This is a genomic window from Candidatus Acidiferrales bacterium (assembly GCA_035934015.1).
Taxonomy (GTDB): Bacteria; Acidobacteriota; Terriglobia; order Acidiferrales; family UBA7541; genus DAHUXN01.
Map to the genome: position 1 here is coordinate 57,672 of DASYYH010000020.1, position 57,671 is coordinate 115,342.

The following is a 57,671-nucleotide window of genomic DNA, read 5'->3' on the forward strand; positions in this document are numbered from 1 at the left end:
GAACCCGAAAGTGCTCGAAGCCGTCACGCACAATCACGCAAGTTGCTGCGGCATTTACGCTTCGGTTGTGCGCGAAGGAATCGTCCGACGCGGTGATTCGGTTTGTGCGGTGTGACTGAGGAGAAAGCGGAGCCAATTCGTTTATGAGCATCACCCAACAGGAAGCGCTGGAACTCTTCAACTCCGACGACCTCGTCGGCGTCGGCATGGCCGCGAACGAGGTTCGCCGCAAGAAGAACGATCCCCGCGTCGCCACGTATCAGATCGACCGCAACATCAATTACACGAATTTCTGCACCGAATACTGCTCCTTCTGCGCCTTTTATCGCCCGCTTGGCGCGAAGGACGGCTACATCCTGCCTTTTGAAGAAATCTATCGGAAGATTGAAGAAACCATCGAGCTCGGCGGCACGGGCATATTGATGCAGGGCGGCCTGCATCCGGATTTGCGCATCGACTATTTCGAAAATCTGCTCAGTTCTATCAAGCAGCGCTACCCGCAGATTCATCTGCACTGTTTTTCTGCGCCGGAAATCACTTGCATCGCTGAAGTCTCTGGCCTTTCGATTCGCGACACGATTCTGCGTCTCGCCGATGCCGGGCTCGATTCGATTCCCGGCGGCGGCGCGGAAATTCTCGACGATGAAATCCGGTCGCGTATCTCCCGGCTGAAATGCTCCGCTGACGAATGGGAAATTGTCCATCGCACGGCTCATTCGCTCGGCATGCGCACCACTGCCACGATGATGTTCGGCTGCGGCGAGGAATATCGCCATCGCGTCAATCATTTTGAGCGCGTCCGCCGTATTCAGGAAGAGACCGGCGGCTTCACCGCATTTATTCCCTGGATGTTTGCGCCGGAAAACACCCCGCTCGGCAAGAAAGTCCCGGAAGCGACGGCTGTCGAGTATCTGAAAACGCTCGCCATCAGCCGCCTTTATCTCGACAATATCGACCATATCCAGTCGAGCTGGCTGACGCCGGGAATTAAAGTCTGTCAGGTTGGCTTGCAGTTCGGCGCCGACGACGTCGGCAGCATCTTGATTGAAGAAAATGTCGTTTATGCCGCCGGCGTGCGCAATCGCACCAACGAAGCCGAGCTTCGCCGCGTGATCTCCGATGCTGGCTTCATCCCCGCGCAGCGCGACACGCTCTACCGCGCGTACTATCTCAAGTAGCGGATTCTTCGCAGTCAAATCTGCTGTCGATGGATCACCGCGTCTTCCATTCCCGAATCAATGTTGTGGATTCTGTCTGGCGGAAAAGTGATTTTCAATTCGTGGTGTGAATCATGCCGTGTCCGGTCGCAACCGGCACTTCAACGGTCACGCTCGCGCCATAGGGCTGGCGATTTGCCAGGTGCACATCTCCCCCGCACTCGCGCACGATGCCGTAGCAAATGCTCAGTCCCAGGCCGGTCCCCTTGCCCACGGGCTTCGTTGTGTAAAAGGGATCGAACGCGCGGTTCAAATCCAGGAATCCTGGTCCGCTGTCCTCGAATCCGAAGATGACCCGCCCGTCGCGGCGGCTTGCGTGAATGCGGATCACTCGCTTCCGGCTTTCTTCGAGCGAGTCGCACGAGTTATTCAGCAGATTCAGCAGAATTTGTTTCAATTCGTCTTCGCCGATGGATAGCGGCGGCAGTATGGGATCGATTTCCGTTTGCACGTCGATTCCCAGTTTCCGTACGTGGAATTCCCGTAGTTGCAGAACGTCGCGCAAAATCCCTTCAAAATTCGAAGCCCGCTCGGTCGAATTGTTCTGACGCGCGAAACGTAATAGCCCGCTCAGGATTCGATGCATCCTTCGCGCTTCGTTCCCGAGTTTGGCGACTTTCCGTGACGCATTTTCGTCTTTTACTTGTTCCGCCAGCAATTCCGAATACCCGATGATTCCGGTCAGCGGATTGTTCAATTCGTGCGCCACGCCTGCCACAAGCTGCCCCAGCGCCGCCAGCTTTTCTGATCTTACGAGTTGATGATGCAGGCGCGTATTCTCGATGGTGACAGCCAGGTCCGCAGCCAGCATTTCCACCTTCATGACTTCGGACGAATTCAGCCCGTCGGTACCGATAGGCAGCAGCACGATCCATCCGAGGCATGTCCCTCGCCTCGTCACGAGCGGCACGACGATCTCCGAGCCATCGGATGATTTCGCCGCGCTCTGCCCATCGCTGACAATGGAAGCGTTCGGCGGCAATTGGAACGAATTGCTCGCCACCTTTTGCCCCGCCGCGCAGAGTTCGCCGACGCGCCCGGGGCTCCAATGGACTGCCAGCCTCCCTAGAGTCTCCTGCTCCGCTGGCGAAAATCCGCTCGATCCGGCGAGAACCAGCAAACCATCTTCGTGCGCCAGGATTACTGCCGCACGTCGCACTCCCACGGTCTCCGTGAGCGCATCCGTGGCTTCGCTGCATACCGTCGCTGGATCCGCGCCGCTCAATAGCCGGGAAGTAATCCGTGAAAATCGTGTCAGCAGCGCATTTTCGGCATGCTCGCGCGCGCCATTTTCTTCCACGATCCGCGATTTTTCTTCGAGAGCGGAGAGAATCATGCCAAGAGCCACGATGAACTTGGGAACATTCCAAAGATCCTGATTCACCTGCATATGCGGATAGAATTGGTCCACCAGCGCGCCGATGGGAAAGATCGCGCCCCATGCGTAAAATCCGCCAGAAACTGTCATCACGCCCGCCGTCCGGCGTGGAAATCGCATCCAGTAGAGGAAACCGCAAACTCCGAAAGTCATTGCCAGAATCGCATGCACGCCCGGATTGAAATCCCCTTTCCATTGCGCGCGAACGGTGTAGATTCCCACCGCCATGAAGAGCAGCGCCAGAATCGTATTCGAACGCGAGCGCTTCTCATGGGCAAACAGCGCGAACCCTGCGATCCCGAAAAAGAAAATCGCCAGGGCGCCGGAAAGCGCCCAGCGGTTCTGCCATCCAAACGTGATCGCAAAGGAATGAAAGGTGGCCGCCGGCCCTAGAATCGCCAGCAGAATGTTCCTGCGCAGATGGTCGTCCACGGAACGCGCCAGCGAAACCAGAAAAATCACGCCCGCGAGGTCCAGCGCCGCCAGGTCCACCGACTCAATGATGTTCTCAACGAAGCCCGTATGCGTTTCGAAAATCTGCACGAAAAAATGCAGAAAGATCAGCGTCCAGGCGAAGATCCACAGCCTCGTTCGCACCGACGGGGAATGTTTTCGCAATGAAATGAACGTTCCCACAAGTACCGCGAGAACCAGAATCGTCGGCATTTTTTGGAGTAAATTGGCCATGGGTCGCCGCTTGCTCTTCTTCTGTGCTGAGCGAGCGTAGCAATGCAATCACGCAGTCATCAATCCATCGAAGGTACTATTTGATGATTTTGTTTATGAGAGCAACTGTTGGGTAACTGATTGAATTATTTGGAGATGCGGAATTTCAATTCTACCGTCGCGCCTTCCGGAAGCCGCACTTCTTCGCCCGGAATGAAAACCCCGCCGCTGAAGCGCGCGGTGACTCGCCCTGATTCAGATGTTTCATTGGAGCCCTGCTTGCTCATTTTCGCGTTCATCCGTTCCCGGTAGCTCACGCTGCCCGTGCGGTCGAGCGCCAGGTTTGCCAGCGCATCCGCTTCGCTGTTCATTTCCCTCGCCACATGCTCGATCACGAAATAATCCAGCGCCCGCGAAAGCTTCTGCGCTCGCTCGTGGAGCGATTTGAGCTCCGCGTTCTTCACTTTGTAGCGGCCTTGCATCTGCCGCACGATCAATTCGGAATCGCTTCGCACGCGCAGCGCGCGAATCTGATGCGCCGCTGCGTAATCGAGCGCCGCAATCAACGCGTAGTACTCCGCTGCGTTATTGGTCTCGCGCCCGATGTACTTGCTCAGCTCGGAAATTTTATCTCCATTGGGTCCGCGCAGCACAAGCGCGTACGCCGCCGGGCCGGGGTTCCCGCGCGACGCCCCATCGATATCGGCGATGTGCACGCCCGCCGGCGCTGCGTCCGCATGAGAATCCGCGAATAGCCGCGCGTTCGATGGCGGAGAGGATTTTGAGGAGTGTCGCATTATGCGATTTCGCGAGAATGATCGCCGCCAAAATCAGAAAAGAAGCTTCGGAGCAAAATCACCGCGCCTCTATTGCAAACTTGCCCTTCAACTCTCACTGGATTGCGCGCCTGAGGTTTGCGCTGCCGCCTGCGCAGCGGGCGGTTCGAAGTAATAAAGGATTCGCGTGCACAATTCGCAGTGATACAGCTCCTGCTGGTTGTCGTCGCGGCTGAGAATCTGAAACACATGCGGCCGAATTCGCGCCCCGCAGGCCGAGCACGCTTCGCCGCGCACTTCCGCCACGGCCACGCCGCCGTGCCTTTTTGCGATGCGCTCGTAGTGCTCCATCATCTCTTCGGGAATCGTTGCAACGATCTTCGCGCGTTCCGCTTCCACGGCTGCGCGTACTTTTTCTGCAGCGACTTTTTCGCTTTCGATTTGCGCCCGCTCGGCGCGCATCTGTTCTTCGATCTGCTTGAACGATTTCTCCGCCGCTTTCACCTGGCGGTCATATTGCTCGCTGGAGACCATTTCTTCCAGCAAACGGTCCTCGGCCTTGGCAATTTCCGCTTCCGCCATTTCGATTTCATGCTGAAGCGTCTTGTATGCTTCGTTGGTTTTAACCTGAAAGGCCTGGTCTTTGTACTTGCGGACTCTCTCTTTCCACTGCTCCACGTCCAGCTCGTACTTCTTGCGTTCCTTGAGTGCCGTCGTATGCGACTCTTTGTTTTTTTCCAACTCCGCTTTGCCGGCCGCCAGGCGTGCATCCACGCTGCCCAGCCGTTTCGGGAATGTGGCCAGCTGGTCACGGACCGCGTTCAACCGCTTGTCGACGTCCTGAAGTCCCAGGAGTTCCTTGAGGATTGCTCTCACCACGCTTCATCTTAGCACAGCGGACAGCTTGCACTCGCCGTTACTTCCCGTCTCGCGTCAGAGGGTTTTTTCAAGGAACGCAACCGCACGGCCATTCGCGTCCACCGAAAATGTCACGCGATCCGGCTCAGTCCCTTCCTTACGAAATGTCGCCTGCCTGCGGCGCGCATCATCAGCGTCACGCTCGGACCTCATCAACCAGAAAAGCCCCATCGCGTCCAGTCCGCGATATGTTCCTTCGCACGATTCCGGCTTTGAAGGATCGACGCATCCATCCTCATCCGTCTCGAAAACGGCGCGCTTCCTCGCCTCAGTTTCTTCGTTCGTTTCCTGTGCGTCCTTTTTCCCGCCTCAAACGTATCTCGGATATGATGGCTGAGGCGGCACTTTCGATGGAGGTGCTCGTGGGTCTCGAAGCCGAGGTTTCCAGACTTCGACGCGGAGACCTGGATGCGCTCGCGGAACTCGTGACGCGCTACCAGCACCGCCTGTATCGTTATCTGCTGCGCATCGTGCGCCAGCCTGCCGAAGCCGAAGATCTTTTCCAGCAAACCTGGCTGCGCGTCGCCACGCAAATCCGCCACTTCGATCCACACAGAAGCTTCGAAGCGTGGCTGTTTACTTTGGCGCGCAATTTGGCCATCGATTATCTCCGGCGCGTGCGTCCCGAAAGCCTCGACGAACGCGAAGAAAAGGATTATTCAACACCGGCTTCGTTGCGAGTCTCCGATCCCCCGGCGCTCGAAGTCGTGATCGCGCGCGAACGCATGCAGCAGATTGCCGAGGCTATGGACGCTCTGCCTGTGATGTACCGGGAAGTTCTGGCGCTGCGATTCGAAGAAGAAATGAAGCTCGAGGAAATCGCCGAAGTCTTGAATGCGCCCATCTCGACGGTGAAAAGCCGCCTGCGCCGCGGTCTTGAGAGCCTCCGTCAAGGGCTCGAAGCACGTTTCCCTGGAGCCGAGTGGCAATGAACGAAGAGAAGAAAATGGTCGAACACGACGAAATTCGCGAGCTGCTGTCGCTCGCGGCAGCAGGTGGGCTCGACGCAAAGGAAGACCAACGCGTGGCAGCTCATCTGCGCTCCTGTTTGGCTTGCGCTCTGGCGCTCGCTTCCTGGCAGGCACTTGAGAGCGGGCTTCGCCGCATCGCCACTCCACAAGCACCAGCGGCGCTTGTCGCTCGAACGATCGCGCTTGCGCAAATGCGCTTCGTGGAAGAATCAGACCGCCGCTCGCAGCGCAAGGTGCTTGCACTGACCATCGTGTTTTCCTGGATTTTTGTAGCGCTCAGTTGGCCGCTGGCTCAACTTCTGGGCCACGGATGGCTCAGCCTGCTGGGATTTGGCTTCGAGCAGGGCTGGAAGAATTTCGCCGTCTTCACGGCATTTTGCTGGATAGCGGGCGCCGCTGCGGCGATTCTTCTGGCCATGCGCCGTGACCGCGAAAGGAGACTCGCATGAGCTTCCGCAAAGAACTCTGCGTAATCCCACGCGCCGCATGGATCATCGCAGGCTTTTTTTATGTGGGAATCGCCACCCTGGCCTGGTTTCTCGTTCCGACCGACCATGGAATGTCGCAGTGGCCCCTGGAGGGACAGCTTGCCTTCATTTTCCTGATCCCGCTGTTCTTCTTCATTCTGATTCCGCTGTGGGGCTATGTGTATGGCGACGCGAAGCGCCGCGGCATGCGCTACGTGATGTGGACGCTTCTGGCGATTTTCGTTACCAACTTTATCGGTGTCATCCTTTATTTTATTCTGCGCGATCCGCTCCCGATCGAATGCCAGAGCTGCCATACCGCGGTTCTCGGGAAATTCACGTTTTGCCCCAACTGCGGACAGGCTCTCCGCCCCTGTTGCCCGCAATGCGGCAAGAGCGTCGAGCGCAGCTGGAGCAATTGCGCCCACTGCGGCACAAAACTCCCTGGCAAGGCTTGATCGAAATTCTCGAAGCTCCATTTCAAGGGCTTCTGCGAAACCGGCTGGGATTCAATCTCGCGCGCCATTACAATCCCTTCGCATGAAATCTCGCTGGAATCAATGAGGAGGGGCCGATGCCTTATGTGCAAATCACTTGGGTCTCGGGACGTACGCCCGAGCAAAAACGCAAACTCGCCGAGCGCATCACTCTGGCGCTGGTCGAGGATGGCCGCGCCAAGCGCGAAAACGTTCACGTCAGTTTTGTGGATGTCCCGCCGACCGATTACGCCGAGGCTGGCGTGGTCGTCGCCGACCAGAAGCGCATGCCGTAGGCGCCCGGCGCAAACCATCGTCCAACTTTGCGCCGGGCCTTGGCGTTTTAATGCGAGGTCCGCGCGTCGCGGCGAATCATATACGCGTCGATGAAGAATCCCATTCCGACGGCGAATGGGATGATCCCAAGCACCGCCGCTTCCATCGTGTCGCCTTCCCAGCGGCCCAGCAGCGCAAACGTCAGCGAAAAGCCGATCGCCGCCGCTACGAGCAGGATTGCCGTCCGCCGCGAAGCCGCGGGTTGCGGCAGATCGGCCTCGAACGGCACTTGAATCCCTCGCGCCAGCGCTGCGATTCTTTCATCTGCGCGGAATTTCCGTCCGCGCTGCCACGCCCAGGCCCAAACCATCGCCAGCGGGAACGCCAGCGCCATCACCACAGCCGCAAGCCCAACGATATTGTCCGACATGATTCTTCTCCTCTCCTCGCACAACCGCATTCGTTGCTTTGAACTTCACATTCGATCTTCACGAACAATCATAGATACGTTGTTTCTTCGACGAATGTTCCACGTGGAACGGCGAGGGTGTCGATTGCAGCGCGAAAAACGCGAAAATAATTAGGCGGGTCTGGAATCTGCCGATTCCGTCGGCTAGCCGCGTAAAATCACTGGATTGGTTGCACCTGCATGGTCTGATCGACCTGATAGCTCTGGCATCCCGGCGCCGCGCCCGCATCGCAGCGCGCCGTCGCCGTAAAGCCTGAATCGCTCGTCTCCACCGAATACGTATAGCCGTCGCGTCCCGATTTCTTCGCTGCCAGCGCCCCGCTCGAATACAAATCATCCAGCGATGCGTACGCTCCGTGCTGCGCCCAATAAACACGCTCCGCTTGGCCGATAGAAATCAGGTCGCTTTGCACACCCACGCTCGAAATCACCTGCGCCGGATTTCCTTTCGAGGCCTGGGGCTGCATGCGCGAAGCAAAATACCAGTAACCAACGACGACGATCGCCGCAGTTACCAACAATCCCAGTAGTCCTCGCATGATTCGCCGCCTCCGCCAGAACTTCGCGCTCTCGGTTCTGCGTTTCCATAATTATCTCCTCTCCGCGCGCCTTCAGCACTGCTGCGACTGCGCCAGTTTCGCTAAAAGATATCCCTAGCAAAGCCTTCATTCGGGCGGTGTGGTATCATGCCGCCACTTCACGGATATGAAACGAGCGTCCCTCTTCATCGCTCTCTTTGGCTTGCTCTCCCTGCCAGTGGGCTCCTCGTTTTCCGCCACGCCGGACAGTTCCTTCGTCCTGCTCACGGTTGCAGGGCCCATCGACCCGGCCAGCGCTGATTACATCTCCCGCGGCATCTCCGGCGCCGAGTCGCAGCGTGCGGCCGCGGTAATCTTGCAGCTCGACACGCCTGGGGGCCTCGATACGTCCATGCGCCAAATCGTCCAAGCCGAAATGAACGCGCGCGTTCCCGTTGTAGTTTACGTCGCGCCAAAAGGCGCGCGCGCCGCTTCCGCCGGCTGTTTTATTGTTCTCGCCGCGGATGTCGCTGCCATGGCCCCTGGGACGAACATCGGCGCGGCTCATCCGATATTTCTCGGCGGAGGCACTGTCTCCGAAAAAATCCTCAATGACGCTGCGGCCTACGCGCGCTCGATTGCCGCGGCACGTCATCGCAATGTGGACTGGGCCGAAAAAGCCGTGCGCGAAAGCGTTTCTCTTTCCGACCTCGAAGCGTTGCAGCAACATATCATCGACCTCACCGCCAGCGACTTGCCCGACATGCTTCGCCAGCTCAATGGCCGCACGATCCACATGGCAGGCGGCGATATCACACTTTCCCTCGCTGGCGCACAGCAGATTTCTGTTGGTATGAACTGGCGCGAACAGGTTCTCTCGACTCTCTCTGATCCTACGATTGCCTACCTTTTATTCCTTCTTGGCGTTCTCGCCATTGTCGTTGAGGTCTTCGCGCCCCACGGTTTCGTCACAGGCTCGCTCGGCGTCGTCGCCGTTGTGCTCGCGCTGATTGGCCTCGCGAACCTTCCGGTGAATCTCGCTGGCGCGCTGCTTTTGATTTTGGGCATGGTCCTGCTCGGGCTCGAGCTGAAAATCACATCCCATGGATTCTTGACTCTCGCTGGACTGGTCGCGTTTATCTTCGGCTCATTCCTGCTGTTGCCGCGCCTGCCCGGCTTCCGCATTTCGATTTGGGCCATTGCTGTTGTCGCGCTCCTATGGGTCTTGATCCTCGGCCTTGTCGTTCGTCTGGTTCTGAAGGCGCGGCGTGCCCCTGCAATCACCGGCGTTCAGCGCGTTGTTGGCAGCATCGGCACTGCGAAAACGGAGCTCGCGCCCCGCGGCGTCGTTCTCGTCAACGGCGAAGATTGGGATGCGCGTGCCGATGCGCCGCCCATCGCACGTGGCGAGAAAATTGAGGTTGTCGAAATTCGCGGTCTGACTCTGTTGGTCCGCAAGGTGGCTTGAAACCGCGGCGGCGGCGTTTTGATTTCACTCAAGGAGGCTCGGATGGATACCGGCTGGATCATTTTGATTATCGTTGTCGTCATTCTGCTCGTCGCTCTCAAATTCATCACCGACATGATCAAGATTGTCCGCGAATACGAGCGTCTCGTCGTTTTCCGCTTTGGCCGCTGCATCGGTCAGAAGGGCCCCGGAATTATCTTCCTCATCCCTATCGTTGACAAAGCCAGCTGGGTCGACCTTCGCGAGCAGTATCTCGAAGTTCCGCGCCAGACTTGCATCACCAAGGACAACGCCTCCATCTCCATCGATTTCCTTGTCTATTGGAAGGTCAGCGATCCGGTGCAAAGCGTCGTGCAGGTGCAGGATTTCGGCGGCGCGACGCGCGGCATCGCCATGACCACGCTTCGCGCTGTCGTCGGCGATCTCATCCTCGACGATGTCCTCGCCAAACGCGAGGACATCAACAACGTTCTACGCGGCAAGCTTGACGAAGTCACCACGCGCTGGGGCGGCAAAATTACCTCCGTCGAAATCCGCGAAATCGAGCCGCCGAAGGACGTTCAAGACGCAATGACCAAACAGATGAGCGCCGAACGCAGCCGTCGCGCCATGGTCACCGCTGCAGAAGGCGACCGCCAGGCCAAGATCACTGTCGCCGACGGCGAAAAGCAAGCCGCCATTCTCAAGGCGGAGGGTGACAAGCAATCCGCCATCCTTCGCGCCGAAGGCTACGCCCTCGCTCTCGAGAAAATTTTCGAAGTCGCCAAAACTCTCGACGCCAATACCATGGGTCTTCAGTATTTCGAAACGCTCAAGAATCTCGGTGCCGGGCCGGCCACAAAATTCATTTTCCCAATGGAGTTCGCCAGCTTCCTGAAGCCGATTCTGAACATGGCCTCGCAGGCCCCGCCGCCCACGCCGTCAAAATAATCTGCGGAAGCTTTTTACTGCGAGGACAATTCCGTGAGCATCCGGCTGCATCTCGTGGCGGAGAATTGACATCAAATCCTGCGGCCCATACGATGGTTTGCCGCCGAATTCTCTGTCCTGATTTTACGCCGCGGCTGCGAGGGAGATCCTGATGAACCGTACCTGTTTTCAAAAGGCGATTACCAGCTCCGTCCTCTGTTTCCTGTCGCTCTCGCTTCCCGTCCTCGCGCAAGAGAAAGCAAATCCATCTGGCGCTTCCCGCGGCGCGCAAACTCTGCAGCACGGCCAGCAACTGCCGATTCAATTCCACACCCTCTCTAACGGTCTCGAGGTCGTCACGTCCGAGGACACTCACGTCCCTGTCGTCAACGTGCAAGTCTGGTATCACGTCGGCTCCAAGGACGAGAAATCCGGCCACACCGGCTTTGCCCATCTCTTCGAGCATCTGATGTTCAAAGGCTCCGCGCATGTCGGCCCCGACGAGCATTCCCGCATCATCGAAGCCATGGGCGGCTTCGATAACGCTTACACCAACGACGACGTCACAGTCTTTTACGAAACCTTCCCCAGCAACTATCTCGAGCGCGTTCTCTGGCTCGAAGCCGATCGCATGGGCAGCCTTAATGTCGACCAGAAAAATTTCGAATCCGAACGTCAGGTCGTCGAAGAAGAGCATCGCCTGCGCGTTGACAATTCGCCTTACGGCCGTGTGCAACAAGATTTATACGCCGCCGCGTTCACCGTTCATCCCTACCATCACACAACCATCGGCAGCATGGCCGACCTCGACAAAGCCACGGTCGAGCAAGTCCGCGCTTTCCACGACATCTACTATCGCCCCAACAACGCCACCCTCGTCATCGTCGGCAATTTCAGACCCGCTGAGGCGCTGGCCTGGGCGCAGAAATACTTCGGCGGCATTCCCCGCTCGCCCCAGCCGATTCCCCGCGTTGCCGTGAAAGAGCCGCCGCAGACGGATGAGCGCACCGTCACGAAGGAATACCCCGGCGTTCCCCTGCCCGCTGTCGTCGAGGGCTACAAAATGCCCGCGAAATTTACGCCGGACTCTTATCCTCTCGATCTTGCTTCCAATATCCTCGCGGGCGGCGAAAGCAGCCTTCTCTATCGCTCCTTGGTTTATCAACAGCAAATTGCTCTCGAAGCCGAGGGCTTCGGCAACTTCACCGAAGATCCAAATTTATTCTGGGTCCTGGCGGTCATGAATCCGCCGCACACCGCTGAAGAAGGCGAGAAGGCTCTCGACGCCGTCCTCGCGCAAATCAAGGACCAGCCTGTCTCTGTCCAGGAATTGCAAAAGGCCAAAAACCAGCAAATTTCCGCATTTATTCTCGGACGCGAAACCGATGAAGAGCGCGCGTCGGCTCTCGGCGAAGCCGCCGTTCTCGGCAAGAATCCAAATCTCGTCAATAGCGACCTTTCCCGCTACGAAGAGGTTACCGCCGCACAGATCAAAAGCGTCGCCGACGAATACTTCATCCCCGCGCGCGAAACGGTTCTGTTTTATTTGCCGTTAAAGCAGCCTCAGTCCGGGCAGAGCGGCCCGTCCGGGAGCCAGCAATGAGCCGGCCGCGCTGCATTTTCGCTTCGTTCGTCGCCGCTGCGGCTCTCTGTTTCGCGCTGCCTTCTGGCGCTGGCGCGCAGCAGCAATCTCAGTCCGCCGCTCAGTCGCAAGATTCCTCCGCGCAGGAAAATCAGCACGGCACTGGCGTTGTCCCGCCGGGCGTCAAGCTCGTTCCCGCAATGCCTCCGGCTCAGTCCGCCGGCCTGTTTCAGTTCCTTCATGCCGATACGCGCACGCTCCCGAATGGCTTGCGCGTTTTCGTCATCTCCGATCATCGCTTGCCCGTTGTCGCGGTTCGCTTGGTGCTGATGTCCGCCGGAACCATCCATGATCCCAAGGGCATGCCCGGCATCGCCTCCATGACCGCCAGCATGCTCACGCAGGGCACACAGACGCGCTCCGCTCAACAGTTCGCGCAAGCCATCGATTTCGTCGGCGGAGAGGTCTCTGCCCAGGCTGATGACGACTCCACGTCCGCGATCGCCGTTGTCGTCTCGCGCGACACCGACCTCGGCGTCGATCTGCTTTCCGACGCCGTTCTTCATCCTGCGTTTTCTCAAGGTGAACTCGACCGCCAGCGCCAGCAGGCCCTATCCGGCCTGCGCGTCGAATACAGCGACGCTGGCTATCTCGCCTCTGCCGTTTTCGATCGCGAGGTTTATGGCGATTCTCCCTACGGCTGGCCCGGCGATGGCACGCCGGATACCGTTGCCAAAATCACGCGCGACGACCTCGTGAAATTCCACGACAGCAATTACGCGCCTAATGAATCTCTCCTCGCCTTCTCGGGAGACATCACCCCCGAGCGCGCTTTCGCTCTCGCCGAGAAATTTTTTGGCTCATGGCAGAAAAAAGACGTTTCGACAGAACAGCTTTCAGCGCCTCCTGCGGCCCATGGCCTTCACTTCATCGTCATCGATAAGCCCGACGCCGTGCAGACCCAGATTCGCGTCGGCAACCCCGGCATTCGCCGCGATAATCCCGATTACATCCCCTTGCTCGTCACCAATCGCATTTTCGGCGGCGGCTACAATAGCCGCCTCAATACCGAAGTGCGTATCAAGAAAGGCCTCACCTATGGCGCCACTTCTTCTTTTAACGCCAACCGCTTCGCCGGCGAATTTGTCGCAGGAACGTACACGCGTACTGCTACCACCGCCGAAGCCACAAAGCTCGTCGTCGATCTGATTTCCAAAATGTCCAGCGGCGACATCGCGCCCAGTGAATTGAAGTTCGCGCAGGACTACCTTTCCGGCGTGTATCCCATTCAATCCGAAACCGCCGGAGACATTGCCAGCCGTGTCCTCGCCGTCGCCGAATATGGTTTGCCTGCCGACTACAATCAGACGTATCAGCAGCGAATCCTCAGCGTCACCGATTCCGAGGTCAAAGAGATGGCCACGCGCTATTTCGATCCTGATGACCTCGATATCGTTCTCGTCGGCAACGCCAGCGATTTCCTCTCGTCACTGAAAGCCGATTTCTCCAGCGCGCAATGGGAGGAAATTCCGTTCAATGAACTTGACCTCTTGAGTCCCGATTTGCACCAACACGCGTCTGCCGCCGCGCCCGCTCCCACTCCCGAATCTCTCGCACATGGCCACGAAATCCTGATCGAAGCCGCGCGCGCCGCCGGAGGCGATCTCCTTCGCACCGTTTCCACCCTCGAATTCACCGAGAAGGCCAACATCTACACGCAACAGGGCGCGCTGCCCATCACTGTGAAATGGCAAGTCGCCTATCCCGATAAGAGCCACGCACAAATCACGCTGCCTATGGGCGAAATGTCGCAGGTCACCGACGGAAAAGCCGCGTGGCGGCAAACTCCCCAGGGCGTGCAGGACGCCTCGCCCGAGGCGCTAGGCGAATATCAGCGCGGAATCAGTCTCTTCGGCGGTTGGGGCCTCTATCAACAGGCCATGGCCGGCCAGGTTCAGGCGCAGTATCTGGGCCAGGAAGACGTTGACGGCAAGAAGGCCGACACCGTGAACTGGCTCGCCTCTTTCGGCACCATCAAGCTCTATTTCGACGCTGGCACGCACCTGCTTATCGAAGCCAAATATCAGCCGCAGGGCGGCGAAACCGATCAGCACTGGAGCGACTTCCGCGAAGTCAACGGCCTGCAATTCCCGTATCAGAGCGTCACCTATCGGGCGGGGCAGAAATTCACTGATTCCGCGGTGCAGGAGATCCAGATCAATCCAAAACTGGATCCGTCTATCTTCGTGAAGCCTGCCGCCGGAGCCGCCGCTCCCCAGCAGCAGTAGCTGTGAAACAGCACCGCGAAAAATTTTTCGTTTTGCCTGTTCTCCGCGCCGGCCGCGTGCATCTAAGCCTTTTGCTGTTTTTTCTTCAGCGTGCCGTGGCAGTCGGTCATGAAAGTAAACCCGATTCGAGGCGAGCAAATGCACTCACGACAAGCTCTGCTCACAGCTGTCTATGCCGCATTCAACAGGCGCGATATTGACGCGGTTCTCGGCCTCATGCGCCCGGATGTGGATTGGCCGAACGGGATGGAAGGCGGGCGCGTGCATGGATGCGACGAGGTGCGCGCCTACTGGACGCACCAATGGGGCATCATTGATCCCCATGTGGAACCTGTGCACATCGAAGAAGCAGATGCCGCCGGCAATACCGTTGTGGATGTCCACCAGGTCGTTTGTGATCTGTCTGGAAACGTACTCAAAGATATGATGGTGCAGCACGTCTATTCCTTCCGCGACGGCCTGATCGAACGCATGGACATCCGGAACCCGGCTGCTGCCCTGGCGCACAAAGGTTCCCGGTGAATTATTGTCCGTTACGGCGCTGCTGGGTTAGTTTGAATTTTCTTGATCGTGACACAAAGAGCCAAAATTCAAACTGACCCAGTGCTGTTCCGGCGATTCATTTGGGTTTTTGCTCGAACTGCCTTACACTAGAGAACTTTACTCAACGAATGTTTCGTCTTCCTAGCGCACTTCGCCTCTCGGCCACAGCAGCCGTTCTCGCAACGGCGAGCTTTTGCTTGGCAGGAACCGGCCAATCCGGTTCTTCTTCCGATCCAGCAATCTTGCAAGCCATGGAGCAGGAGCTTGCTCGCACCATGTCCGCATACGGCAAGGCCGATCCGCCGGCCTACTTCGTCAGCTACACCGTCACCGGCGAGGATAGCGTTACCGTCTCCGGCTCCAACGGCGCATTGCTTTCTTCCGACGATGTCCATGACCGCTGGCTCGAAGTTCAAACGCGCGTCGGCAGCTACAATCTCGACAATACGCACAAGATCGAAGGCCGCGAACCTGCCTGGACCAGCCCCGGCGCTCAAGCCACTCTCGACGACGACATTCCCGTTCTCCGCCGCGAAATCTGGCGTGAGACGGACCGCCAGTATCGTGCCGCCGTCGAAGCCTATATCGCCGTCCAGACCAGCAAGGAAGTCGAAGCTCAGTCTGCCGAGCAGCGCGCTCCCGATTTCTCCCACGAAGACCCGCACGTTTCCATCAGCGCGCCCGTTTCCATGTACGTGGACCGCGCGCCCTGGGAGGAAAAAGTTCGCAAGTACACTGCGGCATTCAGCGCTTCCCCTGCGGTTCTGAATTCCATCGTCACCTTCACCGCGCGCTCCTACAACCAGTACTTCGTCAATAGCGAAGGCTCCAAACTCGCCTTCGGCCAGATTCGCTATCGCCTTGAACTCTTCGTCCAAAGCAAAGCTCCCGATGGCATGGACCTCGAGCGCTACGCCAATTTCGATTGGGTCGATCCCTCCAAAGCTCCCGATGACGCTGCGGTCATGGATCAGGTAAAAATCTTGACTCAGCAGATCGTCGCGTTGCAGAAAGCCCCTCTCGTCGAGCCTTACGCCGGCCCCACGCTTCTCACTGGCCGCGCCGCCGCCGTTTTCTTTCACGAAGTTCTCGGCCACCGCCTCGAAGGTTTCCGCCAGAAGGACGTCAGCGAAGGTCAGACCTTCACCAGCAAAGTCGGCCAGCAGATTCTTCCCGATTTCATCACCGTTCGCGACGATCCCACGACCAAGGAAGTCAATGGCCAGGTTTTGCTCGGCTATTATCCCTTCGACGATGAAGGCATCCCCGCGCAAAATGTTATCCTCGTCGATCACGGCATCCTGAAGAATTTCCTGATGGGCCGCTCGCCGCTGATTAATTTCCCGCATTCCAATGCGCACGGCCGCCGTCAGCTTGGCTATCAGCCCGTTGCGCGCATGGGCAACACTATCGTCGAAAGCAGCAAGACGATGACCAACGCCCAGCTCCGCCAGCGCTTCATCGAGGAAATCAAGAGCCAGAATAAGCCTTTCGGCCTGCTCATCGACGACATCGCCGGCGGCTTTACTTTCACTGGCCGCGCCGCGCCTCAGGCCTTCCAGGTGCAACCCTTGATCGTCTACAAAGTTTTCCCCGACGGCCGTCCTGATGAAATGGTGCGCGGCGTCAACATCGTCGGCACGCCTCTGATCTCCATCACGAAAATTATCGCCACCGGCGACACGCCTGAAGTTTTCGATGGCTACTGCGGCGCCGAATCCGGTTCCGTTCCGGTCTCCGCTGTCGCGCCGGAAATTCTCATTTCCGAAATGGAAGTCTCCAAGAAGGAAACTTCCACCGACACGCCGCCGCTTCTTCCGCCCCCTGCGCACGATCCATTGGACAAAGGCAAGGGAGGCAGCCAGTGATTTTGCGCCGTCATAATTCGTTCCGGTTTTTCATCGCCGCCATCGCGCTGGCCTTCACCTTGGCTCGGCCCGCCGCGGCGCAAAACGACAACGATCACACGCTCGAAGCCATGCAGGATGAAATGAATCGCTCCGTCGCCCGCCTCCAGCTTCCCGGCCAGCAGAAGCCTTTTTACATTCAATATCGCGTCCTCGACATGGACATCCGTGCCGTCAGCGCTTCTTTCGGCGATTTGATTTCCTCCACGCATACGCGCATTCGCCAGATGTCCGTCGGCGTCCGTGTCGGCAACTATCAGCTCGATAGTTCCAATTTCATCAGTCAGGATGGCTTTCAGGGTTTTCTCGGCTCCACTGGCCAGGTCGGCATCGACCGCGACTACCATTCCTTGCGTCAGGATCTCTGGCTCGCCACGGACCAGGCCTATAAGGAAGCTCTCGTCAATCTTTCCAATAAGCAGGCTTTCCTCAACAGCCTCGCTCGCCCGCCCGAGATCGCCGATTTCTCCAAGGAACCACCCGTCGTGGAAGTTCAGCCGCTGATGAAGCCAGATTGGACTTCGCGCAACTGGGAAAACGAAGCTCGCGAAGCCTCCAAAGTTTTCCGCAATTCTCCGGACCTTTACGGCACGCGCGTCCACTACTACATCGTCTATACCACCTACTATCTCGTCACCAGCGAAGGCACCAAGCTTCGCATTCCGCAAACTGTTTCTGGCATCGAAGCCAGTCTCAGCACGCAGGCCGTCGACGGCATGCCTCTGCACAATTACTACTCCGATTATGCCCAGCGCTCCGAAGACCTTCCTCATCCGAAGGATGTCAGCAAAGGTCTCGCTCAGGTCGCTCAGGAGCTCGAGAATTTGCGCATCGCTCCGAACGTTCAGGACTACGAAGGTCCCGTGCTTTTTGACGCTCCCGCTGCTGCGTCTGTACTCGCTCAGGCTCTCGAGCCGTCGCTATCCGGCGCGCGGCCGCCGCTTTCCGCCGTTCCTCAGTTCGATCAAATGATGCAGCAAATGGGCGCTCACAGCGATTGGAGCGGCCGCCTCAACACGCGCGTTCTTCCCTTGAACGTTTCTCTCACCGATGATCCCACCGAGCCGAATTTCCAGGGCCAGCCGCTTTTTGGCTCCTATGACGTCGATGCCGAAGGCGTTCGCGCCCAGCGCGTGGCTCTCGTCGAAGACGGCATCCTGAAAAATCTCCTCATGTCCCGCCGCCCCGGCCCGGATTTCGGCCAGTCCAATGGCCACGCGCGTTCTGCCTTGCTTTCCACGCCCCAGCCTCTCAGCAGCAATTTGATCTTCGAAGCCACCAACACTCTGAGCTCCGGCGACCTGCGCAAAAAATTCCTCGACATGTGCAAATCCAATGGCCAGCAATGGTGCATTGAAATCAAGCGCATGGATAATCCCGCGCTCGCCTCCGCGACGCAGCAGGATTTTTCCGACATTATTTCCGGTGTCGCGCAGGGCTTGAGCAGCGGCGACCGTCTGCCGCTCATGGTGTATCGCGTCTACGTTTCAGACGGCCACGAAGAGCTGGTCCGTGGCTCGCACATCAAAGGTCTCGATCTTCGTTCGTTCCGCACCATCGCCGGCATCGGCAACGATTTCACGGTCTACAATTTCATGCAAAACTCCGAGGCGGGCATCACCGGCACTGCGCTCGATACCTTCGGCTCGGTCGAGGGCGGCATGCCCAGCTCTATCGTCGCTCCGTCCCTGCTCCTCGAAGACGTCGAGCTCGGCGGCTTTCATGGCGAGCCTCGCCGCCTCCCTCTTCTCCCTGCTCCGCCTTTGCAGTAGCCTCTCCGCCCCGCCGCTCACTTGATCTCGCAGAGAATCCTTACGGCTCGAGCGTGATAAACGTGATTTCCGGCCGGCACCGGAACCGTATGGGAATATCCGACATTCCCAGCCCGCGGCTCACGTACATCCGCGTGCCTTTCTCCTCATACCAACCCGAAAGAAACCGTCCGCTTCCGTAGGGCAGCCAGAAGGGCTTCACAAACGGAATCAGCACCTGCCCTCCGTGCGTATGTCCCGCCAGCACCAGATTCACGCGCCCCGCGATGCGGTCGAAATACGCCGGCGCGTGAAACATCGCGATCGTATAGACATTCGTCGGCACTCCTTCGAGCGCCTCGTTCAGGTTGGGCCGTCCCGTGGCGGCATCATCCAATCCCACGAGCCAAACGTCCGGCCGCAGCTCGTGATTTTGATTCAACAGCAGGCTGACTCCCGCGTCGTGGTAAAACAACTGCTCGTGCCTAACCGGCCGAATATTCTCCCAGTTCCCATGCACGAACCACACGCCCAACGGCGCGTGCAGTTGCTCGTAAACCTCCCGCACCGCGCGGTAATTTCCCAGCGGGTCCGCCAGCGTATCTCCAGTGATCAAAATCACATCGGGCTTTTCTTCCGCCAGCACTTCCAGCAGCTTCCGTTCCCGCCACCCAATTCCGCGCGTGTGCAGATCCGTCAGGTCCGCGATCTTCAGCGGACTCTTCACCGTCGGCGCGCCGCCTTCGCCGGTTTGAATCGTGTAGTGCGTCACTTCGATGTCGTACGGCTCGATCAAAAACGCATCCACGCCCAGCGCCGCCACGATCGCCAGAATCGCGATCGCAACCGGATGCCTCCGCCACCACGGCTTCGCTGCCCGCGTCCCTTTCGTTTCCTCGTTCATTACAGCCGCGTTCCCCCCGCAACTCCAATCCTCCACTATACCGGGCTTTCCCACTCCCGCGAATCGGCATTTCCGCCCGTGCCATCGTATAATCGGCGCGCATCCCGCACATGAGCGCATCCACCGAGGCCGTCCGTCAAAAAAAACTCGCGGCGCTGACTTCGATGGCCGCCGCTCTCGTGCTCGTTTCTCTCAAGATTTTCCTTTCTTTCCGAACCGGCAGCCTCGGCATCCTCTCCGAAGCTCTTCATTCCGGCCTCGACCTCGTCGCCGCCGTCATCACTTTTCTCTCCGTGCGCATCGCCGACAAGCCCGCCGACGCCGACCACACCTACGGCCACGCCAAATTCGAAAATTTCTCTGCCTTCGTCGAAACGACTCTCCTTCTCCTCACCGCTCTCTACATCGTCTGGGAAGCGTTGCAGCGCCTGCTCTTTCGCCACGCGCTCGTACGCCCCAGCCTTCTTGCCATTGGCCTGCTCGCGCTCATGATTCTCATTGACGCCACGCGTGCTCGCGCCATCTCCCGTGTCGCGACGCGCTATCCCAGCGAAGCTCTCGAGGCCGACGCGCTCCATTTTTCCACCGACGTCTGGAGCACTTCCGTCGTTCTCGTCGGCATCCTCGCTGTCTGGCTCGGCCAGCGCTTGGGCATTCCCTGGCTGCACTACACCGATCCGCTCGCCGCTCTCGCTGTCGCTGGAGTGATTATCTGGGTAGGTTCGCGCCTCGGCCGTCGCACGCTCGAAGCGCTTCTCGATGTCGCGCCACGCGGCCTCCAGCACGAAATCTTGGCCGCCGCTGAATCCGTCGAAGGCGTTCTCGGCGTCGAACGCGTCCGCCTGCGCCGCGCCGGCCAGCATTATTTCGTCGACGTCACCATCAGCGTCCCGCGCACCACCAGCCTCGAGGAAGCTCACGCCACGAGCGACCGCGTCGAGCGCCGCATCGCCGAAATCGTTCCCTCCGACGTCGTCGTCCACATGGAACCTCGCGCGCGCTCCGGCGAAAATCTCCTCGATGCCATTCGCGCCACGGCACATCGCCGCGGCCTCGCCGTCCACGAACTCTCCGCGCATCAAATCGACGGCCGCCTTTTCATCGAGCTGCATCTCGAAGTTGACGAAAATTCCACCCTCCGCGAAGCTCATCGCCTCGCTTCCGCTCTCGAACGCGACCTCATCGGCGTCGCTGGCGCCGGCGCCCAAATCAACATCCACATCGAGCCGCTCGGCACGCACATCCCCGGCGGCAGTGAAATGACCGAACTCGCCTCCCGCATCCGCGACTTCATCAACACTCTCCCCGCCGAATTTCACGAACTCATCGATTGCCACGACGTCCATGTCCGCTCCGTCGAGCACAAAATCCTCGTCTCCTGCCACTGCTCCATGAACGCCAGTCTCCCCGTCCACCAGATCCATGACGTCACCGCCGCCGTCGAAGACCGCGTCAAAGAGCGCTTCTCCCAAATCTCCCGCATCACCATCCACCCCGAACCCCCCGACGAGAATTAACGCGCTCTTTTTGCGCATGGCGATTTGCCGGGTGGCCCATTCTGAGCGGTTTCTGCGAAGGGTGGGATACTCGCCCTTGCTTTGGTCCTGGCTTTTCGTTCCAACCTCTAACCTCAGACCTTTAGCTTCCAGAACGTGGTACAGGCTTGCCCGCCTGAGTGGGCTTTCAGCCTGTGAGATCTCGCGTTCTTATTCGGCCCGGCGGCTTCGCAGTAGTAAATAAGTGGTGGCACTCGATGGAAAAGCACTTTCGTCAAAATATAAAGCATGGCACGATACGCCTATGAAAACAGCACTAACTTCATGCTGCTGTATACTTGCGGCATCACTTCTCCTGTTCAATACAACCTCCTTTGCGAAGGACAAAAAACACCTGCCACTGCCTGCCCAAGTCATCGATGCAAAGACCGTCTATATAGACAATCAAAGCGGGGTCGCGGCGCTGGGAGATCGGGCCTACCAAGAACTGCAGAAGTGGGGCAGATTCCAAATCGTGCAAGACCGCCAACATGCGGACTTGATTCTGCTGCTTTCGGCCCGTGAGTATAACCGGGGTTACGTTACCACCGGCGGTGGTCAGACCGGAACCGTCGACCAGAACGGGAACATCAACACGACGAATAACCCAACTTACACGAATGCGGTGACCGTGGGTTATACATTTCTAACTGCTATAGATCCGAAGACGGGTGATGGCCTTTGGAGCGACTCCAAAAAATGGGGAACCCTATTCACTGGGTACCATAGCGCTACGAAGGGACTAATTGACGAACTGCGGAAGCGTATGGAAGAACAAACTGCAGGATCAGGAAAATAACCATGGACGCGCGGGGATATTTATGCAAGCGCGACGGCTGTATATCAGCATTCAGGAAAGCGGGAGGCCCATCCACAGTCTAGGAGCGTTTGATTTCCGGTACAATACAGGGAGAATAGGCACAACGATTCATAGGTGTATTGTGGGAGGCCCGGATGCCACGACGACGATTAGTTCGGACAGAGGGCGACGTGCGCGATTTCCCTCGGTACAGCATTCCCGAAGCGGCGTTCTACGTGCGCATTCCTGCGAACACACTGCGTGCGTGGACACTTGGCCAAGATTACGTTACGCGGGCAGGCAAGCACCGTACATTCAAGCCGTTGATCGACTTGGCCGACAGAAAAAACAAATTGCTTTCTTTTTATAACTTAGTGGAAGCCCACATCTTGCGCTTCACAACGGAAAAGCGAGGCATACCACTCAAGAACGTGCGGGACGCGCTTGATTTCGTCCACGACAAAATACCCGGAAAGCATCCTCTGCTGACGCACAATTTCGAAACCTCTGGGAAGGATTTATTTATACGCCATCTGGGAAACACCATTAACGCCACGAGCAAGGGTCAATATGCGATGAGGCAAATCCTTGAAAAGTACCTCAGTCTTATCCCGCGCGACCCATATGGCTTGCCTATCCGCGTTTTCCCAATCAACTCCAAGCGGCTCGCCATTGACCCGCTGTTTTCCTCGGGTAAGCCGATCGTGAAAGACAAAGGCATTATGGCATCTGTGCTGTGGGGACGGAGCAAGTCCGGCGAGAGTATAGCCGATATCGCTCGCGATTACGGACTAACAGATATTGAAGCGCGAGAAGCAATCGAAGACTACGAATGGAAAGCAGCAGCCTGACGAACCACCAATTTTTCTCCTCGATAGAACATTTGGGAGAAGCCAATTGGCTAATATGCTGCGTTCGGCAGGCTTCCTTGTCGTAACTCTTTTTGATGAATATGGAGATGCTGAAAGCAGAATCGCGGACCCCGTAATGATTCACGGTTGCGGGCTAAAGGAATACGTGCTACTGACAGGTGATCAAGACTTGGAATTTACCTGGGCAAAAGAAGTGACAGAAGCTCATATTGCCGTTTTTGCTACGACAAATAACAACGAAGGCCCAACGCAATGGGCACCGCGAATCATTAAGGCAAAAAACGATATTTTGCGTGAGCTTAGACGAAGAACAAAACCCTTCACGGCAAGGATTGGATCGGATGGCCGTGTAACACGAGTGAGGCTATTTGATGGTTCGCAGTGGAAAACAATCGAGCTCAACAAAAAGCATGGCCCACATAAAAGCAAGTACAAACCAGAGGGGTAAGCCCTCGTCCTCTTAGTTTGCGGAAACTGCTCTCGAAATTCCGGAACTTAAGCTTGAAGAATTCTAATTCCGCAACCTATATCTAATTTTTCGCTTGGCTCGCTGCGCTGCTTGGAGCAACATAGCGCCGCCTATGCCGCACACCTTCTCCCGTCGCGACACATTGAAACTTTTCGGCGTCGGAGCCGCAGCAGCAGCGGGCGCATCCGCGGCGTTTTCGCCTCTCGTCTCCGTCGCGCCGCAATCGCAGTCCACGCCCAGCCCCGCGCAGCTTGCCGAGCAGCAGCGCGAAGACGCTTCCCGCGCCGCGCGCATGGCTTGGTGGCACGCCGCCAAATTCGGCATGTTCATTCACTTCGGACTCTACAGCGTCTACGGCCATCACGAATGGGCCATGGAAGAGGAAGGCATTCCCGTCGCCGAATACGAGCAGCTCGCGCGTCGCTTCCATCCGCGTCCCGGATTCGCGCGCGAATGGGCGCGTCTCGCCAAACGCGCCGGCCAGAAATACATGGTCATGACCAGCAAGCATCACGAAGGCTTCTGCAATTTCGCGTCGAAGCTCACGAATTATTGCGCGCCCGATCAGGGCCCGGGCCGCGACCTCGCCCGCGAATACGTCGAAGCCGCCCGCGCCGAGGGCCTTCGCGTGGGCTTCTACTATTCGCTCATGGACTGGCACCATCCCGATGGCGCGCGTTGCGCCACCGATCCTGCCGCGCGTGAGCGCTTCGTCGCCTACACCCACGGCCTGATCCGCGAAATCATGAGCAACTACGGAAAAATCGACGTCCTCTGGTACGACGTCGCCTGGCCGCTCGACGCCGATGGCTGGCAATCCGTCAAAATGAACCAGATGGTCTTCGGCCTTCAGCCCGACATCATCGTCAACAATCGCAACCTTCTTCCCGGCGATTTCAGCACTCCGAAACAGGAAATTTCCGCCTCCGAGGAAGGCCGCGCGTGGGAATCCTGCATGACCATGAACGACAGTTGGGGTTATCAGCGCGCGGACGACGACTGGAAATCGCCCAAGACCATCGTCCGCAATTTAATCGAATGCGCGCAGGGCGGCGGAAATTATTTGCTGAATATCGGGCCGACCGGCGACGGTTCCATTCCTTCCGAATCCATCGCCACGCTCGAAGCCGTCGGCCGCTGGATGGACGACAACGGCCCCACAATTTACGAATCCGAACGCTCGAAAGTGACCACGTCCGAAATGGCCGGATTCACGCGCAAAGGCAACACGCTATACGTCCACGTACACTTCTGGCCCGGTAACACCGTCGCCGTCGGTGGTCTGCGAACCAAAGTTCTCAGCGCGCGCATGTTCACGACCAAACAGCCCGTCGAATTTCATCAGGAAGAATTTCGCGTGCAGTTCACGGGCCTGCCCGACCATCCCCCCGATCCGCTCGCCACGGTCATCGAAGTCGAATGCGAGAGCGAGCCTGTTCAGGACACGCGCTGGGTGCGCGAGAATCGCCCCCGCCGCGCTGTGGGGTTCGATTAGTTTTGGGGCGTCTGGTGCGACCACATCGCGCCTGTACCGCTACGTTACAAATTCGAGTTTTCAGCAGCCTGCGAGAATGAATCTATTGGAGGCGTGGCTAAAAAATGTTGACTCAACCGGTGGCAAAGGAATTCGCTGCAGAGTGGATCGACGCGTGGAATGCGCACGACCTCGATCGCATACTTTCGCACTATGCGGAGAATGTGGTGCTCACGTCGCCGGTCGCAGCGAAAGTGCTCGGAGAGGCGTCCGGAATGGTGAACGGCAGGCAAGCACTTCGCGGTTACTTCGCGAAAGGGCTTGAGCTTTTTCCGAACCTCCAATTCAAGCTCATCGATGTCATGCAGGGAATCTCGAGCGTTGTGCTCTATTATGAGAATCAGCGCGGCACCAGGACTGGCGAGTTCATGGAATTCGATGCGGCGGAAAAGGTAGTTCGCGTCGTTGCCAACTACAGCATATAAAGGCATCGATGCAAAGACAAAGGGTAGGACTACTTCGCGCTCGGAACGATTAGGCGAACCTCGCCACCGTCGATGGGCGGCTTATCTCCTCGCTTCTCGCAGATCGCGCCCATGTGTTTCCAGATCTCTTGGACTTCCGCGGGCATGTGGTCCGGAATGTCGTGATTTTGCCAGGTGAGAATCTCGACGAAATAGGGCCGGCCGTTTTCGCTTCCCTGAAGAATCACGTGCGGCTGCGGAAGCACCATGTCGAGGCGCGTGTAAGCTTGCCACGCGTCGGCGAGGACTTTCTTCATCTCGTCTTCATGGCCGGGCTGGACATGGAAAGTGACGAGGACCGTCTCCGGCTGATCGTCAGGGAGTTGCGTCTGCGCGAACGACGGAGCCACGCGGAGCCAGCCGACGATGGCGAGAACGGCAACCGCGATTCTCCAGCCAAATTGCTTGCGATGAACTTTCATTTATGCCTCCGCGCGAACCGCGGCACTCGAAGCTTTTGCGGGCCGCCGCAATAGTCCCCCTGCCACGCTCAGCACCAGCAGCGACGTGAAAAACGTGAGGTGATACCACACCGGAAATTTGTGCCATATGGAAATGTGCGTCGGCAGGAACATCGCCACGGTCACTACGCCCGTTGCGAGCGGCGTCTTGATCCTCTCTTTTGCCACCAGCGCCACTACAAAACCGGAAACCACTGAACTCACTCCGCTCTCCAACAGCCGCATAATCTTCATCGGCAGCGTGAAGACCAGCGACTTTTCGACTAACGCATAGTCGATCCACAGTTTTCGCATCGCGATATCACACACCGTGACGACTACCGCCCACGCAATCAATCCAGCAATCACGGCGAGAATAATTCTCGCCACTCGGTGTCCTCTGCCGTCTTTCCACATGTGCGCTGCTCTATTTTCTGGCATCTCCCGCCTCCAGCATCTAATCTCCAGCCTCTAGAACGCCACATCCTTGATGTGCGTGGCGATGAACCAGCAATTGCCCCACGCATCCTTCACTCCCGCGCTGCGATCGCCGTAAGGCTTGTCGTTCGGAGCTTCAATCGTCGTTGCGCCTGCGTGCAGCGCTTGCGCGTACACCGCATCCGTATCCGGCACGTACAGGTGCAAATGGCACGGCGTCTGCCGGTTCGCACGAAACGCTTCGTCAATTTCAATCTGGCCATCGCCGATGAACACGGTCGCGTGCGCAATTGCACCACCCGGCCATTTGTGAATGCCCTCCGCGCGCCCGCCAAATGCTTCTTCCATGAACGAAATCATCTTCTCCGCGCCGTGCAAATGCAGATAGGGCTGAACTGCCGGATGCGAATATTGCTTTGCCTGCGGCGTGATGTACCACTCGTTTCCGAACGGGTCGCGCACCCCTGCTTCATACTCTCCGTAGAACTGCATGGCGGGTTCATACAGCGAAACGGCTCCCGCGCGCAATGCGTTGCGATAGGCCTCTTCCGCATCCGGCACCGTCAAATGAATTGTCACCGGCGCCGGCCCGTACTGCTCGTTGCCATCGCTTAGTTCGATCATCGAATCGCCGACTTTCACTTCCGCATGCATGATTTTCCCGCTCGGAATTGGCACGCGGCCTTTTTCTTCCGCGCCGAATGCTTCCTTCATGAAGTCGATGAATCCCGCCGCGCCGCCGACCAAAATGTACGGCGTGATGGTGTGGAATCCTTCGCGTATGTACTTCACTTTTTTCGCTGGTTCTGCTGCGTTCATTTTTTCCTCCACACTTTTTTCTTTTGAACGGGTTTCTTCCCTGTGGACCCTCGGCTGGCTGAGCGCGTCGCGCCGCCTCCACCAAAAGCCGCTCGTCCGCTTCATTTTCTCGGCCCTTGAACCCCTGCTCCCGCAATACGCGCTCTCCATAACATAAACTGCCGGGCCGGCAAAAGGTTACGCGAAAATTTTGCCCGCCCGGAGTCACTCCGTCCGCCAAAGGTTTTTCGAGCGGTTCTTCGGCGCGGTGACGCTGGAAAACTAATTGACAGTGTCAACTATCTATGTGACAGTGTCATTCATATGTCCATCGCACCCGGACCGCCGGCCGTCGACCCCACGCTCGCCGGGCGGATCGACGCCATCCGCCGTTTCAATCGCTTCTATACCAAGCGCATCGGCGTGCTCGATGAAAGTTTTCTGCACACTCCCTTTTCGCTCGCCGAAGGCCGCGTGCTCTATGAGATCGCGCAGCTCGAAAATCCTTCCGCAAGCGCCGTCGCCCGCAATCTCAGCTTGGACACCGGCTATCTCAGCCGCATCCTGCGCGATTTCGTCCGCCGTGGCTTCGTTGATAAGAAACGTTCCGCGAGCGATGGCCGCCAGAGTTTTCTCGCGCTGACCGCTCGCGGCCGCAAAGCCCTCGCGCCGCTCGACCGCCGCGCCAATGAAGAAGTCGGCGCCATGCTCCGTGCCCTGCCTGCGAAAGAGCAGGCTCGCCTCGCAAGCGCTATGGACACTATCGCAAATCTCCTCGGCGACAAATCCAAAGAAAAACCCGCGAGTGGCGCGCCCTATCTCCTCCGCTTCCATCAGTCGGGCGACATGGGCTGGATCGTTCATCGTCACGGCGTTCTGTATTCACAGGAATATGGCTACGACGAGCAATTTGAAGCGCTCTGTGCGCGCATCGTCGGCGAGTTCATTCAGAATTTCGACGCGAAGCGCGAACGCTGCTGGATCGCTGAACGCGAAGGCGAAATCGTCGGCTCCGTTTTTCTGGTGAAGAAATCCAAATCAGTCGCCAAGCTGCGTTTATTGTATGTGGAGCCTATCGCGCGCGGCCTCGGCATCGGCCGGCGGCTCGTCGAGGAATGCATTCGCTTTGCGCGCCAGGCAGGCTACAAAAAAATTACGCTCTGGACGCAAAGTCATCTCGATTCCGCGCGCCGCATCTACAAAGCCGCTGGATTCCGCCGCGTCCACAGCGAGTCGCATCACAGCTTCAGCCTCGACCTCGTCGCGGAAACCTGGGACCTCGCCCTCTAGGAATGGCTCTCTACAGCGCCAAAGCGCCGGCGCGGCACAACCACGCAACGCTCGATCGCTTTATTCGACCCGCAGCGCAGTCATGGGCGAAATCGAAGCTGCGCGCGCCGCTGGAATGATCGCGGCGATGAACGAACAGAGCGCGAGGGCGCTCGTCGCTACACCGAGCGCGAGCGGATCCCACGACGAGACGGCGAAAAGCTGTGAAGCAATCAATTTGCCCGCGCCGATGGCCAGAGGCAAACCGAGCAGCAGTCCGAATAGCACGCGCTCGAATGCGCCGCGCAAAACCAACTGCACCACGTTCGCACGATTGGCGCCCAGCGCCATGCGAATGCCGATTTCATTGGTGCGCTGCGCGACAGTGTAAGCCGTGACGCCGTAGAGCCCTATGGCCGCCAACAGCAGCGCAACCACGCCGAAGAGACCGGCGAGGCTCGCGACGGCGCGCTCCTGGTCAAACGAAAGGTCGATCTGCTGTTTCACCGTGCGAACGCTCGTGACCGTGAGATTGGGATCGATCTCCGCAAGCGCGCGCGTCAGTTGCGGTTCGAGCGTTCCAGGAGGGTCGTTCGTCACCAGCATGATTCCGCCGATCTGATGCGAGCCGAATTCGAGTTTTTGCATCAGCTCTGTTTTGTAATTCACGTACTGTGCCAGCGGCACATAAAACATCGCAAAAGGCGGCAGGGTGAATCCCCAGCCCGCGAAATGCGCATCGCCCGCCACACCAACGATCCGGTATGTGCCGGCATTTTCCGGCAAGTCCAGGCCGAAATGCTGTCCGAGCGGATCTTCGCCGTTTTTGAAGAAGCGCTTCACGAAAGCCCGGTTGACAATGGCCACCGGCGCGGCATTTTCATTATCTGCATCTGTGAAGTAGCGTCCGCGCAAAATGGGAATTCCGAGATTCTGCAGATAATTGGGGCTGACGCGGTCCCATGACGCGCCGGTTTCATTGCTCGTCGCGGATGACGGAGGATGGCCGGCGATTTCGATCATTTCTCCCCAATTGTCCGTCAGCGGATTGTAGAGCGCCAGGCCCGCGCTGCGCACTCCCGGCAAACGGATGACGCTGTCTTCGATTTTGCGGTAGAGCGCGTTCAGCTCTGCCGGTGTGCGGCCCGCGTCGGGATTGTGCAGCGAAACTTCCACCCGGCCTTTGACCTGAAACCCGAAATTTTGCCCTTCGAGGTTTCCGAGGCTTCTCGCCAGCATCGTCGCGCCGGCAACCAGCACCACAGAAACACTGAATTGCAAAATCAGCAGCGCTTTGCGCGCCAAGGAAGATCTCCCCGTCGAACTCCGGCTCGAGCTGCGCAGCGCCTCGGCCGGGTCCGTGCGCGTGGCAAACCACGCGGGCGCCGCGCCAAAAATAATCCCCGTGAGGAGCGCCAATCCAAACGCGAACGCCAAAACCACCAGCGAAGGCGTCACGCTGATGGGAAGAAAATGCGCGCTCTGAAACGCGAGTGCCAGCAGCAATCGCGCGGCGGCGACGGCGACGAGCAGTCCGACGACTCCTCCAGCAACAGCGAGCACTATGCTTTCCGTCAGCGCCTGCACAACGATTTGCCGCCGCGTGGCGCCGATAGCCAGTCGCAGCGCTGTCTGTCCGCGGCGCGCGACCGCCCGGGCCAGCAGCAAATTAGCAACATTCGCGCAAGCGATGAGCAACACCATGGCGCACACGGCGAGGAGAATCTCCAGGCTGCGGCTGTAATCCTCCTTCATCACTGTGACTCCCGCCCCCGCCGGGACGACGCTGATGCTCTGCTTCGGAAGCGCGCGGATGACGTCGCCCATCCAATTCGCCGGATATTGGGAATCGTGCTGCAACCATTGCCGCAGCACTCCCGTAAGCCGCGGCGCCATCCCCGTCGTCGATGTGCCAGGCCGTAAACGGCCGATCATGCGCAGCCATGCCGGCGGCGATTGATGCAGGCGTGCGCCAACGCCGTCGATAAGCATCTCTTGATGCACCGGTATCCAGATGTCCGGCGGGTCGCTGCGCAGCGTTTCACCGAAAAATCCCGCTGGCGCTACGCCGATGACTGTGAATGCATGTCCCTCAACATCGAATGTCGCGCCGACAACGGAGGGATCCGAGCCGTAATTCAGCTGCCAGGCGTGGTGGCTGAGAACTGCAACCGGCGGCGCGCCTTCCATGTCATCTTGCGGCGTGAACAGCCGCCCGCCGAAAGGCCTCACGCCAAGCGTCGAAAAATAACTCCCTGTGACATATTCGGACCGCAAAGGCCGCGGAACGGATTCGGCGCCTTCCCGCCGCACGCTCATCCGCATCCCGCCTGCCTGGAACGCGGCCACTTCTTCGAATTCCGGCACTGCCGACTTCAGCCGTTCGTACAGCGGATAGGAATACATGCCCCAGCGGCCTTGCAAGCCGCTTTCCACGCAGCAATCATTGCCGTCGCCGACGCGATAGAGCGTCGCGGGATCTTTCACCGGCAGCGAGCGAATCATCACCGCATGGATCAGCGTGAAGATCGCCGTCGTGCCGCCGATGCCCAGCGCCAGCGTGAGTATCGCCGAGGCCGCGAAAATGGGCGCGAGTCGGAATTGCCGCAGCGCGTAGCGAAGATTCCCGAGTAAATTGCTCATTAAAATTCCTGAACTCGATCCGAAGCCAATCGTTCCTGCGTCCTTGCGTTTACCGGCTTCGCTAGTCTATTGACTCTGCAGAGCGTCGTTTGGTGAGCACGTTCAGGAAAAAAACAGGTCGAGGACGATACGCCTTTGCCAGGCGCATCACGCAGCGGTTCCGTTCGGGTCCGGCATGGCCCTGGCGTTTCGCTTCGCCCACAGTTGCGCACCCAGCGCAAACACCGCAGGAAAACATTCCAGGACGTAGCGCGGTTCAGGAGTCTCAATCGTCGTCAAAAATGCCGTGCGCACCACGATGAACGCGACGAGCATCCAGACGACAGGGTCTTTCCGGCATCGCCACGCGCCAAGCAGCGCTAGCACTCCATACGCAATGCCCATCACAAAAAGCGTGAACGAATAGCAGTATTGCGAGGGGCTGTCTTCCCACCAATAGCCGACGGGCCAGAATTTCCCCGAGAGTGGCAGCATTTCCACGCGCGGCGTGAACCACATCGCAAGCGCTCGCAGCGCCGGAACTTCTGCGTAAGTCCGCAGCGGATGCCGCGCGGTTCGCTCTCGCGCGATTTCCGCGAATTGCCCGTCGATATCCGCGGACATTTCCAGGGAGGCGTTGTATTGCGCCAGAAGATTCGCGACGCGCTCGCGCTCGGCTGGTGAATCGAACGCTGCGGCCGGAAGATCGTCCATTTCGATTCTGTCGCTTCCCAAATTCCACGACACTAGAAAAACATCGCGGAATCGCCACAGCCAGGTCTTTTCCCACGAGAAAAATCCGTGCGGCGTGTACTCGTCGGGTAATTCGCTGTAAGCCGGCGCGAGGAATTGCACGCGATGGAGCGTCCGCCAGTTGCGCGCAGCCCACGGCGCCAGAGGCAAGATCAATCCGAAGCCCATGAGCGCGCCGGCGCGTGCGAGCTTCGGCCAATTTTTCGGCCGGCGCCAGTATCCCAGCAGCACAATCGCCGGACCGGCCAGCAGGAGCGGCCCTTCTGGCCGCACGAGAGCCCCAAATCCCGTGACGATTCCGCCCAGCAGCCACCGCATCTCTGGTTTTAGTTCGCCGGGCGAATTTCCCGTTGCGGCGCTGTCCAGTGCACGAAGATTTTCGCCGCGCATCGCCTCCATCAGCACCAGAAGCGCCAGAGCTGTCAGAAACGTTGCGAGCGGCTCCGTCAGCAGCACGGCGGTATAGTTCGCTGTAAACGGGCATATCGCCGCGAGCCACAGCGCCGCAAACGCCACGCAGCGGCGGGATTCGCGCGGTGCAATCATCGCGGCCATAGCGGCCACGATGATGCACGTCAGCACATCCACGGCGGCTTGCGCTACCATCACCACTCGCGTGCTTTCGCCGAAAATGGCGTAAATGGTCGCCAGAAACGCCGGATACCCTGGCGTTCGCATGTCCACGGGTGTAAGTTTGCCGAAAACGCTGATGCCGTAGGTGCCGTGCGCCAGCATGTTGTGCGCAAGCGCCTGGTAGAGCGGTGTATCGCCGGCGTCGGAGAACGGAAATTTTAGGATAAAAAACAACCGGATTGCGAACGCCGCCAGTACAGCGCCGGTGACATGCGCGCGCATCTTAGTTGAAGCCGTCATTGACAGTCTTTCCGTGGACGGCTAGCTTGGAATGAAGGCATGACAAAGCACAAGCCCATATTCTACGACGAAGAGCGCCGCCGGTGGCGCCGGACGCGCCGTGTTCTCGAAGTCTCGGGCGTTTTCTTCACGCTCGTCGTCGTAATCTTTTTTTTCAATATCCTGCGCCGCCCGAATCTTCCCGAACTGCTCCTGCCCGAGCGCGGCCCGGCATATCATCCCGTCACCGCGCCGATGCACCCTACTCTGTCCAGAGTCAAACGCACTAACGTCCGCCCGGGCCGCCAGCGCAAGGTCGCGGCGCTCGGCGAAATCCCGGAAAAATACGATCCCCTGCGCGCGGCGTTTTACGTCAACTGGGATTCCAACAGCCTCGCTTCGCTCGAGCTGCATTATCACGATATCGACCTCCTGATTCCCGAAGAGCTCCACGCCTTCACCGCCGATGGTTCGCTCGCCGTCGACAAAGATCCCAAGCTCGACAACTGGCTGAAATCCATCAACGTCGAAATTCCCATGATGCCGCTGCTCAATAACTATGACGGCAGCGTCTGGCAAATCGACCCCATGGCGCAAATGCTCGCGCACGCCGACGCGCGCCAGCGCCTGGTCGGCTCTCTCGTTTCTTATGCCGAGTCGCACAAAGTCGCTGGCCTCGCGGTCGACTTCGAGGAAGTGCCCGATTCGAGCCAGAAGGATTTCACCGAATTCATCCGCGAACTCGGCGCCGGTCTTCATGCCGTGAACCTGAAATTGATGGTCGCTCTTCCCGCCGCGGACTGGACTTACGATTACAAATCCCTCGGCGCGGATTCCGATGCCATCATCCTCATGAACTACGATTTTCACTGGCCGCAATCCGCCGCCGGCTCGATCGTCGACCAAACTTGGTATCTCAAGAATCTGAACACCATTCTCAAAATCGTCCCGCCGCAAAAACTCGTCATGGGCATCGCGAATTACGCCTACGACTGGCCATCGCCCACGAAGAAAGATGCGCATCCCGTCGCTGAGGCGCTCTCGTTTCAGTCCGCGTGTGTTCGCGCGCTCGAGTCGGACGCCACCATCCAGTTCGACCCCGCTTCGCTCAGCCCGTTTTACAACTATGAAGACGAGTCCGGCAACGTCCACAACGTCTGGATGCTGGACGCTCTCACGGCATATAACCAGCTTCGCGCCGCCGAGCGCGCCGGCATTCAAGGCACGGCGCTTTGGCGCTTCGGCACCGAAGATCCCTCCATCTGGAGCATCTGGGACACCGTGCATCCCAACGATCAAAATCGTGCGCAACTGGATTCGATTCCGCCCGGCTACGACCTGATTCTCGAAGGAGCCGGCGATCTCTGGCGCATCACGGCCAAACCGCAGAGCGGTGATCGCACGTTCAAATATGATTCGTCCACCGACACGTTCACCGACGAGCGCATCACCAAGTATCCGCTCTCCTGGCGCATCGATCGCATGGGCGGCGCCAATCCCAAGGAACTGGCGCTCACGTTTGACGACGGCCCGGACACGCCCTGGACTCAGCAAATCCTCGATGTCCTCAAGCGCGAAAACGTTCCCGCAACATTTTTCGTCATTGGCGTCGAAGTGGACCGCTATCCCGACCTCGTCCATCAGGAATTCGCCGATGGCGATGAAATCGGCAACCACACGTACACCCATCCGGATTTCGACGCCGCATCGAAAACGCAAATCGAATTCGAGTTGAATCTCACGCAGCGCCTCATCGAGAGCGATTTAGGCGTGAAAACTTTGCTCTTCCGCCCGCCCTATGGCATCGACGAAGAGCCGGAAACCGCCGACGAAGTCGCCAATCTGCCGATTCCGCAATCGATGGGCTATCTTCTCGTCGCCGGCCATATTGATCCGCACGATTGGGGCGAGGAAGGCGGCGTTCCTCCGCCTCCCGTCGAGACCATTGTTCAGCGCGTCGTCGATCAGGTCGACAAGCTTCCCGGCAACGTCATCATCATGCACGATGGCGGCGGCAATCGCAGCCACACCGTCGCCGCGCTTCCGCAAATCATCGAGCGGCTGAAGGCACAGGGCTATTCGTTCGTCACCGTCTCGCAGCTTCTCAATCAAGACCGCGCGCAGGTCATGCCTCCGCTGAGCCGCGAAGAGCATTTCTTCGCCGAGACCGATTCGCTGATTTTCAATATCTTCCACTGGCTGCGTCTTATTATCGCCTTCATTTTCGTCGCCGGAATCGTTCTCGTCAGCGGGCGCGCGCTGTTCATCGGCATTCTCGCGCTCGCCGAGAAACTCCGCCCCGCGCCGCAGGATCATCCCGAATATAAACCGAAGGTCACCGTGCTCATTCCCGCGTACAACGAAGAAGCGGTCATCGTGGACACTGTCGGCTCGGCGCTCGCTTCCAATTATCCGAAGCTCGAAATCATCGTCATCGACGACGGCTCTACCGACCGGACCAGCGCGCGCGTCCTCGAACTTTTCGGCCATGAGCCGCGCGTTCGCCTGATTCGCCAGGCGAACTACGGCAAGTCCGCCGCGCTCAATCACGGCCTCTCGGAAGCCTCGGGCGAAATCATCGTTACCATCGACGCGGATACCATCGTCGACCGCGAAGCCATTCCGCGACTTGTCCGTCATTTCGCCAATCCGCGTGTCGGCGCGGTCGCCGGGAACGTGAAAGTCATGAACCGCAATCGCTGGCTCACGCGCTGGCAGGCGCTCGAATACATCACCAGCCAGAATCTCGAAAAGCGCGCCTTCGATCTTCTCAATTGCATTCCCGTGGTTCCCGGAGCCGTCGGCGCCTGGCGCGCCGAAGCCATGCGCAGTTGCGGCGGCTTCGCCGGCGACACTGTTGCTGAAGATACCGATCTCACGCTCACCATTCGCCGCCACGCCTGGAGAATTCTCTACGACGAAGACGCCATCGGCCGCACCGAAGTTCCCGACACTATGGACGCGCTCATCCGCCAGCGTTTCCGCTGGACCTTCGGCACGCTCCAGGCTGTCTGGAAGCACAGCGACGCTCTTGGCCGCCCGCGCTATGGCACCATGGGCTGGATCACGCTTCCCAACGTTTTCCTCTTCCAGATCGTTCTTCCGCTCGTCTCCCCGCTCATCGATTTTCTGTTTCTCTTCTCGATTCTTCTCTGGGGACTCGCGCAGTTCCGCATCACGCATCTGCCGCCGCTCTGGACCAGCGACGACGTCGTCCGCTCGCTCATCTTTTTCGCCGCCTTCATGCTCATTGACCTTTTCACCTGCATCGTGGCCTTCGCTCTCGAAAAAGGCGAAGACTGGTCGCTGCTCATTCCTCTGCTCATTCAGCGCTTTTACTATCGCCAGATGATGTACTTCGTCCTTTTCCAATCGCTCAAGGAAGCCGTGCAGGGCCGCCCCGTCGGCTGGCGCGGCGTCGAACCCCAAAAACCCGAAATCCCCGCCGCCCCCGTCACCCAGACTTGACGCGCTTCTCGCGTGGTTTTCGTAGGGGCGCTGCTTGCTGCGCCCGCGCGACTCCCCGAGTCGCGTTCAGCGCGTCAGGCCTCACGTCAAAGATGGTGGCGAACAGTGCGAAAGATTTGTTTCTTCTCGTTGTCATTCCGAGGAGCGTTTTTTGCGACGAGGAATCTGCAGTTGCCCCTCAGGGGGTCGGAGCTTCAGCTCCGACACAAAGGACGGCGCTTTAATCTTCCTAGTTTTCTTTCAAACACATCCAGCGGCGAAAAATTACAATTTCCCCGAGTACTTGAAGCTCCAAAATCTTGTGCTGTACTAGAAAGATTCAATCCCTGCCGTCGTCTCACCAACAAGAATCTGTTGAAAATTCTGTTAACTTACGATATAATGATACCGTATGGTTAGCGCATCCAACTCCGCAACGCTCAGCTTCCCGCGAGGCTCCCGGTGGCGCCTCCTGGCCGCCTGAGTCCCTCCCGAGCCGCTTACTCCGCCTTTCTTGCCATTTCTAATCGCCAGACCTCTGAATTATTAGAAATGCCAGTAACTTACACAAAACAAAGACTCGGACCTGTTTCTAATCGCCAGAGATATGCACTTTTCCCAAGGTACGCTCTTCGCGTCTCGGACGTTTTCGCAAGATGTGCAAATCGTCTGCCGAATGCTCGTCGACATCATTCTCGGGCCGCCTTTTCTGCTATAATCTCGCTGGTGATGGGCTGCACCCGCAGTCAGGGGCGGCACCGGAGGACAACATGAGCGCAGTACCTCCTGCAGGCAAAAATGCAGGCAACGGAAAAATCACCGTGCCTGACATTCTTCACCGCAAAAGTTCCGCCGATTCCACAGACACGCGGCAAAAAATCACCTGCCTTACGGCTTATGACTATCCCACCGCGCATCTGCTCGACGAAGCTGGCGTCGATATTCTCCTCGTCGGCGATTCGCTCGGCATGGTCGTGCTCGGCTATGAAACCACGCTGCCCGTCACGCCCGAAGAAATGCTCGTCTTCACGAAAGCCGTGCGCCGCGGCGCGCATCGAGCGCTGCTCGTCGCCGACATGCCTTTCGGCAGCTTTCACGTTTCGCTCGACGATTCCGTGCGCCAGGCCCTGCGCCTCGTGAAAGAAGGCGGCGTCGACGCCGTGAAAATCGAAGGCGGCGAAAAGCGCATGGAGATGATCGCGCGCCTTGTCGATTCTGAAATTCCCGTGATGGCTCACATCGGCCTCACGCCGCAATCCGTTCTCGAATTCGGCGGTTTTCGCGTGCAGGGAAAAACTCCCGACGCTGCCGAGCGTCTCCTGCGCGACGCGCGAGCTGTCGAAGCCGCTGGCGCTTTTTCCGTCGTGCTCGAATCCGTGCCGCGCGAACTCGCTGCGCGCATCACGCGCGAATTGCGCATCCCCACCATCGGCATCGGCGCCGGCCCCGATTGCGATGGCCAGGTGCTCGTCTTCCACGACATGGTTGGACTGACGCTGGGCGGCTCGCCGAAATTTGCTCGCCGGTACGTCAATATCGGCGAGCAGATTTCGCGTGCCGCACGTACGTTCTGCGAAGATGTGCGCAGCGGAAATTTTCCTTCCGACGCCGAATCGTTTCACGCACCGCAATTAGGCGCGCAGCCGAAAACGCACATTCACTGAATGCCGGACAAGGAGGCTCTCAAAACATGACCCTCGACAATGTACGGACGCTTTACGCATACAATTCCTGGGCAAACCATCGTGTGCTCGACGCCTGCGCGCCGCTCAGCGCCGAGCAACTCACGCAAAATTTGCACTCCAGTTTCCCTTCCGTGCGCGACACGCTTGCGCACATCATGCTCGCAGAGTGGCTGTGGCTCGAGCGCTGGCTCGGACGCTCGCCGGCTTTTCCTCCCAGTGATTTTCCTGATCTCACGGCGATTCGCGCGCGCTGGCAAACAAACGAAACGGATTTGAGCGCCTTCATACAAAAATTGACGGCGGCGGATCTCGATCGCGCCGTTGAATACAAGAACACGAAAGGCAACGTGTTTTCGAATCCCATGTGGCAGATGCTTCAGCATCTGGTCAATCACGGCACATATCATCGCGGCCAAATCACGACCATGCTTCGCCAGCTCGGCGCCGCTCCTTCGACAACCGATCTCATCGCTTTTTTCCGAGAGCGCGCCGGCAAATCGCACAACTGAAATTTCACGAGGAAATTTTTCGCGCGCGCATGGAAATCATCCGCACAGTCGAATGGATGAAACAATCGTCGCGAACGGCCGAAGGCGCCGGGCGCGTCATCGGCTTTGTGCCTACGATGGGAGCGTTGCACGAAGGCCATCTTTCGCTCCTCCGCGCGGCCAAGCAGCAGTGCTCTCCCGTCGTCGTTTCGATTTTTGTGAATCCCAAACAGTTTGGTCCAAGCGAGGATTTTGAAAAATATCCGCGCGCTTTCGAAACGGACTGCGCGCAGCTCGAAAATCTCGGCGTCGATTATCTTTTCGCGCCGGATGCGCCTGCGATATATCCGCCGGAATTTCGCAGCACAGTCCGCGTCGAAGGTTTGAGCGAAAAATGGGAAGGCCGCGTTCGCCCCGGGCATTTTCAGGGCGTCACGACGATTGTCCTGAAGCTTTTCGAAATCGTCCGACCGCGCTTCGCCTATTTCGGCCGCAAGGATGCGCAACAGGCGCGCATCATTCGCCAGATGGTTTCCGATTTGAATCTGGATTGTGAAATTGTTGTTTGTCCCATCGTGCGCGAGGCCGATGGTTTGGCCATGTCTTCGCGCAATGCGTATCTGAGCGCCGCCGAACGCCGCGCCGCCACGATTCTTTCCGGCTCTCTCGCCGCGATACGCAGTGAAATCGAACGCGGCGAGCGCGCCTGCGCGCCACTGCTCGAAAAGTTTCGCACCGCCATCACCGCTGAACCGCTCGCCAAACTGGATTACGCGGAAATCGTTGATGCGGACTCTTTCGAGCCGCTGCAATTTCTGCGCAATGACTGCCTGGTTCTCGTTGCCGCGAAATTCGGTGCGACGCGCCTGATCGACAACATGCTCGTTCGTATCCTGCCGAAAGATGGCGAGCACCGCGAAGAATGCGTCGTTTCACTATGAAGAAAAGCGTGGAACCAAGGTAAACTGAAAATGGTCTGACGTGGCAGAAGTTTATTTTGCTTTGGAAATTTCTTCGAGCACTTCTGCGGCATGGCCTTTCGCGCTGGCTTTATCCCACACGTGCACGATTTTCGCGTCCGGGCCGATCCAGTAAGACATGCGCACGATTCCCAGAAACGATTTGCCGAGAAAACTTTTCATTCTTCGCGCGCCGTAATTTTCGATGGCTTCGAATTTCGCGTCTGCGAGCAGAGGAAAATTCAAATTGTACTTGGCTTTGAATTTCGCCTGTAAGCCTACGGAATCGCCGCTACAGCCAAGAATCACGGTATTCAGCTTTTCAAATTTTTTCTTCGCGTCGCGAAACTCGGACGCTTCGTTGCTTCAACCGGGCGTCAGCGCCTTGGGGAAAAAGAACAGCACGACATTCTTGCCGCGAAAATCGCTGAGTTCCACCGTGCTGCCATCGTCTGCCGGCAATTTGAATTCCGGCGCGCGCTCGCCCACTTTCAAAGGTTCCCGCATCGCGTTCCCTCTTCTTGATTACGCCAGCAAACGTTTCAAAATTTCATTCACATCCTGCGGATTCGCGCGACCGCGCGATTCGCGCATGACCTGGCCGACAAAAAATTTGAAGACGCCCTCGTTGCCCGCGCGAAATTTGGCGACGTTCTCAGGATTGCCTGCAATGACACTGCGGCAAATGGCCTCGACACTACCCGTATCCGTGATGGGCGCGAGACCTTCGGCGGCAATCACATCCGATGCCGATTTTCCGGCCTCAAACATTTTTGCGAAAACGCGTTTGCCGATGGCTCCGGTGATTTCTCCGCTTTCGACGCGGCGGAGCAAATCCGCGAGCGCTTCAGGCCGCACCGGTGAATCGCCGATTTCTTTTTCCCCTTCGTTGAGGCGGCGCAACAGTTCCGTTTGAATCCAATTCGCCGCGAATTTCGCGCTGGCACCGGCTCGAACGACAGCCTCGAAATAATCGGCACGCTCACGCGTCTCGGTCAAAACTCCGGCGTCATACGCAGTGATGCCATATTTCTCCAAGAACCGCGCGCGTTTCGCGTCCGGCAACTCGGGCATGGAGCGGGCAATTTCCTCTTTCCACGCGGCGAGGACCTGCACGGGCAGAAGATCGGGATCGGGAAAATAGCGGTAATCGTGCGCGAATTCCTTGGAGCGCATGGATTCCGTGCGACCCGCAGCGACGTTCCACAGGCGCGTCTCTTGCACAACTGTTCCGCCGGATTCGAGCACGCCGATTTGGCGCTCGATTTCGTATTCGAGAGCGTGCTGCAAATAGCGGAAGGAATTCAGATTTTTCACTTCGACCTTCGTGCCGAATTTTTCGCTGCCGCGCAATCGCACGCTTACGTTTGCATCGCAGCGCAGCGAGCCTTCTTCCATATTGCAGTCGCTCACCTGCGTGTAAAGGAGCGATTGCTTCAAATTCGTGAGATAGGCGTGGGCTTCTTCCGGAGCGCGCAAATCCGGTTCGCTGACGATTTCGATCAGCGGCACGCCGCAACGATTGAAGTCGATGTGGCTGTATTCGCCGGCATCGGCAAATCCTTCATGGAGATTTTTCGCGGCGTCTTCTTCCATGTGCAGGCGCGTGATGCCGATTCGCTTTTTATTTTCGTCGAGCGTGATTTCGAGCCAGCCGCCGAGCGCGACAGGCAATTCATATTGCGAAATTTGATAGCCCTTCGGCAGGTCGGGATAAAAATAATTCTTGCGGGCAAAGCGGGAGCGCTCCTGAACGTTACAATGCAAGGCCAGCGCTGCCTTCACTGCAAGCTCGAGTGCGCGGCGATTCAGTACGGGCAGCGCGCCGGGTAATCCGAGGCATACAGGGCAGACATTCGTGTTCGGAGGGTCGCCAAAGCGCGTGGAACAAGCGCAAAAGGCCTTCGTCTTTGTGGCGAGCTGAGCGTGGACTTCGAGACCGATCACGCTCTCATATCGCGCGCGCACTTCGGCGGGAATTTTTTGGCGCTCTTCTGCGGTTCGCACGCTCGCGGGACTCATGGAGGAGGAATTATAACATTCCTAACGGAGAGCACTGTTTCAACTGGCAGCTCTGCACGGCTTGGAGGCAGGCCAAATTGTCAGTTATGGGTCAGTTTGAATTTTGACTCCTTGTGTCACGAACAAGAAAATTCAAACTGAACCATCGCGAAATTGTGCCTAGTCGTTTTCGGAATAGTGGAAGACGGTTTCGAGAGGCTGGCCGAATACGGCGGCGATGCGGAAGGCGGCCTCGAGCGATGGTGAATATTTTCCGAGTTCGATGGCGTTCACAGTCTGGCGTGTGACGTTGATTTTTTCGGCCAACTGCTGCTGAGTCATCTCGCCGTGTTCAAAACGCAAGCGCCTGATCTCGTTGCGGATCCTGGCCATATCAGCTACCGCGCCGGTACTGAATGATTTGGCAGCCAGAACGCAAGACTTCAACTACGACAAGAATGAACAACAAAGCGTTGGTGTCGAAGATGATTGGCGGGTTGAATCCGCCGAAAAAGCAAGCGCACGCGACGCTCCCGGCGAGCGCGAGATAGGCAAAGCGCGAAGCTCTGAGATCGATCAACTTGTCGCGCTCGTCGCGCGGCACCTTGGCTTCCTTCGGGGAGAAAATGGCGACGGCAACGGTCAGCACAACTTGCGCGACTGCGAGGGCAACGATCGTTCCCAGCAAGTCGCCGGAATGAGGGCCGAATATCCCCGCGCCGGAGCGGCGGAGAGACCAAAAGTAGTTGGCGTAAATGACCGACATAGTCACCAGTGACATCCAAGCTGTTTTCTCGCGAAAGGACATGGGAAGACCTCCTTAAAAGATGTAATCTAATCTTGACACAGAGTAAAAGTTATAAGACTATATGTCAAATATTATTTACATACAAGATTGTGGTTCCACAAAGCCTTTCGATTCAATGGCTTGGGTGAGGCCTCGGGGGCGGCTATTTGCCGCCCCAGGTGTATTTGACGCCGGCGCGATAGTTGAGACCAAGCGCGGGATAGCCAACGGCGTATTGATATTTGCGGTCGAGGAGATTTTCGACATGGGCCATGGCCGTGATGCCGTGCCAGAGCGGGAATTGCGTTCCCATGTCGAGGCGGAAGTAGCCGGGATTGCTCGTGAAGCCGAGGCCGAGAAAATCGCTGTCGGTTTCGCGGCCGACGAAATATCCGGCAACGTTCCAATCCATGTGACGAATTGTCGCGTTCAAGATCAGGTCAGCGGAATTCAACGGACGGAGAAACAAGCGATTTCCGGGCGTGAGCGTTGGATCGAAGGCATTCGGCGCTTTGAGAACGCGCGTGTCGTCGTACGAGTAATTGCCGATGATAGCGAGCCACGCGAAGGGCCGGGCTTCGATCGTCGTGTTGACTCCGAAGGCGCGAGACAAATCCGTATTGAAGAATTCGCCGTAGCCGACGGCGTTGAGCTCCGCCGAGGGACATCCCGGCGGCACGGGCAGCGCGCACGGGCCAAACGACGGCGGCGGACACGATGCGAAGCTGACGATATCGCTATAGGTATTGTGAAAAAACGTCGCGGAGAATCTCACGCGATCCTGCGCGACGGCCTGATCCACACCGGCGTTGAACGTGTTGCTGCGCTCGGGACTGAGATTCGGATTTCCGGGAAAACAAGGATCGGCTTCAAAAGATTGCACGAAGTCCGGCTCCTTAATGCCGAGGCCGTAGGAAGTGCGCAGCTTCGTCTCGCCCCAGAAATCGCTGCCGACGCGCGCGAGATAGGCAAGGCCAAGGCGCGGGACGACGCGCGTGCCAAAATCGGCATTGTCCTCGGCGCGGACGCCGGCGATGCCGGTCAAGCGCGGAAGGAATTCGTAATGCGCTTCGAGATAGCCGCCCTGATTATTGCGGCGCTCGTGCGGCCCGCCCGCGGAACCGTTTTCGACTTCGTAGTTGTAGCCGAGCGAGACAGCGCCCTTCGGGACGAGATACGTGGACTGTTCGACGAAGCCGGCGCGATTGAATTGGTTGATGTCGGTATAAACACCGACGTCGGTGAGGTCATCACGAAAATAGGATTCGGTGCCCGCAAGATGATGCTCCCAGTGCGAGCCGGTGGAAAAATCCCAGCTGAGATTGGCGGCGAAATCGTGCAGGCCGGACGACTGGCCGAGGATGGGAGGTTCGAGCAGAGTCTGGCCCGGCTGGCCCGCGTCGCTTGAAGAGCTGCGCAGCGAGAGCCGCAGCTGATCCGTATTGCTGATTTTGTAGCCGAAATCGCCGGAAAGCGTAGTGTCGCGAAAAGCGTCATTTGGTCCCTGACCGCTGCTATCGAAATACGAAACCGCCGAGGAATAATCGAACTGACCGAGTTTGCCGCTCAAATCGCCGCTGCCAAGACCGGTGCCGAACGTACCGCCTTCGCCAGTGAGCGTGAGGACAGGAGTTGTTGTGTCGCCGCGGTGCGTGAAGATTTGCACGACGCCGTCCATTGCGTCAGAGCCAAAGAGTGCGCTCGAAGCGCCATGAACGATTTCGATTTTGTCGACGTTGGAGAGATCGAGATTCGACGGGTCGATGTCGCCGCCTGGCTCGTTGATGGGCGTACCATCAACGAAGAACTTGGTGTAGTTCGAGTTTCCGCCGTCGAGGAAGAATGAAGCGATGCCACCGAGCGCGCCAAGGCGCGCGACGCTGGCTCCCGCGGCGGAAGAAAGCAGGGAGGCGAGCCAAATCGCTTGGCGCTGTTCGATATCTTCGCGCGTCAGTACGGTCACCGGAGATGCGACGGTGTTTGCCGGCGCAGGCTCGGCCTGAGAAGAGACGACGACTCGCGAAGAGAGCGGCGCCAATTCCAGGCGCACGTCCCAAGTGCGCTTTTCTCCGGCCGCCAGAGTGAATTCCTTTTCCGCGCTGGCCATTTGCGGAGCAGCGACGCGGATGCGATAGCGTCCCGGGGGAAGTTCCACAGAGAATGTTCCGTCCGCGGCGCTTTTGGATTGAATTGCGGCGGCGTTTTCGGCTGTTGAGCGAATGGAAATTCGCGCGCCGACGATGGCTGCGCCACTGCGGTCTGTGACGCGGCCGAAAATGGTTGCTGTGGATTGTGCGCAGCTGAAATTCGAAAAACCGAGAAACGCTAAAAGAGAAAAAACGGAAAGGCAAAGGAATCGAACGAAAAGTCTCATTTTTTTATCCTCCGCTCCCTCTCGCGCGGGAGTGTGAAGGCTGTCCCGAAGTTCGGGCCGCTCGCGATTTTGCGCGAGCGACGCGGGCTGCGGGATGAGACTCCGCCGGTCTCCTGGCTTGGCGGCGAATTCTGGACGCGGCCTTCCCGCCGCGGTGTCGCGTCTGGCGACGAAGCACCGAAGCAGTGGCGCGCGTCCGATTATTTCCGCCCTACAGTCGCGCAGCGGCGGCGGCTTTTGACCGCCTTCCCGTGCACGGAGTCTCGTGTGATTGTCGCCGGCGGGCGCGGCAGGCCGCGAAGTGAGTTCACTTTCGGCTCGCCGTTTCCTACCGGTAAAACGCTGCTGGCCGCAAACTGCTACAAACTCTTCCCGCCATCAATTCTTGGGCGCGGAATCGGAACTCGTGCCTGCCACTTCGTCCATGATTTCGGGAGCGTCCACGCCACCGCGTAAAATCACGCGCGGGCGGCCGCTGGGCGCGCGGTCGACGTCTAAAGGCGTCTCGAAAACCTGCTCGAGCAGTTCGCGGCGATAGACATCCGCCGGCTTTCCCGCGGCGACGCACTTGCCGCGCTGCATGAGGACGATTAGATCGAAGAATTCCGCGGCGAGATTCAATTCGTGAGTGACGACGATCACCGTGTAGCGGCTCTGCTCGGAAAGCTCCTGCAGGCGGCGCATCAATTCGACTTTTCCGCCGATGTCCAGATTGCGCGTGGGCTCATCGAGGAGCAAGAGCAGCGGCTGCTGGGCGAGAGCGCGCGCGAGAATGACGCGCTGGCGTTCGCCGCCGGAAAGACGATCCATGCGGCGGTCGATGAGCAGTTTAGCGCCGACTTGCGCAAGGGCGTTTTCAGCCAGAAGGCAATCGGCTTCACCTTCGAAACGCAGACGATGGCCATAGGGATAACGGCCTTGCATGACGTATTCCCAAACGTACATGGGAAAGAGCAGCGAGCTTTCCTGATGAACGAGAGCTACGCGCTGGGCGCGCTCGCGGAGGCTCAACTGACTGGGTGGCGTGCCATCGAGCTCGACGCGGCCGGAGAGAGCCTTGGATTCGCCGGAAAGCAGGCGCAGCAAAGTGGATTTACCGCTGGCGTTGGGGCCGAGGACGGCGACCAATTCTCGCTGGCGCGCGCTGAAGGTCACGGGGCCGAGGGTGAATTCCGGCGCTTCGCGGCCTGCGGCGGCATAGGCGAAACTGGCCTGCTCGACGAGCAGGCGCACGGGATTCTGCATATAACCGGCGGCGACGGTTTGACCGGCGGGGGGCATGGGCTGGCCCTGCGCGCTCATGCCAGCCTCCGTTTGAGCAGATAGATGAATACCGGCGCGCCGATGGCGGCGGTCATGGCCCCGACGGGAAGCTCGGTGGGCGCGACGATGGTGCGCGCAAGCGTGTCGGCGAGTGCGACGGCAATTGCGCCGCCGAGCGCGGACGCAGGAATCAGAAGACGATGATCGGAGCCGAAAATCATGCGAATTACGTGCGGCACGAGCAGGCCGACGTAGCCGATTGCGCCGCTGACGGAAACAGCGAGGCCGGTCAGGAGTGATGCGCCGACGTATACGACGAGTTTGACGCGGGCGACGTTGACGCCGAGGTGATGCGCTTCCTGCTCACCGGTGAGAATCAGATTCAGATCGGAAGAAGTTGTGTAAATCGCGCCGATGGCAATCAGGAGGATGGGATAGAGATAGCGCAGCTCGATTTCGGGCGGACTCGAGAGGTCGCCCATGAGCCAGAAGGCCATGCCGCGCAGTTCGCGACCGCTGATGGTGGTCATCAGGAACATAATGACGGCGGAAAGAAACGAAGCGGTGATGATTCCGGCAAGGAGAAGCGTGGTGCTGTCGAGCTGGCCACCGCGACGGCCGAGAAAATAGACTGCGGCGATGGTCACGAGCGCGCCGAGAAACGCGAACGCTTGCATCGTCCAGACCTGATGGGGGAACCAGGCCAGCGAGATAATCGCGCCGAGCGCTGCGCCGCTTGAAACACCCAGCACATAGGGATCGGCGAGCGGATTGCGCAGCAAAGCTTGAAATGAGCCGCCGGAAACCGAGAGCGCCGCACCGACGAGAATTCCCAGAGCGATGCGCGGCAGGCGAATCTGGAAGATGACGTTGGAATAATCGGGCGGAATGTTGTCCCAGTGATGAATCGCGCCGCGCAGAAGCGTCATGGCAATATCCGTGACGCTGATGGGATAGGCGCCGACGCGCAGCGAGACGACAACAACGGCGAACAAAATTGCGCCGAGGCCGGCGCAAATGAGGGCGATGCGGCGCGGCGTCAGCGGGCGCACGAGCGTTCCTCCGATCCTGGCTGCTGACGCAAGGAAACCCAGAGGCGCGATGCTGAGTGCTCTTCGCTCGCGTTTGGCTCCGCGGGCTGTTTCGGCGTGAAGGCTTCGGGATGCAGCTCTTGCGCCAGTTGTTCGATAGCGCCAACAAGTCCCGGCGCAGGAAGATTCACTTCGTCGCTGATGACGGCGACGTGACCATCGCGCACGGCGGGCAAATCGCGCCAGCCGGGTTCGCCGCGAAGCTCGGTGAGATGCCGCGCAATGGCGGCACTAATGTCCAGCGATGCGGGCGAATCATTGCCAGCGTCTTCGCCCATTTGATTCTCCGCGTAAATGATGTAACCGGGGTTGAGCTTTACGATTTCCTCCATGCCGACTAGTGGCCAATTTTGTTTGGTATGAATCACGGATTCCGCTCCAGCCCAACGTAAGGCGTCGGCGATAAATGTGTTTTCGCCGATGGACTGCAGCGGCTGATCCCACACGACGAACAAGACACGCGTGGGCGCGACTCCGGCGAGCTTTGCTTTCAAAGCATCGAGCTGCTGCTGCAATTTCGCAACGAGAGTTTCCGCTTGTGTCTGCGCGCCAATCACACCGCCAATGTGACGGATGGAATCGAGGGTTCCTTCGACGGTGTGCGGATCCGTTGCATAGACAGCAATGCCCGCCTGCTCGAGAGCGTTGACGGTTTCCAGGCGATTGATTGCCGAGGTTACCAGCACAACGTCAGGTTGAGCGCCGGCGATGGCCTCGAGGCTGGGATTCACGGGCATCCCGACGCTGGGCTTGGTCTTCGCGTCAGGCGGATAGTCGGTGAACGCGGAGACGCCGGCGAGGCGATCCTGGGCACCGAGCGCGTAGACAATTTCGGTGAGGTTGGGCGCGAGAGAAACGATGCGGCGGACGTCATTTGGAATGATGACGTGACGGCCGACTTCATCAACGACTTCGCGCGTCATTTTTTTGGCAGGCACAGCGACTGGCGCAGAGGTTTGCTCCGAGACAGCAGCTTGCAGCATCGTGCTGCACACACCCGCGTTTGTTCGGGCGCCAGAGCAACATGCGAGCGCAGCGACGCCGCATGCTGCGGCGAGTCTTCGCCGGAACTGCTCCAGGCTTTTCGGCACGCCCGTCATTTGGAATTCATCCGCCAAAAATAAAAAAGCCCCACGAGATACCGTGGGGCGCTTCGGCGCTCTTTCTCGCGAAGAGCGTCGGCTCTAGCGGCTCGCGCAAGTTCCTGACTTTCGGCGATTCAAGCTGGTAAGTCGCCGATCACAGTGGCGGGACCGTGGCCGATTTACACAGCCTTCCTTTTGGTGCGTCCCGCGAGCCGGCTAAATTTTTCGTTTCCGAGTCTATGCGCAAGCGCGCGGCGAGTCAAATGCGTTTGCCGATGCGGCCCCCCGCTGGGCCTTAGCGATTCTTCCATTGCGGCGATCTTTTTTCGGCGATCGCGCGCAGGCCTTCGCTCGAGTCTTCGAGCGAGGAAAGTTCGTTCAGGAAAATTTCCATGGACTGGCGCACGCCCTCGCGCAGCGAAAGGCCCATGGAGCCCAGAATGGCTTTTTTGGCCATGGTCAGCACCGGCCCGGAATGTGCGGTGACCTGGCCGATGACCTCTTTCACCGTGGCCGCGAGTTTGTCCTCGGGCACGACTCGATTCACAAGACCCAGGCCCAAGGCGCGCTCCGCGCTGATGACTTCGCCAGTGAGGACGAGTTCGAGCGCGCGCTTCGGTCCCACGATATACGGGAGAATCGCGGCACCCAGCGGCGGATAGACGCCAAGCTTGATTTCCGGCTGAGCGAACTTCGCTTTCGGCGTGGCGATGACGAGATCTCCCAGCGCAGCGAGTTCTGCGCCGCCGCCGAACGCCGGCCCATTGACGATGACGAGCAGAGGCTTGGCTGTGTCGAGCATGACGGTGAACGTGCGCTGCAACGCATCGAGCACCTGAAACGCGCGGCGGGGCGTGTATTCACCGAGCTCAATCCCGCCGCAAAACGACGCTGTGGCGGAATCGAGGACGATAAGTTTTACTTCCGGCTGCCCCTCCAAGGAATCGATGCCCACGGCCAGCTCGCCCAGCATGCGCTCGTTGAGCATGTTGTGCTCGGGGCGATTCAACGTGAGTCGAGCCACGCTTCCTTCGATCGCAAACTTGACGAACTTGAATTCTTCGGGCTTCGGCGGTGGCGACCCCACATTGCCCGCGACGGCGACGCGCCCTGTCTTGGTTCCTTGGCTTTGAACCCGCATTGCTTTCTCCCGAATCCTCTGAGGATGAATTACGCCCTGAAGAAATGCTACTGCGGAATCGGCGCACGGCTAAGCGCACGTTTCGATTGTGGTTCTGAGGGCGCAACCCCGGGTTCCAAGCTGCAGGCGAGATCTTACAATGCTTCGATTTCCACGGCGACGCCGAGGCCGCCGGAGACGCACAGCGTCGCGAGGCCCTTTTTGCCTGCGGCGGATTTTCCATCGGCGCCGCGGATTTCGTGAATCAACGTGGTCATGATGCGCGCGCCAGTGCAGCCGATGGGATGGCCGAGAGCGATCGCGCCGCCATTGGGATTGAGGCGCTCGCGCGGAAAATGCAAATCGCGGTCGCAGGCAAGGACTTGCGCGGCGAAGGCTTCGTTCAACTCGATGGCGGCGTAGTCTTCGAGCTTCGTGCCTGTGCGCGCGAGTAGTTTACGCACGGCGGGTACGGGGCCGATGCCCATGACGCGCGGGTCCACGGCGACAATGGTTGCGTCAACGATGCGCGCAATCGGATTCGCGGCGAGCTCGCGCACACGCTCTTCGCCAGCGAGGACGACGCATGCGGCGCCGTCGGTGATTCCGCTGGCGTTGCCGGCGGTGATGGTTCCCGTCTTGCTGAAGACCGGCGGGAGCTTAGCCATTTTTTCGGTGGTGACGTCGGCGCGGACGTGCTCGTCGGTTTCGAGGCGCATGATGTTGCCTTTCTTGTCCGTGCGCTCGACGGGAACCATTTCCGCGCGAAAGCAGCCTCCGGCTTGCGCGCGCGCGGCGCGGCGATGGCTTTCAACGGCAAACTCATCCTGCTCCTGACGCGAAATTTTGTACTGTTCGGCGAGAACTTCGGCAGTTTCGCCCATGATCATTTTCGAAATCGGGCACAAGAAGCCGTCGCGATACATGGCGTCGACGAGCGGCTGATTGCCCATCTTCACGCCCCAGCGCGCGTCAATCAGATATGGCACGCGCGACATCGACTCTGCGCCGCCAGCGACGACGATTCCGGCCTCGCCGGTCAGGATTTCCTGCCAGCCGAGTACGATGGAGCGCAAACCGGAGGCGCAGGCCATATTCACGGTGAAGGCGGGGACATCATCGCCCAGGCCGGCGCGCCAGGCGATTTGCCGCGCAGGATTCGGGCCCACGCCTGCGGAACGCGCGTTGCCGAAAATCAATTCGTCGACATGCCAGGGCGTTTTTGCGGAGGCACGATTTGCGCCCTGCGCGCTTCTGATGCTTTCTTCGACCGGGCCACCTTCGCCGGGCTGACGTTCCGGCGGCATGGCACCGCCAAAAGCACGCTCGAGAGCCGCACGCACGGCAATCACGCCCAAGTCCGGAGCCGTCAGCTCCGCGAGCCCTCCGCCGAATTTGCCAATCGGCGTCCTCACCGCGCTCAAGATGTACACTGTCCCGTTTTTCACGCTCGACCCCTTGTGGTTTCCGTTGCGCTTGTCAAACATTCGATGCTAACACACGAGGGGAAGAAGCGATTTGTGTCGTTCGTGCAAGCGCAGCAGGCACGTTGCTCAAATCCGCTGCGGTACGCTATCCTGAGAATGGGAAGCGAATCGCCGATGTTTGAAAATCTCACCGACAAACTGCAACGCGCGTTCAAGAACCTGCGCGGCCAAGGCAAGCTCACCGAAGAGCATCTGGACGCGGGACTGGCGCAGATTCGCGAGGCGCTGCTCGATGCGGATGTCAATTTGGGCGTTGTGGATGAGCTGATTGCGCACGTACGGCAGAAGGCGCTTGGTTCAGAAGTTCTGCTGCAGCTTTCGCCCGATCAGCAAGTAGTGAAAATCGTACGCGACGAACTCACGGAGCTGCTCGGCAAAGAAGTACGCATGCAATTCGCTTCGCGGCCGCCGTCGGTGTGGCTGATCGTCGGATTGCAAGGCTCAGGCAAAACGACGACGACGGGCAAGCTCGGCAAATGGCTCGGAGCGAACGGGCACCGGCCCATTGTGGTCTCGACGGACGTTTACCGGCCCGCCGCGCGCGAGCAACTGGCGCAAGTCGCCAAAGCGACGGGCACTCCGGCCTGGCCGGGCGCGGGTACGGACAAACCGCTGGAAATTGTGCGCGGCGCGATGAAGGAAGCGAAACTCTCGGCTTACGACGTGGTGCTCGTTGATACGGCGGGCCGGCTGCACATCGACGATGAATTGATGAACGAGCTTTCGCTGCTTAAGAAAGAGTTGTTGCCCGCGGAAATTTTGTTCGTGGCTGACGCCATGATCGGGCAGGACGCGGTGCGCTCGGCCGGAGAATTTCACAAGCGACTCGGGCTGACCGGCGTGGTGCTGACGAAGCTCGACGGCGACGCGCGCGGCGGTGCGGCCCTTTCGATTCGCAAAGTCACTGGCGCACCCGTGAAATTCGCGGGCATCGGCGAAAAATACGACGCCATCGAGCCGTTTCATCCCGACCGCATTGTCTCGCGCATTCTGGGCATGGGCGACGTGCTCACGCTGATTGAAAAAGCCGAGAAGACCATCGACGAAAAGCAAGCGCGCGAGCTGCAGCGCAAAATCCAGCATAACGAATTTTCGCTGGAGGATTTTCGCGATCAGTTGCAGCAGATCCGCAAGATGGGCTCGCTCGAGCAGCTTATGGGCATGCTGCCGAAAATCGGCCCATTCGCGAAATTGCCCAAGGATGCGGCGATCGATGAGTCGCGGCTGAAGACGGCCGAGGCGATTATCAACTCGATGACCGCAGCCGAGCGCGACGACGCGGACTTAATCGACGGCAAGCGGCGCAAGCGCATCGCGCGTGGAAGCGGAACGACGGTGCAGGAAGTGAACGAAGTCCTCAAGCAATACTCCGAAATGCGGCGCATGATGAAGATGTACGGCAATTCGATGAAGGGCAAAATGCGCGGCATCAGCAAGCTCCGCTCGGGGCTATCCAACTGAAAACCTTCCCCGGTGAACCTTGCACAGTGTCGCAGGCTGAGATATAAACCTTCGACACTTGCGGAGGTAGGTTATGGCCAGCAACCTAGATCAGCCACGGGCTACCGAACTGAGACCTGCAAGACGAGTCAGCATAGCCGAATTGCCGCCTGAGTTATCACACTCGCTGTCAGCGTCACAACGGGACGGGCTTGCCTATGCCAGCCGGAAGATGAAGGTTACTTCAGCACGCGTGCAGAGCTTTCAGACCGGGTCGAGAAGCAAAGGGAATATAAATTTGATTGGAGCCGATAGAGCCCTAGGACAGTACTGGGGAGCCTTTGCAGCCACAGGCACTATCAACCAACACACCGCGAATGAGTTTCGCACGGACATTCAAATCAAATTAGAGGACCCTTCGGGAGAGAGGGTCTTTATGAATTATTCTCTACCATTTGCCATTACACTCGCTGGGTAGTGTCTTAATTTGAGGCGGGCTATCACTTCGTCGCGGCTCCGAGCACGTCGCGTATCCACTCAGAAATCGTCTGTTTCTTGCCCTTAGCGGTTTCTTGGATGGCTCGCAGTTCATCCGGCGTAACCCGAACGCGTAGCATTCCACCCATCGCATGGCCTTTGGGCATCTTAGGGCGACCCGCTTTACGCTTCTTGGGCATTTCTGTAGTCGTGTAAAATCGCGGCTCTCACAGCCGCTAATGGCGAATCCACTGGAGCAACGTGCAGCACAGTGAAATGCCGTTTCTTGCCGTCCACGTCCTGTATCCACGCATAAAGGCGCGATGCTTTCTCATGGCCGACCAACTCGAATACTTCGACTATCCCCTCCCAGACCGTCTTGCCTTGAAACATTTCCTTCACCGGAACGCTTTCGATGTGGCGCGATTCCACGCCATGCAATCGCTTTATGGCCTCGCGTAACTCGTCTATGGCGTTCATGCGGCCTGTACTAAATCCTTAACCGTCCAAAATTCTCGCTCGATTCCTGCTGCCATCGCTGGCGTGCATCGCAGCGTATTGTGCCGCTTCACAAAATTGTAGTAGGCAAAGTGGAGCGCAACGGCTGCCTCGAAGTTCTCGCGCTTTTTGCTGAATGCGTAGGTCAAACGAGTCAAGCGGCGCATGTGAAGCCGCGTTGTCCCGTTCAGTCGCTCAACATGGCTGGTAGATGCAATCCCTAGATCGGGGCGTCCTGTGCGCCGTATCTTGTCGGTACGAATCACTTCCGCGTCCGCAGCCTGACTCTCGAAAACTTTGATGACTTGCGCGAAGTCCACGTTCGCGCCGAAGGCTTGCTCTACCGCTTCGATGTAGGCGGGAAGCGCGTCAGAGGAAAGTTGCGTGCGAATCTTGAGGCGTGACGCTAGGTCACTCATAAAGGCATTGGCTGTATCCGCATCGCGCTTGCCAACCTTGAACGATGGTACGAGCTTCGTTTCTTGATCAATTGCGCAGAACGTCCAAACGTCCCCTAGCTCTGGGTTATCTTCCGGCGTCACATGCTTCTGCTTCTTGCCAATGAATCCCCATAGTTCATCCATCTGCAAGTGCGAGCATTCCAGGTCGCGCATCTTGGCATCTAGCAGCGCGGCGCAGCCCTTTCCGACGCGCACGCCCAGCGACATAATGGTATTCCGGTTTACGCCCGTCATGCGCTCAATCTGGCGAATCCCAGAGCCTTCCGCCAGTGCGCTAATCACCGCGACTTGCTTTTCCGCTGCTAGGATGTTTGCCATTCGCGTGTCCTCTATGCGAATAACTGTATCCCAATAATTATTGCTTGTCAAGAAGTATTTATGGGGTACAATCACGGAGAAGTGAAGCCAGCCCTTATCGCCGCAGTAATGCTCACCTTTGTTATTCACCTTACCCCACGGGGCCAGTCCCAAAAAAACACCGCCGAAAAAGAACAAAGCTCCCATAATAAACACCCAGCTGCGCTCGTTCCCGTTGCGCCGCCTGCCAAAGCCAATCCACAAAACGGGCCACAGGGCAATCAGCACGCCGCTCACGCCCAATCTCCACCTTGGTATGAATCCCCTGAATGGGTATTGGTATTCATCGGAGCTATCACAGCTTTCGTCATTGGATGGCAGTCTTGGGAGTCTCGAAAATCCGCTGCTGCCGCTCTCTTGAATGCTAAGGCTGTAATTGACAGCGAACGCGCTTGGATTCATGGCGAATTTGCAAAGAACGATCCTGCTTTGGGAGTGATTAAATATTCTCTCAGTGTGAAAAATCAGGGGAAAACTCCCGCCGAAATCATTGGTTACGATATTTGGCATGGACTTCTCAAAGAAGGCGTTCCATTTGCCAAAGAAAAACTGACTACACATTTCGACGAGCCGAAGCACATTTTCATTGGTAGTAATGAGACGCTGGTTCTTAGGGATGATTTTGACCTTGACGATTTGTTTACGCTGAAATCCGGAGAACTCGCTAAAGATAGCGGGGCAAGACAAGGAGCCTTTTGCGTAACGATCAGATATAAAAATGTCGTAAACGAGGGGGAGTGCCGAGGAGAGCACCACACTTCGTTTGTTTACTTTTGTAACCTCATTCTTTCTACCATTTACCGTGTACCCGAATACAACGAATACACCTAGAAGCGCCCAAATTAAGACACTACCCACTCGCTGTGGATCCTGGCGAAACCTTGGAAATTTTCTTCGTCAGGGGGGGTCTCAGAAACACGTTTGCGAAGGGCGACTACAGGTGTGAGGGGTGGCTTGCCTTTGCTGCCAGAGACGTCGAAACTGGACAGTTTCTGCCAATAGGTTTCCCGCCTACGTTGACTCCTCCTCCGGCCAATTGGCTCGTCGCTGGAATAATCACTGGGGTTATCGGCCTACTATTCATCGCGGGCCAGGAGCTTGTCCCCAGTCTTTGGCTACTTGGCTTGAGCGCAATATTCATTATGATTTATATGTTCAAGAAACTGAGGTACCTGAAGGATTTTAGAAGCTCGCGAGAAGATAGCGTGGCTGCTATTGTTTAGGTTCATGGCAAAACAATGCGTGGCCGGGTAAACTCCGCTTGGGTTTGTCCGGCTAGCTCGAAGATTTTAAGGGTGTTTTTGTTGAGCGCCAGGTCGTGAAGTAATCCGATTCCTCTATTCGACCTTTGGCAAATGCGCGGGGATAGGCTATAATTGCAATGAAAATTGGAGGATAGACCGAGTGTTGACGATCCGCTTGTCCCGCATTGGCAAAAAGAAGCAGCCCGCGTATCGCGTGGTGGTGATCGAAAAGACGCGTCCGCGCGACGGCCGCTTCGTTGAAATTGTCGGGACCTACGATCCGCTGAAGAAGCCTGCCGTGATTCAGCTTGACGCCGAGCGCATCAAATACTGGCTCGGCTGCGGCGCCCAGCCGAGCGATACCGTCCGCAGCTTTTTGCGAATCCAGAAAATCGCATAGAGCGTCGGACTCTTCAGACCACGGATTTCCAACGCCGGTTATCCCTCTTGCTGATTCTCCAGGCCGACCCGGAGGTTCTCATGAAGGAACTCGTCGAGGAAATCGCGAAAGCTCTTGTCGATCATCCCGAACAGGTTTCCGTAAAATCCATCGAAGGAGAGCAAGTGACTGTGCTGGAATTGCGCGTGGCGCCGGACGATTTGGGTAAAGTGATCGGGCGCCAAGGACGCACGGCGAAATCGATTCGCACGCTGCTGGGCGCGGCGGGCATGAAATTGAAAAAGCGATTTACACTGGAAATTCTGGAATAGCGTGGACGAGACTCCAGCCTCTCGCGTCACTGTGGCCAAAATTCTGCGTGCGCGCGGACGCCGCGGAGAAGTCGCGGCAGAAATCTTCACTGATTTTCCGGAACGCCTCACGAAACTGAAATCTGTTTTCCTCTGGGACGGGAAGAATGCGCTGCATCGCGCTACTGTGCGCGAATGCTGGCTGCACAAGACCCAGGCAATTTTTCTTTTCGAAGGCTGCGATTCCATTTCCGATGCGGAAAAACTCAAGGGACTGGAAATTCAGATTCCGCTTTCCGAACGCTTGACGCTTCCGGCTGGAACTTACTTCGTCACGGATTTAATTGACTGCGAGATTTTCGCTGGTAGCGGCGCGGCGGAAAAAATCGGCGTGGTGCGCGATGTGCAGTTCAGCGGCGAAGAAGTCGCCGGGACGCCGATTCTGGTCGTGAATACGACGCGCGGTGAACTGCTGATCCCTCTGGCTGCAGAAATCTGCACGCGCATTGACACGGCTGCGCGGCGGATCGAAGTGGTCCTCCCCGAAGGGCTTGCGGATTTAAATCCAGTGTAAAACCTCGAGTGCGGTAAGATTTGCCGCGATGCGATTCGACCTGATCACGATATTTCCGGAGTTTTTTCAGGGGCCGCTCGACTATGGGATTGTGCGGCGGGCGCGGGAAGCGCGGCTCATCGAAACCGGCATCGCAGACTTGCGTGATTTCACGCATGACCGGCATCGCACGGTGGACGACCGTCCGTTTGGCGGCGGCGAAGGAATGGTGCTCAAGTGCGAGCCCATCTTTGACGCGGTCGAATCGTTCGTTGGGCCGATCGCGGACACGCCGGGCGCGAAGGCGCTGGGCGGGACAGCAATTGTGCTTCTTTCGGCCTCGGGGAAATTATTCCGGCAAGAAACGGCGCGGAGATTTGCGCGGCTCGAACGCATGGTGCTGATTTGCGGACGCTATGAAGGAGTGGACGAGCGCGTGGCGGAGCATCTGGCGACGGACGAAATTTCGGTGGGCGATTTTGTGCTTTCCGGCGGAGAATTGCCCGCGGTGATGGTGCTCGACGCCGTGACGCGGCTAATTCCCGGCGCGCTGGGGAACGAAGATTCGGCGGAGAATGAATCTTTTTCGGCGACGGATGGCGAGATTCTTGCGGCGGCGACTGATAGCGTTGCGGACGAGATCCGCGGGGAATGGCGCGCCGCGAGCCGAGGCATTTTGGACTATCCGCATTACACGCGACCGCAGAATTTTCGCGGTTGGGATGTGCCGGAAATTCTGATGAGCGGAAATCATGAGGAAGTCCGGCGCTGGCGGCAGCGCATGGCGGTGGAAAAAACGCGGCGGAATCGCCCGGACCTGCTGACGAGGAGAATAGTATAAATGCCGATCATCGACGTTCATAACCACTACTATCCGCCGGCGTACATCGAGGCGCTGCGATCGGGCCAGAGCGCGGTGAAGGTTGATTTCGACGCCGAAGGGAACCCGCGGCTGCACTATCCGGGCGACTACAACGTGGCCGTGCGCGGCCATCGCGACATCGATTTCCGCGAGCAGGAGATGCAGAAATACGGCGTGGATACACAAGTGCTCTCGATGACCACGCCGGGGACACACGTCGAAACGCCGGCAATGGCCGTCAAGCTTGCGACGCTGGTAAACGACGCGTTTGCGGATGCGGTGCACACGAAGCACGGGCGATTTGCGGCGCTGGCGACTCTGCCGCTGAACGATCCGGCTGCTTCGGTGAAAGAATTCGAGCGCGTGTGCCGACAATTGCATTTTCCGGGGGCGATGCTCTTCAGCAACGTCAACGGAGTGGCGCTGGCGGACAAGCGATTCTGGCCGCTCTACGAAGCAGCAAACGATTTTGAAGCGATTCTGCATATTCATCCGACGGATCCAGCGGGCGTGGAAGCAATGACGGAATACTGGCTGATGCCGCTGGTGGGATTTCTGTTTGACACGACGCTGGCGGCGGAGAAGATTGTGTTCAGCGGCGTGGCGGAGCGGTTTCCGCGGATTCGTTGGGTGCTGAGCCATCTGGGCGGGGCGATTCCGTATATCGCGGAACGGGCCGACCGCGGATATCGCGCGTTCAAGGAATGCCGCGTGAATATTCCGCGGCCGCCGAGCGAATATTTGAAGCAGTTTTATTACGACACGGTGAATTTCGATCCGCTGGCGCTGAAACTGGCGATCGATTTCGCGGGCGCTGAACATATCCTGGCGGGCAGCGATTACCCGCACCAGATCGGGAGCGTTCCGTCGATGCTGGAGTCGCTGCGGGGATTGCCGATTTCGGCGGCAGAGCGCGAGGAGATACTGGGAGGGAATGCAGAGAAGTTGTTTCGCTTGCGAGGCTAGCCGGCGT

At 58.3% G+C, this 57,671-nt stretch carries 54 protein-coding genes and 2 riboswitches (1 of these 56 only partly in view); of the genes, 31 read left to right on the plus strand and 23 right to left on the minus strand.

Annotated features, from left to right (window positions below; translation table 11 throughout):
* Both VGR81_09860 and mqnC read left to right on the plus strand, forming a co-directional pair.
* Positions 1-115: the end of an MOSC domain-containing protein gene (locus tag VGR81_09860; GenBank protein HEV2289244.1), read on the plus strand. It extends 638 nt beyond the left edge of the window; the window shows 115 of its 753 coding nt (coding positions 639-753); its start codon lies beyond the left edge, outside the window; the stop codon is at positions 113-115.
* A gap of 28 nt (positions 116-143) precedes the next feature.
* A complete protein-coding gene (gene mqnC / locus VGR81_09865; GenBank protein HEV2289245.1) occupies positions 144-1,178 on the plus strand; it encodes a cyclic dehypoxanthinyl futalosine synthase in 1,035 nt (344 codons plus the stop codon).
* A 94-nt stretch (positions 1,179-1,272) separates the two neighbouring features.
* Here mqnC and VGR81_09870 read toward each other — a convergent pair whose 3' ends face one another.
* The 3 genes from VGR81_09870 to VGR81_09880 all read right to left on the minus strand — a co-directional run bounded on the left by VGR81_09870 (position 1,273) and on the right by VGR81_09880 (position 4,913).
* Complete coding sequence (locus VGR81_09870) at positions 1,273-3,282, minus strand: ATP-binding protein (protein ID HEV2289246.1); 2,010 nt, start codon at positions 3,280-3,282, stop codon at positions 1,273-1,275.
* A gap of 125 nt (positions 3,283-3,407) precedes the next feature.
* Entirely contained in the window at positions 3,408-4,058 is a 651-nt protein-coding gene (locus tag VGR81_09875; GenBank protein HEV2289247.1) for a ribonuclease HI family protein, read from the minus strand.
* Positions 4,059-4,145: 87 nt separating this feature from the next.
* On the minus strand, positions 4,146-4,913 hold the full coding sequence (locus tag VGR81_09880) for a hypothetical protein (GenBank protein ID HEV2289248.1): 768 nt from the start codon (positions 4,911-4,913) through the stop codon (positions 4,146-4,148).
* Positions 4,914-5,281: 368 nt separating this feature from the next.
* On the opposite strand from VGR81_09880, the gene VGR81_09885 reads away from it, so the two are divergent.
* From VGR81_09885 to VGR81_09900, 4 genes are all read left to right on the plus strand, one after another.
* Positions 5,282-5,887, plus strand: coding sequence for a sigma-70 family RNA polymerase sigma factor (locus tag VGR81_09885; GenBank protein HEV2289249.1), 606 nt, complete (start codon positions 5,282-5,284; stop codon positions 5,885-5,887).
* A complete protein-coding gene (locus VGR81_09890) occupies positions 5,884-6,375 on the plus strand; it encodes a zf-HC2 domain-containing protein (protein ID HEV2289250.1) in 492 nt (163 codons plus the stop codon). Before VGR81_09885 ends, VGR81_09890 begins: the two co-directional genes overlap by 4 nt.
* Positions 6,372-6,851, plus strand: coding sequence for a zinc ribbon domain-containing protein (locus VGR81_09895; protein HEV2289251.1), 480 nt, complete (start codon positions 6,372-6,374; stop codon positions 6,849-6,851). The genes VGR81_09890 and VGR81_09895 overlap by 4 nt, the downstream gene beginning before the upstream one ends.
* 98 nt (positions 6,852-6,949) lie before the next feature.
* Entirely contained in the window at positions 6,950-7,165 is a 216-nt protein-coding gene (locus VGR81_09900) for a 4-oxalocrotonate tautomerase family protein (GenBank protein HEV2289252.1), read from the plus strand.
* A 47-nt stretch (positions 7,166-7,212) separates the two neighbouring features.
* Here the strand turns inward: VGR81_09900 and VGR81_09905 are convergent, their stop codons facing one another.
* Positions 7,213-7,575, minus strand: coding sequence for a hypothetical protein (locus tag VGR81_09905; protein HEV2289253.1), 363 nt, complete (start codon positions 7,573-7,575; stop codon positions 7,213-7,215).
* 197 nt (positions 7,576-7,772) lie between these two features.
* Positions 7,773-8,153: a hypothetical protein gene (locus tag VGR81_09910; GenBank protein HEV2289254.1), complete on the minus strand. Its 381-nt coding sequence runs from the start codon at positions 8,151-8,153 to the stop codon at positions 7,773-7,775.
* 166 nt (positions 8,154-8,319) lie between these two features.
* Here VGR81_09910 and VGR81_09915 point away from each other — a divergent pair, with 166 nt between their 5' ends.
* From VGR81_09915 to VGR81_09945, 7 genes are all read left to right on the plus strand, one after another.
* On the plus strand, positions 8,320-9,600 hold the full coding sequence (locus VGR81_09915; GenBank protein HEV2289255.1) for a nodulation protein NfeD: 1,281 nt from the start codon (positions 8,320-8,322) through the stop codon (positions 9,598-9,600).
* Between the two features lie 42 nt (positions 9,601-9,642).
* Positions 9,643-10,530 (plus strand): SPFH domain-containing protein, encoded by an 888-nt coding sequence (locus VGR81_09920; protein ID HEV2289256.1) that lies wholly within the window; start codon positions 9,643-9,645, stop codon positions 10,528-10,530.
* A gap of 151 nt (positions 10,531-10,681) precedes the next feature.
* A complete protein-coding gene (locus VGR81_09925; protein HEV2289257.1) occupies positions 10,682-12,112 on the plus strand; it encodes a pitrilysin family protein in 1,431 nt (476 codons plus the stop codon).
* The gene (locus VGR81_09930) at positions 12,109-14,379 is read left to right on the plus strand and encodes a pitrilysin family protein (protein ID HEV2289258.1); all 2,271 of its coding nucleotides are present in this window, start codon (positions 12,109-12,111) and stop codon (positions 14,377-14,379) included. Before VGR81_09925 ends, VGR81_09930 begins: the two co-directional genes overlap by 4 nt.
* A gap of 138 nt (positions 14,380-14,517) precedes the next feature.
* Positions 14,518-14,901 carry a nuclear transport factor 2 family protein gene (locus VGR81_09935; GenBank protein HEV2289259.1) on the plus strand — a complete coding sequence of 128 codons (384 nt, stop codon included), beginning with the start codon at positions 14,518-14,520 and terminating at the stop codon, positions 14,899-14,901.
* A 149-nt stretch (positions 14,902-15,050) separates the two neighbouring features.
* Positions 15,051-16,790 carry a metallopeptidase TldD-related protein gene (locus tag VGR81_09940; protein ID HEV2289260.1) on the plus strand — a complete coding sequence of 580 codons (1,740 nt, stop codon included), beginning with the start codon at positions 15,051-15,053 and terminating at the stop codon, positions 16,788-16,790.
* The gene (locus tag VGR81_09945) at positions 16,787-18,601 is read left to right on the plus strand and encodes a metallopeptidase TldD-related protein (protein ID HEV2289261.1); all 1,815 of its coding nucleotides are present in this window, start codon (positions 16,787-16,789) and stop codon (positions 18,599-18,601) included. The genes VGR81_09940 and VGR81_09945 overlap by 4 nt, the downstream gene beginning before the upstream one ends.
* 40 nt (positions 18,602-18,641) lie before the next feature.
* Here the strand turns inward: VGR81_09945 and VGR81_09950 are convergent, their stop codons facing one another.
* Positions 18,642-19,484: a metallophosphoesterase gene (locus VGR81_09950; GenBank protein HEV2289262.1), complete on the minus strand. Its 843-nt coding sequence runs from the start codon at positions 19,482-19,484 to the stop codon at positions 18,642-18,644.
* 110 nt (positions 19,485-19,594) lie between these two features.
* Between VGR81_09950 and VGR81_09955 the strand changes: the two genes are divergently transcribed.
* The 6 genes from VGR81_09955 (at position 19,595) to VGR81_09980 (ending at position 25,118) form a co-directional block, all read left to right on the plus strand.
* Complete coding sequence (locus tag VGR81_09955) at positions 19,595-21,001, plus strand: cation-efflux pump (GenBank protein ID HEV2289263.1); 1,407 nt, start codon at positions 19,595-19,597, stop codon at positions 20,999-21,001.
* 223 nt (positions 21,002-21,224) lie between these two features.
* Complete coding sequence (locus VGR81_09960) at positions 21,225-21,818, plus strand: hypothetical protein (protein ID HEV2289264.1); 594 nt, start codon at positions 21,225-21,227, stop codon at positions 21,816-21,818.
* Positions 21,819-21,973: 155 nt separating this feature from the next.
* Complete coding sequence (locus VGR81_09965; protein ID HEV2289265.1) at positions 21,974-22,669, plus strand: DUF433 domain-containing protein; 696 nt, start codon at positions 21,974-21,976, stop codon at positions 22,667-22,669.
* Between the two features lie 55 nt (positions 22,670-22,724).
* Positions 22,725-23,138, plus strand: a complete 414-nt coding sequence (locus VGR81_09970; GenBank protein HEV2289266.1) for a hypothetical protein — start codon at positions 22,725-22,727, stop codon at positions 23,136-23,138.
* A gap of 133 nt (positions 23,139-23,271) precedes the next feature.
* Positions 23,272-24,654 carry an alpha-L-fucosidase gene (locus VGR81_09975; protein ID HEV2289267.1) on the plus strand — a complete coding sequence of 461 codons (1,383 nt, stop codon included), beginning with the start codon at positions 23,272-23,274 and terminating at the stop codon, positions 24,652-24,654.
* A gap of 104 nt (positions 24,655-24,758) precedes the next feature.
* Positions 24,759-25,118: a nuclear transport factor 2 family protein gene (locus VGR81_09980; protein HEV2289268.1), complete on the plus strand. Its 360-nt coding sequence runs from the start codon at positions 24,759-24,761 to the stop codon at positions 25,116-25,118.
* 29 nt (positions 25,119-25,147) lie between these two features.
* On the opposite strand, the gene VGR81_09985 is transcribed toward VGR81_09980, so the two are convergent.
* From VGR81_09985 to VGR81_09995, 3 genes are all read right to left on the minus strand, one after another.
* Positions 25,148-25,579 carry a hypothetical protein gene (locus VGR81_09985; protein ID HEV2289269.1) on the minus strand — a complete coding sequence of 144 codons (432 nt, stop codon included), beginning with the start codon at positions 25,577-25,579 and terminating at the stop codon, positions 25,148-25,150.
* Positions 25,580-25,987 carry a hypothetical protein gene (locus VGR81_09990; protein ID HEV2289270.1) on the minus strand — a complete coding sequence of 136 codons (408 nt, stop codon included), beginning with the start codon at positions 25,985-25,987 and terminating at the stop codon, positions 25,580-25,582.
* An 81-nt stretch (positions 25,988-26,068) separates the two neighbouring features.
* A complete protein-coding gene (locus VGR81_09995; protein HEV2289271.1) occupies positions 26,069-26,854 on the minus strand; it encodes a VOC family protein in 786 nt (261 codons plus the stop codon).
* Positions 26,855-27,157: 303 nt separating this feature from the next.
* On the opposite strand from VGR81_09995, the gene VGR81_10000 reads away from it, so the two are divergent.
* Positions 27,158-28,123 carry a helix-turn-helix domain-containing GNAT family N-acetyltransferase gene (locus VGR81_10000; GenBank protein ID HEV2289272.1) on the plus strand — a complete coding sequence of 322 codons (966 nt, stop codon included), beginning with the start codon at positions 27,158-27,160 and terminating at the stop codon, positions 28,121-28,123.
* 60 nt (positions 28,124-28,183) lie between these two features.
* Here VGR81_10000 and VGR81_10005 read toward each other — a convergent pair whose 3' ends face one another.
* Both VGR81_10005 and VGR81_10010 read right to left on the minus strand, forming a co-directional pair.
* Entirely contained in the window at positions 28,184-30,745 is a 2,562-nt protein-coding gene (locus VGR81_10005) for an ABC transporter permease (GenBank protein ID HEV2289273.1), read from the minus strand.
* 147 nt (positions 30,746-30,892) lie between these two features.
* Entirely contained in the window at positions 30,893-32,350 is a 1,458-nt protein-coding gene (locus tag VGR81_10010) for a hypothetical protein (GenBank protein ID HEV2289274.1), read from the minus strand.
* A gap of 39 nt (positions 32,351-32,389) precedes the next feature.
* Here VGR81_10010 and VGR81_10015 point away from each other — a divergent pair, with 39 nt between their 5' ends.
* The 4 genes from VGR81_10015 (at position 32,390) to panC (ending at position 38,890) form a co-directional block, all read left to right on the plus strand.
* A complete protein-coding gene (locus VGR81_10015) occupies positions 32,390-35,797 on the plus strand; it encodes a glycosyltransferase (protein HEV2289275.1) in 3,408 nt (1,135 codons plus the stop codon).
* A gap of 749 nt (positions 35,798-36,546) precedes the next feature.
* A complete protein-coding gene (gene panB, locus VGR81_10020; GenBank protein HEV2289276.1) occupies positions 36,547-37,440 on the plus strand; it encodes a 3-methyl-2-oxobutanoate hydroxymethyltransferase in 894 nt (297 codons plus the stop codon).
* A 26-nt stretch (positions 37,441-37,466) separates the two neighbouring features.
* Complete coding sequence (locus tag VGR81_10025; GenBank protein ID HEV2289277.1) at positions 37,467-37,970, plus strand: DinB family protein; 504 nt, start codon at positions 37,467-37,469, stop codon at positions 37,968-37,970.
* Positions 37,971-37,999: 29 nt separating this feature from the next.
* Complete coding sequence (gene panC / locus VGR81_10030) at positions 38,000-38,890, plus strand: pantoate--beta-alanine ligase (protein ID HEV2289278.1); 891 nt, start codon at positions 38,000-38,002, stop codon at positions 38,888-38,890.
* A 51-nt stretch (positions 38,891-38,941) separates the two neighbouring features.
* Here the strand turns inward: panC and bcp are convergent, their stop codons facing one another.
* From bcp to VGR81_10080, 10 genes are all read right to left on the minus strand, one after another.
* Positions 38,942-39,415, minus strand: a complete 474-nt coding sequence (bcp, locus tag VGR81_10035; GenBank protein ID HEV2289279.1) for a thioredoxin-dependent thiol peroxidase — start codon at positions 39,413-39,415, stop codon at positions 38,942-38,944.
* Positions 39,416-39,433: 18 nt separating this feature from the next.
* Positions 39,434-40,930 (minus strand): Asp-tRNA(Asn)/Glu-tRNA(Gln) amidotransferase subunit GatB, encoded by a 1,497-nt coding sequence (gene gatB / locus VGR81_10040; protein HEV2289280.1) that lies wholly within the window; start codon positions 40,928-40,930, stop codon positions 39,434-39,436.
* 159 nt (positions 40,931-41,089) lie between these two features.
* Complete coding sequence (locus VGR81_10045; protein HEV2289281.1) at positions 41,090-41,302, minus strand: helix-turn-helix transcriptional regulator; 213 nt, start codon at positions 41,300-41,302, stop codon at positions 41,090-41,092.
* Position 41,303: 1 nt separating this feature from the next.
* Positions 41,304-41,690, minus strand: a complete 387-nt coding sequence (locus tag VGR81_10050; GenBank protein HEV2289282.1) for a hypothetical protein — start codon at positions 41,688-41,690, stop codon at positions 41,304-41,306.
* A gap of 169 nt (positions 41,691-41,859) precedes the next feature.
* Positions 41,860-44,070, minus strand: coding sequence for a TonB-dependent receptor (locus VGR81_10055; GenBank protein HEV2289283.1), 2,211 nt, complete (start codon positions 44,068-44,070; stop codon positions 41,860-41,862).
* Positions 44,071-44,155: 85 nt separating this feature from the next.
* Positions 44,156-44,346, minus strand: a riboswitch (cobalamin riboswitch).
* 102 nt (positions 44,347-44,448) lie between these two features.
* Positions 44,449-45,372 (minus strand): ABC transporter ATP-binding protein, encoded by a 924-nt coding sequence (locus VGR81_10060; protein HEV2289284.1) that lies wholly within the window; start codon positions 45,370-45,372, stop codon positions 44,449-44,451.
* Positions 45,369-46,385, minus strand: coding sequence for an iron ABC transporter permease (locus tag VGR81_10065; GenBank protein ID HEV2289285.1), 1,017 nt, complete (start codon positions 46,383-46,385; stop codon positions 45,369-45,371). Before VGR81_10065 ends, VGR81_10060 begins: the two co-directional genes overlap by 4 nt.
* Entirely contained in the window at positions 46,373-47,524 is a 1,152-nt protein-coding gene (locus tag VGR81_10070) for an ABC transporter substrate-binding protein (GenBank protein ID HEV2289286.1), read from the minus strand. Before VGR81_10070 ends, VGR81_10065 begins: the two co-directional genes overlap by 13 nt.
* A gap of 77 nt (positions 47,525-47,601) precedes the next feature.
* Positions 47,602-47,735: riboswitch (cobalamin riboswitch) on the minus strand.
* A 69-nt stretch (positions 47,736-47,804) separates the two neighbouring features.
* Entirely contained in the window at positions 47,805-48,650 is an 846-nt protein-coding gene (locus VGR81_10075; GenBank protein ID HEV2289287.1) for an enoyl-CoA hydratase/isomerase family protein, read from the minus strand.
* Positions 48,651-48,784: 134 nt separating this feature from the next.
* Positions 48,785-50,077, minus strand: coding sequence for a thiolase family protein (locus VGR81_10080; GenBank protein ID HEV2289288.1), 1,293 nt, complete (start codon positions 50,075-50,077; stop codon positions 48,785-48,787).
* A 135-nt stretch (positions 50,078-50,212) separates the two neighbouring features.
* Here VGR81_10080 and ffh point away from each other — a divergent pair, with 135 nt between their 5' ends.
* A complete protein-coding gene (gene ffh, locus VGR81_10085) occupies positions 50,213-51,577 on the plus strand; it encodes a signal recognition particle protein (protein HEV2289289.1) in 1,365 nt (454 codons plus the stop codon).
* A 639-nt stretch (positions 51,578-52,216) separates the two neighbouring features.
* Here ffh and VGR81_10090 read toward each other — a convergent pair.
* Both VGR81_10090 and VGR81_10095 read right to left on the minus strand, forming a co-directional pair.
* A complete protein-coding gene (locus VGR81_10090) occupies positions 52,217-52,513 on the minus strand; it encodes a hypothetical protein (GenBank protein ID HEV2289290.1) in 297 nt (98 codons plus the stop codon).
* The gene (locus VGR81_10095) at positions 52,510-53,310 is read right to left on the minus strand and encodes an IS1 family transposase (GenBank protein HEV2289291.1); all 801 of its coding nucleotides are present in this window, start codon (positions 53,308-53,310) and stop codon (positions 52,510-52,512) included. Before VGR81_10095 ends, VGR81_10090 begins: the two co-directional genes overlap by 4 nt.
* A gap of 60 nt (positions 53,311-53,370) precedes the next feature.
* Here VGR81_10095 and VGR81_10100 point away from each other — a divergent pair, with 60 nt between their 5' ends.
* From VGR81_10100 to VGR81_10125, 6 genes are all read left to right on the plus strand, one after another.
* Positions 53,371-54,180, plus strand: coding sequence for a hypothetical protein (locus VGR81_10100; GenBank protein HEV2289292.1), 810 nt, complete (start codon positions 53,371-53,373; stop codon positions 54,178-54,180).
* Positions 54,181-54,753: 573 nt separating this feature from the next.
* On the plus strand, positions 54,754-54,993 hold the full coding sequence (gene rpsP / locus VGR81_10105) for a 30S ribosomal protein S16 (protein HEV2289293.1): 240 nt from the start codon (positions 54,754-54,756) through the stop codon (positions 54,991-54,993).
* Between the two features lie 80 nt (positions 54,994-55,073).
* Complete coding sequence (locus VGR81_10110) at positions 55,074-55,304, plus strand: KH domain-containing protein (GenBank protein HEV2289294.1); 231 nt, start codon at positions 55,074-55,076, stop codon at positions 55,302-55,304.
* A 1-nt stretch (position 55,305) separates the two neighbouring features.
* Entirely contained in the window at positions 55,306-55,857 is a 552-nt protein-coding gene (gene rimM, locus VGR81_10115) for a ribosome maturation factor RimM (GenBank protein HEV2289295.1), read from the plus strand.
* Between the two features lie 28 nt (positions 55,858-55,885).
* On the plus strand, positions 55,886-56,677 hold the full coding sequence (gene trmD, locus VGR81_10120) for a tRNA (guanosine(37)-N1)-methyltransferase TrmD (protein ID HEV2289296.1): 792 nt from the start codon (positions 55,886-55,888) through the stop codon (positions 56,675-56,677).
* Complete coding sequence (locus VGR81_10125; protein HEV2289297.1) at positions 56,678-57,664, plus strand: amidohydrolase family protein; 987 nt, start codon at positions 56,678-56,680, stop codon at positions 57,662-57,664.
* Positions 57,665-57,671 lie beyond the last annotated feature (7 nt).

Coding starts and splice junctions, on each gene's coding strand:
- VGR81_09980 (HEV2289268.1), top strand. CDS start 24,759: ATGTTGACTCAACCGGTGGCAAAGGAATTCGCTGCAGAGTGGATCGAC.
- VGR81_10050 (HEV2289282.1), bottom strand. CDS start 41,690: ATGTCACTGGTGACTATGTCGGTCATTTACGCCAACTACTTTTGGTCT.
- VGR81_10075 (HEV2289287.1), bottom strand. CDS start 48,650: ATGCGGGTTCAAAGCCAAGGAACCAAGACAGGGCGCGTCGCCGTCGCG.
- VGR81_09905 (HEV2289253.1), bottom strand. CDS start 7,575: ATGTCGGACAATATCGTTGGGCTTGCGGCTGTGGTGATGGCGCTGGCG.
- VGR81_09875 (HEV2289247.1), bottom strand. CDS start 4,058: ATGCGACACTCCTCAAAATCCTCTCCGCCATCGAACGCGCGGCTATTC.
- VGR81_10100 (HEV2289292.1), top strand. CDS start 53,371: ATGGGGTACAATCACGGAGAAGTGAAGCCAGCCCTTATCGCCGCAGTA.
- VGR81_09910 (HEV2289254.1), bottom strand. CDS start 8,153: ATGCGAGGACTACTGGGATTGTTGGTAACTGCGGCGATCGTCGTCGTT.
- VGR81_09930 (HEV2289258.1), top strand. CDS start 12,109: ATGAGCCGGCCGCGCTGCATTTTCGCTTCGTTCGTCGCCGCTGCGGCT.
- VGR81_10090 (HEV2289290.1), bottom strand. CDS start 52,513: ATGAACGCCATAGACGAGTTACGCGAGGCCATAAAGCGATTGCATGGC.
- VGR81_10060 (HEV2289284.1), bottom strand. CDS start 45,372: ATGAGCGCGCAGGGCCAGCCCATGCCCCCCGCCGGTCAAACCGTCGCC.
- VGR81_10110 (HEV2289294.1), top strand. CDS start 55,074: ATGAAGGAACTCGTCGAGGAAATCGCGAAAGCTCTTGTCGATCATCCC.
- VGR81_09985 (HEV2289269.1), bottom strand. CDS start 25,579: ATGAAAGTTCATCGCAAGCAATTTGGCTGGAGAATCGCGGTTGCCGTT.
- VGR81_10000 (HEV2289272.1), top strand. CDS start 27,158: ATGTCCATCGCACCCGGACCGCCGGCCGTCGACCCCACGCTCGCCGGG.
- VGR81_10015 (HEV2289275.1), top strand. CDS start 32,390: ATGACAAAGCACAAGCCCATATTCTACGACGAAGAGCGCCGCCGGTGG.
- VGR81_09955 (HEV2289263.1), top strand. CDS start 19,595: ATGAGCGCATCCACCGAGGCCGTCCGTCAAAAAAAACTCGCGGCGCTG.
- VGR81_10025 (HEV2289277.1), top strand. CDS start 37,467: ATGACCCTCGACAATGTACGGACGCTTTACGCATACAATTCCTGGGCA.
- VGR81_09970 (HEV2289266.1), top strand. CDS start 22,725: ATGCTGCGTTCGGCAGGCTTCCTTGTCGTAACTCTTTTTGATGAATAT.
- VGR81_10070 (HEV2289286.1), bottom strand. CDS start 47,524: ATGACGGGCGTGCCGAAAAGCCTGGAGCAGTTCCGGCGAAGACTCGCC.
- VGR81_10055 (HEV2289283.1), bottom strand. CDS start 44,070: ATGAGACTTTTCGTTCGATTCCTTTGCCTTTCCGTTTTTTCTCTTTTA.
- VGR81_09895 (HEV2289251.1), top strand. CDS start 6,372: ATGAGCTTCCGCAAAGAACTCTGCGTAATCCCACGCGCCGCATGGATC.
- VGR81_10045 (HEV2289281.1), bottom strand. CDS start 41,302: ATGGCCAGGATCCGCAACGAGATCAGGCGCTTGCGTTTTGAACACGGC.
- VGR81_10005 (HEV2289273.1), bottom strand. CDS start 30,745: ATGAGCAATTTACTCGGGAATCTTCGCTACGCGCTGCGGCAATTCCGA.
- trmD (HEV2289296.1), top strand. CDS start 55,886: ATGCGATTCGACCTGATCACGATATTTCCGGAGTTTTTTCAGGGGCCG.
- VGR81_09885 (HEV2289249.1), top strand. CDS start 5,282: ATGATGGCTGAGGCGGCACTTTCGATGGAGGTGCTCGTGGGTCTCGAA.
- ffh (HEV2289289.1), top strand. CDS start 50,213: ATGGGAAGCGAATCGCCGATGTTTGAAAATCTCACCGACAAACTGCAA.
- panB (HEV2289276.1), top strand. CDS start 36,547: ATGAGCGCAGTACCTCCTGCAGGCAAAAATGCAGGCAACGGAAAAATC.
- VGR81_09870 (HEV2289246.1), bottom strand. CDS start 3,282: ATGGCCAATTTACTCCAAAAAATGCCGACGATTCTGGTTCTCGCGGTA.
- VGR81_09920 (HEV2289256.1), top strand. CDS start 9,643: ATGGATACCGGCTGGATCATTTTGATTATCGTTGTCGTCATTCTGCTC.
- gatB (HEV2289280.1), bottom strand. CDS start 40,930: ATGAGTCCCGCGAGCGTGCGAACCGCAGAAGAGCGCCAAAAAATTCCC.
- VGR81_10125 (HEV2289297.1), top strand. CDS start 56,678: ATGCCGATCATCGACGTTCATAACCACTACTATCCGCCGGCGTACATC.
- VGR81_09915 (HEV2289255.1), top strand. CDS start 8,320: ATGAAACGAGCGTCCCTCTTCATCGCTCTCTTTGGCTTGCTCTCCCTG.
- VGR81_09965 (HEV2289265.1), top strand. CDS start 21,974: ATGCCACGACGACGATTAGTTCGGACAGAGGGCGACGTGCGCGATTTC.
- mqnC (HEV2289245.1), top strand. CDS start 144: ATGAGCATCACCCAACAGGAAGCGCTGGAACTCTTCAACTCCGACGAC.
- VGR81_09925 (HEV2289257.1), top strand. CDS start 10,682: ATGAACCGTACCTGTTTTCAAAAGGCGATTACCAGCTCCGTCCTCTGT.
- VGR81_09950 (HEV2289262.1), bottom strand. CDS start 19,484: ATGAACGAGGAAACGAAAGGGACGCGGGCAGCGAAGCCGTGGTGGCGG.
- VGR81_09935 (HEV2289259.1), top strand. CDS start 14,518: ATGCACTCACGACAAGCTCTGCTCACAGCTGTCTATGCCGCATTCAAC.
- VGR81_09995 (HEV2289271.1), bottom strand. CDS start 26,854: ATGAACGCAGCAGAACCAGCGAAAAAAGTGAAGTACATACGCGAAGGA.
- VGR81_09890 (HEV2289250.1), top strand. CDS start 5,884: ATGAACGAAGAGAAGAAAATGGTCGAACACGACGAAATTCGCGAGCTG.
- VGR81_09940 (HEV2289260.1), top strand. CDS start 15,051: ATGTTTCGTCTTCCTAGCGCACTTCGCCTCTCGGCCACAGCAGCCGTT.
- VGR81_10010 (HEV2289274.1), bottom strand. CDS start 32,350: ATGACGGCTTCAACTAAGATGCGCGCGCATGTCACCGGCGCTGTACTG.
- VGR81_10095 (HEV2289291.1), bottom strand. CDS start 53,310: ATGGCAAACATCCTAGCAGCGGAAAAGCAAGTCGCGGTGATTAGCGCA.
- VGR81_09975 (HEV2289267.1), top strand. CDS start 23,272: ATGCCGCACACCTTCTCCCGTCGCGACACATTGAAACTTTTCGGCGTC.
- panC (HEV2289278.1), top strand. CDS start 38,000: ATGGAAATCATCCGCACAGTCGAATGGATGAAACAATCGTCGCGAACG.